Below are 57,671 nucleotides of genomic sequence, written 5' to 3'. Positions count from 1 at the left end.
AGGGGATATGGTACGACATGACCGTTTTGGAGTGGGGGAAGTTGTTTTCCTGGACGGAACGGATCCGCAGAATATAAAAGCAAAAGTACTATTCCAGCATGAGGGTGAGAAAAACCTGATCCTGAAGTTCGCAAAGCTGACGAAAATTTCCTAAGGGAATTTAGAGATAAAAAATAGCCTGTCACATCAAATCTGACAGGCTATTTTTATTTTACACCAGGAATAACGATCAAGCTTTCGTTGCCGGTGCTGTTTACTGCCTGAACGGCAAAGAAGTAATTGTCTTTAGAGGAAGGTAATTTTACAGACATGTCCTTTGTGAAAATTTTCTTTTGCCATACTGGAGAATCTGTTTCACGTATTAAGACATAATATCCGGTTACTTCACCCGATTTAGGCTTCTCCCAGGAAAGAGAAGTATAATTGGTGAGTTCTTTTACTTCCATTTTTACATTTTCAGGTTTTGACGGTGATTTTGCCAGATTGGCTAATACAGAAACGTTTACTCCTACATTCTTTTTGAAATAATCGAAATCAATAAACTCGGGTAAATCTCCATATTGTTTTCCGTTTTCTTTGCGGATATCCTGATGCTGATGGTCGAAGTTTTCATTATACTCAGTAAGCCTTACAGCGGAATAGCCTCTTTCTACAAAGGGAGAGTGATCACCTCCTCTTAGAAATCTGTCATTTCTGTATATAAGTTTCACCTGTAGATTATCTACATAGCGTTCCGCCGTTTCTTTTATATATCTTGCCAATTGTCGGGCATCGCCGTCATTTTCCAAACCAAGGCTTCTGATTTTCTGAGCCTTTTTATCCAGCTCGTATTGCGGTAAGCCCTCAGAAAATACTCTCAACTGGTGTGCATTAATCAGATTGGTTTCGCTGGTCAGGTTATTAGAAATCATATCATTATTCAGAAGTGCTTCGAGCTGCCAGTTTTCATTTTTAGCCTTTTCAGCCATCATTTTAGATCCCAATAAGCCTTGTTCTTCTCCTGAAAAAGCGACAAATACTATAGTTGCGGGGAATTTGGATTTACTCAGAATTCGTGCACTTTCTATTACTGCTGCTGTACCACTGCCATCATCATTGGCCCCCGGAGCATTGTCTTTTGCGTTCATTACATCGCTAACACGTGAATCCAAATGCCCGCTAATCATAAAAATCCGCTTGTCATTGGGATCTGTACCACGCAGAATAGCAACAGGATTTCCTAAATCTGTTGGTTTATCAATCCTTTTGCCGTCTGGTTGTATCATCTGATTTTGTAGAAATACTTCCATTCTGCCATCTGTATTCTTTGCATAATCTTTAAACTTTCTCAGAACCCAGTTTCTGGCAGCACCAATTCCTCTCTTGGGATCTGTTACAGAACTCATGGTATGTCGAGTTCCGAAACCTACCAGCTTATTGATATGAGACTTTAGAGAATCTGTACTTACCTGTGAGACGTAATTGGCAATTTCGGCATCTTTAGAAATAACCTGTTGGGCAGAAAATGCAGCAGGAACAAAAATAATGGAGAGTATTAGTTTTTTCATGATCAGATATTAGCAAATTGGATAGTATCGGGTAGAAGTATAGAATATATACTTCATAAAGAAACTTTACAAAGAAAAATAAATTTTCACATATAAACTATATGTTCTGCTAGGATATAAAGAAAATCATTAAAAGCCTTAAGGATAATAATTTGCATTTTTACTAAAATATAAAGTTAACTATATAGTTGACTTTATATTTTTATTATATTTGTTATAAATAATACAGAGAATGGATTTTATTAAAACATTAGGATATAAGGCATTCGACAGCAGACTTAAGAGAATTAGTGACCGGATGTCGCATGATGTAAGGAAACTATACAAAGAAATTGACATAGATATAGAGCCTAACTGGTATCTTATTTTTATGTTACTACAGAATAAAGGAGAGATCTCAATTGCAGATATTGCAGAATCTTTAGGTTATTCGCATCCGTCAGTAGTTGTTATTGTAAAAAAAATGTCAGAAAAGGATTTTTTGCATATCCAAAAAGATAAGGATGATAAACGGAAACAACTGGTATCCTTATCACCCAAAGCAACTGAAATATTACCCGAATTAGAACTAATCTGGCAAAGCTGCGAAAGTGCGATCTTAAATCTTCTTTCAGATGACTTGGGTATTTTCTCTTATCTGGATGCTGTAGATGCAGAGCTAAAAGCTAATTCCTTTTATAACAGATTTAAACAAGAATATCAAAAATCACTAAACACATGAGAACATTTATTTTTTTAGCCACATTGTTATGTGCTAATATATTGCTGGTTTCTGCCACGCCAACCAAAATCATGATAAGAGCAAAAGCCAGAGATGCAAAATTTATCGGAAGTTCGCTTGGAGGTGCTTACATTATTGTAAGGGATAAGACAAGCCAGAAAATACTTGCCGAAGGAAAGACTACAGGCGGGACGGGAAATACAGATTTAATAATGAAAAATACCAAAGCAAGAGGAGCCTCTATTACCGATGCCCAGACCGCAGGGTTTACAGCAAACATCGATATTAGCGAACCTACTTTTGTAACGGTAGAAGTAATTTCTCCATTTAACAACAAACAGGCTCAGGCAAAGGTAAGCACCGAATTATGGGTAATCCCCGGAAAAGATATTTTAGGCGACGGGATTATATTGGAAATTCCGGGATACATTATCGATATACTAAAGCCCAGAACACATCAGTATATACCGTTGAAAACAATAAAAGATAAACCGTTTCAGTTCCAGGCAAATATTGTAATGATGTGTGGGTGTGTTATTGATAAAGGTGGCGTTTGGGACTCTGAAGAGATTGAAGTAAAAGGCATCTTAAAAAAAGACGGGAAATATGTAAAGGATATCAAAATGTCATGGATATCAACAAACCTTTTCGAAGGAGAAGATATGATTAACTCTCCCGGAAATTATGAACTAACGTTGTACGCTTACCATGAAAAGACCGGGAATACCGGAGTAGATAAGGTGAATTATGTGGTTTATGAGTAAATATTTTTATACAAGGGCTTAAAGACAAAACTTTGAGCCCTTATCTTATTAGTTATATTAATCAGTTTTTAGGACAACGATACCATGTTGAGGTATTTTGAAAGTTTGCTGTTCACCATATTTTCCCAGATTTTTGTGAAGCCACAAATCTCTGATTTTCGTATTCTGATTTAATCCCAGTTTGGAAGCGCTTAAAGTGTAACTAATTTCCTGGTTGCCACGATTCATAATCGCTATGGCTTTTTGGCCTTTAGTCAACATCTTTTGCCAAACTTCTATATTTCCATCAGTGATAATATTTTTGGCCTGTTTGAAAGCTGTGTCCTGGTTCAGTGCAATAATTTCTTTATTGGTAAGAATTTCGATAGTAGCTTTGGACATCGACCGAAGATCGTTGCCTGCGAGCAATGGCGAATTTAATAAAGCCCACATGGAAAAATGTGTTTTGTCTTCATCATAACTCATTCCTCGTCCTACCTGAAGCATATCCATATCATTATAATGTCCTGCAGAAGCATAAGGATAAAGATTTTTATTAAGATCTATAATATGCAGAATGGAGGAAAACTTTGCACTAATATCTCCTGAAACTCTCCATGAATCAGCAATTTTAATAGCCCATTCTCCCGGAAACTGCCAACGGCAAACGTTGAAAACAATATCAGGATCGATAGACTTTACTTTATTAATGATCTTGGTGTATTCTTCTTGCTCATTTAGTTTCATTTGTTCGCCACCACACCAATCGACTTTTATAAAATCATATTTCCATTCTTTGAAGAATAAATCAGCATCCTGATTCAAATGACCATATAAACCTACACCAAAACCTTGTTTGTCATTATCCCAAATAGAACCACATGTGTTTTTTCCGGCATCTGAGTAAATTCCGGCCTTTAGTCCTTTACTATGAATATACGCAGCAAGACTCTTCATACCGGACGGGAATTTTTTATTGTCGGTAATAAGGTTCCCTTTTTCATCTCTGCCACCAAAATAACCATCATCTATATTGATGTATCGGTAGCCTGCCGCATATAACCCAGATGAGACCATGGCGTCAGCTTGTTCTTTAATCAATTGTTCATTAATGTTTATGCGGTAATTATTCCAGCTGCTCCATCCCATAACAGGAGGTTTGGCTTTTTGAGAAAAGAGCACAGCACTCGTAAATAATGCCAAAGTGCAGACTGTTTTTCTGATTTGTGTATTCATGTTATTTAGTTTTTAGTAAAAATAGATTTTTTATAAGAAACATTAATGACAGGAGTTAAATAAAAAATCCTTGTCGGATTTTGTACCACGACAAGGATTATAAATATAAAGGTGAATTTCTTACTTCACCAGTTCTTCAAAAAGTTTATCAAAAGTCTTATCCAGATCTTTACTTTTTCCGGGATGTGGGCGCGAGGTCTGAACTACAGCACTTCTTACAGCTGTAAGCCAACGGAAACGTTCCGGGATTTCCAGTAAGGCAATAGGACCTCCATTTTTATCGCCTTTAGCAATATTCTGAAAACTGATCAGATTCTGAGTAATATCTTCATAATCCAGTTTACTGTGCATTAAAGCAAACTTGTCCGGGCAGAGATGAAACTCCACACGAATGTATTTTTCTTTCTTGGAAAACATAACCAGTCCGATGTTGAAAAATTCCTCTCTCTCAACCTTGGGTACTAAGCGTATTACTGCGTATTCGTATATTTTATCCTCTTGCATTTTTAGCTTCGTTTACAAAGATTTCAGAATTTTTTAATCGGGTTTTCAGAAACTGGAAGTAAACTTCTCTTATCTCTTCCGGAGTTTCGTCGGCATCATTCCAGTGTAACCAGTCTTCAGGAATAAGATTTACAATTTCCCTGAAAACATCATCGTTCAGTTTTTCTTTAGCAAACTGATTAGCCTCATCCAGCATAGATGCTTGAGGAAGTAAAACGTGATCTTTTACGTACTTAAATGGTGTTTTGGCTGCAGCATCAAAATTCTGCCAGGAGTGGTGGAAATAAAAAGAAGCACCATTGTCGATTATCCATAGCTCCTTATGCCACATCAATAGATTCGTATTTTTAAATGTACGGTCTATATTAGTGATAAATGCATCCAGCCATACGATTTTAGAAGCCAGAAGCGGATCTATTTTTATAGTAGAATCATAAGCAATAGCACCTGAAAGGAAATGCAGCCCAAGATTGAGGCCTTCACTGGCCTTTAGAAGATCCTGAATTTCTTCGTCACCTTCGCTTCTCCCGAAATCAGCATCCAGATTTACAAATACAAGTTCCGGAATTTTTAATCCCAGTGCCTCTGTTATTTTTCCACCCAGTAATTCAGAAATCAGCATCTTTACTCCATGGCCAGCACCACGGAATTTCAGTACATATTTAAAATCATCATCGGCTTCTGCCAGTGCAGGAAGAGAGCCGCCTTCCCGTAACGGCAGAATATAGCGCATTACAGTAACAGTCCTTATGTCTAACATGATACAAAAATAGTTCTTTTTGGCTTACAGTTGCCAGATTAGAGTCTTGAGTAATGAGCAATAAGCAATGAATCATGTGACAGATTATAAAAAATATTGCTATATCAATTGCTTCATACTCAGAAAACAGGATCCAATGTATCATAGCAAACTAATAACTCTTAACCGAAGACTAGTAACTATTTCTTATCTTTGTTTTATGGATGCAACACAAGACAAAAGGCTCTTTCTTATCGATGCCTACGCAATGATTTTCCGTGGATATTATGCTTTAATCAGAAGTCCGAGATTAACAAGCAAGGGGATGAACACCTCTGCAATCTTTGGATTTACTAATTCATTAATAGAGCTTATAAAAAGAGAAAAGCCAACACATCTTGCTGTTGTATTTGATGTGGGAGGTAAAACCCTGCGTCATGATGACTTTGAAGAATACAAAGCCAATCGTTCCGAAACACCGGAGGCTATTAAAATAGCAGTTCCGTACATCCATCAGATTCTGGAAGCGATGCATATTCCTATTCTCGGGGTAGAAGGTTATGAGGCCGACGATGTTATAGGTACCCTTTCTTATAAGGCCGAGAGTGAAGGCTATAATGTATACATGGTAACACCAGATAAGGATTTTGCCCAGCTGGTTACAGACCGTGTGAAAATATACAAACCCGGAATGAAAGGTGGAGATATCGAAATTCTGGGCGTAGAAGAAGTAAAAGCAAAGTACGATATTCAGGATCCTAAGCAGGTAATTGACTTCCTGGCAATGATGGGGGATAGTGTAGATAATATCCCGGGACTGGAAGGTGTTGGTGAAAAAACAGCTAAAAAGTTCCTTCAGGATTATGGTAGCATAGAAAATCTTTTGGCAAATACAGCTGATTTGAAAGGAAAGCTGAAAGAAAAAGTAGAAGCAAGTGCGGAAAGAGGTATACTCTCCAAAAAATTGGCGACTATTATGATCGATGCTCCAATAGATTTCCATCAGGAGCAATACGACCTGGAAGCACCTGATTTTGAAAAAGTAAAAGAAATATTCGAGGAACTGGAATTCCGTAGATTATACGAAAATATGTACCGTGCTTTTGCTCCGAAAGGAGAACCGGTACAGGCAACAGCTGAAGATACCGTGAAGAAAGTTTCACCACAGGCAGAGCAGCTTAATTTATTCTCAAGTTTTGACGAGCTGGATGCAGCAACCACTTCTAAAAAAGATATTAAAACCAACGACCATTTATATCAGTATGTAGATTCGCCAAAAGCGCTTTCGGTATTGGTGAGAAATCTTTTGGAAAAACCTGCATTAGCCTTCGATACAGAAACTACTTCCTTGAATGAGTTGGAAGTGCAGCTAATTGGCGTTTCTTTCTCTTATAAAAAAGGCTTGGCTTATTATATTCCGATGCCGGAAGATAAGCAGGAAGCGCAAGTTCTTTTGGATATTATGCGTCCGGTTTTCGAGAAAGAAGACCAGATAAAGATAGCGCATAATCTGAAGTTTGACTATAAAGTACTTCACCAACAAGGTGTTGAGGTAAAGGGGAAACTTTTCGATACAATGATAGCTCATTACCTGCTAAGTCCGGACGGACGTCATGGTATGGACTATCTGTCTGAAATGTATCTGGATTATATACCTGTTTCTATTGAAACTCTAATCGGAAAAAAAGGCAAAAAACAAGGCACATTAAGAGATGTGAGCGTAGCTGAGCAAACAGCTTATGCTGCAGAAGATGCTGATGTTACTTTCCAGTTATATGAGTTGTTTGCCCCGCAGTTGAAATCCGAAAATCTGGAAAAACTTTTTACTGATGTAGAAATGCCATTGGTAAATGTTTTAGCACGTATGGAGCTTGCTGGAGTTTCGTTGGATAAAGACTGGCTGGCGCAGGAAAGCATAGATTTGGAAAGCGACCTTAAGAAATTGGAACAGGAAATATTTGAACTTTCCGGTGAGGAGTTTAATATGAACTCTCCACGTCAGTTAGGGGACATTTTGTTTGAAAAAATGCAGCTTGATCCAAAGGCTAAGAAAACCAAAACCGGACAATATGCAACTTCTGAAGATATCCTTCAAAAGCTAGCTTCTAAGCACGAAATCATTAAACATATATTAGAATACCGTCAGTTGCAAAAGCTGAAATCTACCTATGTAGATGCTTTACCTACGCAGATTGATGCCTTTGACAACAGAGTACATACCAATTTCTCACAGACTACTGCTGCTACCGGACGTTTAGCAAGTGTTAATCCAAACTTACAGAATATTCCGATCCGTACACTTCGTGGCCAGCAAATTCGTGGCGCTTTCGTTGCCGGAGAAGGGAAAAAGCTGATCTCTGCCGATTATTCTCAGATAGAGTTGAGACTAATAGCTGAGATAAGTGGTGAGAACAATATGTTGGAGGCCTTTAATCAGGGAGCAGATATCCATGCTTCCACGGCAGCTAAACTATTTAAAATCCCAATTGAAGAAGTATCTAAAATACAAAGAAGCCAGGCAAAGACTGTAAACTTCGGAATTATATATGGTCAGGGAGCTTTTGCTTTGGCAGAGCAAACCGGACTCTCCCGTTCAGAAGCAAAAGCGATGATTGATGCTTATTATGAGACTTATCCGAGACTTCGTGAGTATATGGACGAGCAGGTGAAAAAAGCACGTGATTTAGGTTATGTAGAAACTATTTTAGGCAGAAAACGTCACCTTACCGATATCAATTCCAATAATTTTGTTGTACGTGGACATGCAGAGCGTAATGCTGTAAATGCACCGATACAGGGAAGTGCAGCTGATATTATAAAACTGGCAATGATCAGAATCGATCAACAGTTGGACGAAAAGAAAATGAATACCAAAATGCTGCTTCAGGTACATGATGAATTGGTGTTTGAATCTCCGATAAATGAGATTGAAAAGGCATCAAAGCTTATTAAAACCGAAATGGAAAGTGCATATTCTACAAAGGTGCCGTTGGTGGTAGAAGTAGGAGTGGGAGATAACTGGCTGGAAGCACACTAAGAGATTGGTTAATTTTGAAATTAGTTGTTTGTGCGTTTTTTAATAGTTATCCCGACACATAATGAAGAAGAGAACATTTTACGGTGCTTGGATTCACTTCGAAGGCAATCTTTTCAGGATTTCTCGTGCATTGTTGTTAATGATGGTTCTACAGATAATACCAGAGTTCTTGTTGAAGATTTCGTAGAGAATATAAAGCTTAGCGGAGTAGAAGATTCTACATTTACGCTTCGTAATCTGCCCAAGTCTGAGCATCAGCCAGGAGCGAAAGTTGTAAGAACCTTTAATAAAGGCCTGGAAGGTATCTCTCTGGACAATTATGACATTGTTTGCAAGTTCGATGCTGATATTATATTTCCGGACAATTATCTTGAGCATGTACAACAAGCATTTCAAGAAAATGCACAATATGGATTAGTGGGAGGACTATTGTATATTGAGCGGGATGGAGAATGGGTATATGAAGGGAACTCTAATAAAAACCATGTAAGAGGTCCAATGAAGGCTTATAGAAAAGAATGTTTTCTTGAAACCGGAGGATTAAGAGAAACTTTGGGCTGGGATAATATTGATTCTGTTTTATTAGAAAGTCTAGGTTGGAAAGAAGTGGTTTTACCAGAATTGCATGTGAAATTACTCAAAATAAAAGGAAAAGATTATTCTGTAAAGCAATCCGATTATTATGGCAGATACTTCTATTTTTTAGGATTGAAAAGAGTATTGGCCTACATTGCAGCTTCTAAGGAAGCCATGAAAAATAAATCAGTTTCATTTTTTTTCCAAATTATCAAGTCTTATGAAGATTGTCGATATAAAAAATATGAATTAAAGATCTCCAAAGCTGAGCAAGAAATAATTAATGCTCAGCGTTGGAAAGCTTTTAAGAAAAAATGGTTTAAGATATAATGTGCTTAATTTGTTGCGGTTAGCTCTATAATGCTGCTTTTCAGACTGCCATTCAAGAACCAAGGAAGTCCAATTTTCATTAAATAATCTCCTGAGAAAGATTTTCCGTTTTGTGGAAGTTGTGGCTTGCTTTCATTTTCAAGATTTAGTTCTTTTAATACATAATTTTTATTAGGATCAAGACCCTGGAATTGTATTGGAGCAAAATAATCACCTAATTGAGTATGCAGGTTGTATGTATAGAGCACTGCTTTATTTTTGGTTTTATCCGTGAGCATCCACGCTGCATAATGATTGTTATAAGGAGCTATTAATCGGTACATCTCACCGGTATTAATTATATCCTGTATACTTTTATAATTTTTCAGAGCATTCTGAGACAGTTTTAATTCCTCTGCTTTCATTTCTTCAATACGTATATCAAATCCCAATTTGCCACTCATAGCAACATCCAGTTTGAATTTTAAAGGCTGCTTTCCCCAACTTGTTACATGGGCGCACTGTATTCCCATTGGAAAGAAATAAGAATACCCATACTGAATAAAGATTCGTTGTAAAGGATCTGTATTATCACTTGGCCAGAATTCATTCGTATACTTTAATCCACCATATTCTGCACGGCCACCGCCACCACTACACCACATTAGTTCTGTATCCGGGTATTTCTGACGGATGCGTTCCAAAACTTTATAAAGTCCTAAGGTATAATCTATATACAGGTTATTTTGTTTATCCTTCAGATAATCTGAAAATGCGTTGGTCATATAGCGGTTACAATCCCATTTGATGTAAGCAATATCAGGATTCTCCTGGAGAATATTGTCTACTACTTTAAAGACATGTTCCTGTACCTTAGGATTGGATAAATCCAGTACTAGTTGTGTCCTTCTTAGATTTTCGTCTCTGTTTGGAAGTTTCAGAATCCAGTCGGGATGTTTTTCATAGAGTTCGCTTTTGGGATTTACCATTTCCGGTTCTACCCATATCCCAAATTTCACATTGTGCTTTTTAGCCTCTTTCACAAGGAATGGAAGGCCATTAGGGAGCTTTTTTTTATTTAATTCCCAATCGCCAAGTCCTGCATCATCATTGTTTCTCGGGTATTTATTTCCAAACCAGCCATCATCCAGAAGAAATACATCTACTCCTAGATTTTGCGCATCTCCCAGAAGGCTGGTTAGCTTTTGTTCGTCGAATTTAAAATAAGTAGCTTCCCAGTTGTTTAATAAGGTCGATTTATTCTCTTTACCTTTATAAATTCCGTAATTGGTTGCCCATTGGTGAAGGTTTCTAGAAGCCTGCCCTTTTCCGGAATAGGAATAAGTATAGATAAAAGATGGTGTTGTAAAGGTGGTATTTGGTATCAGAGTATAATCAGAAGCATAATTATTAATGCCGGGTAGAACCTGCAGCAGATTGCCAAAATCTTCGCTATACTTAATGTTTTCAAAGCCTAGGCTGAAATTACCACTCCAGGCAAGAGTCCCAGCCAGTACTTTTCCGTTCTCTTCACCAGCTGGCTGGTCTACAGAAAGCATAAAAGAAGGTAAATCGAAATTGGTTGCCCGTGTTCCCAGCTTAGATTCTATATGATGAATTCCTTCAGGTAAAAGATTCTCTTCCATGCGCATTTCATTGGCCCAGTCACCAAAGAAATGTGTCAGGTAATAGTTTTTTGAAGAGAGTTGAAGAAAAGCTGACGTAAAATGCTTTAGTGTAATGGCCTTTTTCTCCTGATGTTTAATTTCTGTCCATTGTTCAATAACATTTTCATTTTTATAAGCTTTAAAATATAGTGTAACATAAAACGGATACTGAGGATCTTTAAGCTGAATTTGTGTCGTCTGAATATTGCCTTCGGTTTTGGTATTGTGATTAATGTACTGAAGTTCCAGCGACGGATTATTATCTGAATGAACAATACCAAGCGAAGGTTCACGAACCGGCCCTGAACCTTGAGTAATAATAGCTGGTAGATCGTTTGTTTTTTTTAGAGTGTAATCGGAAGTATTGGCTAGTGCCTGACCGAAATAAAGCTGCGTAAGTTGCTTTTTTGCATTTGTTGTATAGACTAATGCTGTATTCTGTGTAGAGATTACTATCGTGGGTGTTTTGTCCTGAGCCTGCAGCCATCCGAAACAGAGGAACATGCAGCTAATAATGAATGAACAGAGTGTTCTCATGTGATTTTATATTTATGAAGTCTATGGTTATTTCGAATAAAGATAAATAAAAATATATCTACAGGCGTTTAGATTTTAAAAAATAGATAAGTATATCTCAGGAAATGATAAATATCCTGAAAAAAATAATGCTATTAAATAAAGCAATTTCTTAATTTTGTCTATTAAACTAATACTATTGAAGAACATTGCCTATATTGAACTGGATACCCACGCAGAACTTGCCATTAATTTTATAGAGCTTACAAGAGATTCCCAATATTTACATGTAGAATATTTCTTTTCCCGAAAAATACTGGACAGGATAAATGAGAAAGGAAGCCATGTGATCCATGCAGAAGCAGCAACACTCTTGAAAGAATTAGACGGACGGAAATTTGATGCAGTAATTATAGGAACAGCACATCGCTATTTCAATGTTTTTGAAGAGGTCGCAAGAAATTATCCAACTTTCATTATAGCGCACAATCTCAATTTTATTAAAGCTCCCAAATCCGATATTTTCAGAAGTATATTCAAACAGGACCGTTCGTTCAGAATAAAATTATGGCTGAAAGAAGGTTTGATGAAAAAGGACAAACTTTACAGCGAAGCGAAATCGTTATTTATTCTGGATGAAAATATTGACGAGTTACAATACCCGTATGAATTAAGATGGTTGCCGCTGTTGTATACAAAAGATGTAGGTCAAAAAGTGCTTTCTAACAGGGTTGTTATCCCTGGAAATGTAGACCAGCGAAGACGTAATTACAAAAGAATTTTTAATAAAATAAAATACTTCCGCGAAAACTATACGTTTAGTTTTTTAGGAAAGGCAGAAGGAAGAGAGCTGGATAAACTTAACAAAATATCGCAGAACCTGCCGGATCATGTTAATATTGAATATTACGATTCCAGAGTTTCTAATGAAGAGTTTGAACAGAAGATGCAGGCTGCAGAAGTATTGTGGTGTCCAATACAAAAAGAAACCAAATTCTTTGGTATTCCGGAAATCTATGGAAAGACAAAGATGTCCGGCAATATAGGTGATGCAATTAAGTATGCAAAACCTGCCATTTTCCCGAAAAGCTATTCTGCCAGCTATTCCTTTATTTTTAAAGAAAAAAGAGATATCGAGAGACAAATCTCCGAAATTAAGAACAAACACTACGACTTCGATAGTTTTGAAATAAATCTTGTCCGCAGGAAGCTGGAATATTTGCTGAGCAATCTTTGATTTTTTCCAAAACTTTTATCAAGAATTTGAAAATAAAAACGAATTCTGCTATATTTGTTAAATATTTCTTAAAATGAGTTTGTACAGCCGACTAGCAGAAAATTTGATGTATCTCTCGCCTTCGTATTACAAACAAAGGTTTTTTAAGAAACTGAATAATATCAGTCTCCAGAATGTTCTGGAAAGAGGCGTAGAGCCGGAGCTGATATGGATAAAAGAATTTCTTCCGAAAGATGCCGTTTTCTTTGATGTAGGAGCCAATGTAGGTACTTATATTTATACTCTGGAAGGACATTTGAAACCAGAGAATATTTACGCATTCGAACCCAATCCTTTACTTTTCAAACGCCTGAAAAGGCTTTTCCCAAAAGTGAATATTTCATCATATGCGCTTTCTAATAAAAATACAAAAGCACAATTCAAGATACCTGTAATAAAAGGGCACAGCAATGCTGCGCGCGGAACATTGCAAACTGAATTGAAAGAGAATGGTGAGGAAAAAACGATTACCACAACGGTAATGGTAAAGAGGTTGGATGACTGGGCTGAGAAAAATGTAATTGATCGTATAGATTTTATAAAAATAGACGTTGAAGGAAACGAAACCTATACTGTTGCCGGAATGATAGACACAATCCTTCGTCTGAAGCCGGTACTAATGATAGAAATCGAACAAAGACATCATAAAAGACCTATTTGGGATTATATCCGTTATTTTGAACGTTACGGATACAATGCCCACTATCTTGATCGTACCGGTTTTGAACTGGTACCCTTAACTGAGAATGTATGTATGCAGCAAAGTGAATATAATGAAAAGGACAAGCAGCGGTATATTAACAATATAATTTTCCTGCCTAAATAATGAGTGTTGTAGCAAGACAGAGTTTTAAGTACTCTATAGTTGGATATTTAGGTTTTCTGTTGGGAACCCTTTCTGCTGTTTTCGTTTTTCCACTTGATATGGATTATTACGGAAAGCTTCGGTATATTTTATCAGCAGCAGAAATAGTACTTCCGTTTATTGTATTTGGTTTATCCTATGCCAATGTAAAATTCTTTTTACATACCAAGAAAGAAGGAAAACAGCAAAACTTGCTTAGTCTGTCTCTTTTGATGGTACTTTTGAATTTTGTATTGTTTACTTTGTTTCTATTTCTGGTCAATATGATAAGACCGGATCTAAAAAACTGGGAACTGTTTGAGAAATTCTGGAGATATAAAGTTATTATTATTCCGATGATTTTGATTCTGGCGGTTAGTCAGATCTATAATAAGTATATATCGAACTATAAAAGAATTGTTGTACCCAATATTTTTGAGAATATTTTTCCTAAGATAGCGAACCTTGGGGCTTTTGTTTTGTTCTTCTTCATGGGGGTACCGGAGAAACCTTCAATGATTTTCTTTTTAAGTATGTTTGTTTTGGCACTTATAGGCTATCATATATACCTGAATAAACTTGAGAAATTCAAACCGGACTTCTCAGTAGATTATATTAAAAAAGATAATTTCTGGAAAGAAGTACTCAACTATGGATTTTACGGATTCCTTGGTAATATTGGAAACTATCTTTCTCTGCGCATTTCCAGTGTTATGATATCCAGTTATATGGACTTTAAAGATAACGGAGTATATGGGATTGTGATTGCTGTTACTTCAGTTCTTACCATTCCTCAGATGGGGCTGTATAATATCTCAGCACCTATGATCAATAAACATTTGGAAAATAATGAAATGGAAGAGCTGAATGTATTCCATCAGAAAACATCCCTGTCTTTATTGTTTTTGGGATTGGTATTATTTTCCTGCGTTTTGGTAGGCTACCCTTATCTTACGCATTTAATTAAAAATGGTTTTGAACTACGCGCTGCAGAGCCTGTTTTGTGGATTACCGGGATAGGATTGATGTTTGATCTTGCAACAGGTTTTAACGGACAGATTATATCCATGTCCAAATACTACCGCTACAATATTGTAGTAACGTTATTTTTGGCGGTAATCAATATAAGTCTTAATTTTTATTTTCTTAAATATACCAATATGGGGCTTTCGGGAGTAGCATTGGCTACAACCATTTCTTTAGCCTTGTATAATGTTGCTAAAATCGTTTTCAATTTCCGGAAGTTCAAAGTACATCCTTTTTCTATAGAAATGTTATATGCTGTGGTGTTGTGCTTCCTGGTTGTTTCCATGGTAATTCTATTGCCTAATACAGGATCTAACCTGCTGAATCTTTTCTATAAACCTGCAGTAGTACTTATATTAATAGCTATTGCCAACCATTACATGAAGATTGTTTCATTGGATAAATATTTAAACCGAGATTTCTTTAAGAGTATTTCAAAATTTTAAGTAAATTGCGTCAAACTAAAAACGATAACGCATGATTCTTAAAAAAACGACAATTATGGCTTTTGCCATAATGGCATTTGGCCTTGGCGCACAGTCACGAAAGGCGCAAATGGGCAAGTTGGTAACTGAAAATTTTAAATTTGCGGACCAACAATTCAAATACCTTATGAAAGGACTTCCCGATGACAAAGTTCCACAAACTTACGATGCTAAAAGTGGTAAAGTGGTGAACTATGAAAGAACTTGGTGGTGTACTGGGTTTTATCCGGGATCTTTGCTTTATGTATACGAGGAGACTAAGGATCCTGTAATGCTGAAGGAAGCGGAAAGAGTTCTGAAAATTATTGAACCCAATCAGACTTTTACAGGAAACCATGATTTAGGCTTTATGATGTATTGTAGCTTTGGCAATGCATACAGAATTACCAAAAATCCCGAATACAAAAAAGTTATCTTTAATTCTGCAGAGGCACTATCTACCCGTTACAGACCTTCTATCCATGCAATCCAGTCCTGGAATAAAAATGCAAGATTCGATTGCCCTGTTATTATTGATAATATGATGAATCTTGAAATGCTGAATTGGGTAAGCCAAAACGGAGGTGATAAAAAATACCAAGAAATAGCGGTTACGCATTCCAATACGACAATGAAAAATCACTATCGCCCGGATTACAGCTCTTATCATGTACTGGATTATGATCTGAATACAGGTGAGGTTATAAAGAAAAAAACATGGCAGGGATATTCTGATGAGTCAGCATGGTCTCGTGGACAATCTTGGGGATTATATGGTTATACGATGATGTATCGCTTTACTAAAGATCCAAAGTATCTGGATTTTGCCAACAAAATTGCCAATTTCATTCTGACAAATCCGAATTTGCCAAAAGATAAAATTCCATATTGGGATTTTAATGCACCGGATATTCCGAATGCACCACGCGATGCTTCTGCGGCAGCGCTTATGGCATCTGCTTTTCTGGAATTGGGACAGTATACAAAAGGAAAAGAACGTAAAAAATATATTGATAATGCCGAGCAGATATTAATTAACCTTTCCAGCCCTGCTTACAGAGCTAAGCTTGGTGAAAACGGAGGTTTCCTGCTTATGCATAGCACTGGAGCATTACCATTAAAATCAGAAATAGATGTTCCTTTGGTATATGCAGATTATTACTTCCTTGAAGCTTTGAAGCGTTATAAAGACTGGTATTTGTAGAACTTTGCAGATTATAAAATGAAATCATTCACATTATTGACAATAGGCTTTGCAGGAGCGCTTACTTTTGCACAGACAAAGCCGTTGCTAAAGTTACAATTAGCCAATGGACTTACGGTTGAAAGAAAGCAACAGTCCGTTGAAGTTTCTGCGGCTACAGTAGCAGGAATAAAGAATAAAACATTTGTTGTTAAAAGCAATCAGACTGAAATTCCATATCAGTGGCTGTCGGACGGGAAACTCTTATTACAGACAGACTTTAGACCTAATGAAAAAAAACAGATAATCTTCACAGAAGGGACTCCGTCTCGGAACGAAGCTAAAGTTTACGGGCGCTTTGTTCCGGAAAGATATGACGATTTTGCATGGGAAAATGATAAAATTGCTTTCCGTATGTATGGTAAGTCTCTGGAGAAAGTCCCTAATCAGAATGCATGGGGGATGGATGCCTGGTCTAAACGCACCAATAGACTAATATTAGACGAATGGTATAAACTAAACAATTATCATAAAGATAATGGTGACGGATTAGATTTTTTCCATGTTGGAAGCTCTCTTGGAGCAGGAGATATATTACCATTTATCGGGGATAAATTTACCTATTTAGGAAATTATCAGAGCTATAAGATAACAGAGAAAGGACCGCTTAGGTTTACTTTTCAGTTAGAGTATCCGGAAGTAAATGTAGATGGATATAAAATTGCAGCAGTAAAAAAAGTAAGCCTTGATGCCGGATCTCAACTCAATAAGGTTGAGGTTACATATACATTTAGTGGACAGTCCACACTTCCTGTGTTTGCAGGTCTTGTACACTGGGATGGCAAAGGTGAAAAGACGGTGGACGATACCAAGCATATTGCCGCTTACTGGCCGGAAGATTCTAAAGATGGTATTGTTGGAACAGCTGTAATCTTCCCGGGTTCTAAAGTAAAGATTCAGAATACCCTGAAACATTTAGGGGAAAAGGCTATACTAAAGAATAATCAGAAGTTCACATTTTACAGTGGCGCTGTATGGAGTAAGGCAGGGCTGATTACCAATAATGAAAGTTGGGTGAAATACTTAGAGCAGTTTGCTAATAAATCTATAAATCCTGTAAAGGTTACCAAAATGTAAAAATCGAAAGGTCAGAAGAATTCTTCTGACCTTTCTTTCACCAAATAAATAAAACATTATATTATAAACTAACTGATTATACAAAAAAGCAGTTTATAGATATAGTATGTTGTTACCAGCCTTTTATAGCTCCGCCTTTAAATGCTTTTTCAGCAGCTTGTTCTACGGCTTTAGACTGATATGCTTTTACAAAGTTTTTTACTTTTTCCGAGTCTTTATTATCCTCTCTTGCAACGATTACGTTCATATAAGCAGATTCCTTATCTTCCTTCAGTAGTCCGTTTTTATCCGGATCCAATCCTGCCTGCGCTGCAAAATTGTTATTTATTACGGCTATTGTAACATCTTTATCATCCAATACTCTTGGAAGTTGTGGTGCTTCTATCTCTACAATTTTTAATTGCTTCGGATTTTCAGTAATATCGGTTACTTTTGGTAATAATCCAACGTTATCCTTCAGTTTTAGCAGTCCGTTTTTTTGTAGTAGTAATAGTGAACGTCCGCCATTAGTTGGATCATTTGGGATAACAACAGTACTACCGTTTTGCAGCTCAGCGATATTTTTTATTTTTTTAGAATATGCTACGATAGGAAATACAAAGGTTTTCCCTACAACAGCCAATTTATAACCTCGTTGTTTAGATTGCTCAGTTAGATATGGAACATGCTGAAACGCATTTGCATCAAGATCACCATTATTTAAGGCTTCGTTCGGAAGTACATATTCTGTGAAAGAAACCAGTTCTACATCCAGATTGTATTTCTCTTTTGCTTCTTTCTTCGCAGCCTCAGCCAGATCTCTTTCCGGACCGGAAGCAATCCCTATCTTAATATAATTAGGATTGTCTTTTTTAGAGCTTGTGCAGGAATATAAAAATAATAAAGCTATAGTAATTAAACTTAGAAGTGTAAATCTTTTCATTCTCTTGATTTTATCTATGATTGAATTTTTTAGAAAGTCTGTCTCCTGTAAACTGGATAACGAATACCAGAGCTATAAGCAATAGCAACACTGTATTCATGATAGTCGCATTATAGCCTATATATCCATACTGATATCCAACTTGTCCCAGTCCTCCGGCACCTACGGCTCCTCCCATTGCAGAATAGCCTACTAATGTGATCAGTGTAATTGTAGCATTGTTAATTAATGAAGGCAATGCCTCTGGAAGTAAAACCTTGCTGATAATTTGCTGCGGACTTGCACCAAGAGCTCTCGCTGTTTCGATAAGTCCATTTGGAACCTCCAGAAGGCTGTTTTCCACCAGTCTTGCAATAAACGGAGCACAACCAATACTTAAAGGAACCAGAGCAGCCCAGATTCCAATAGAAGTCCCCACCAGTACCCTTGTAAAAGGAATCATCCAGACAATAAGTATAATAAAGGGAATAGACCGGAATACATTAACCAAAACAGAGAGAAAACGATTATAAAAACTGTTTTCAAGCAATTGCCCTTTTCGGGTAAGGAATAGTACTATACCTAAAGGTAAGCCTAGCAGAAATCCAAAAAATCCTGAAACTATCGTCATGAAAATGGTTTCCCAAAGCCCTTTTAGGAGTAATGAGAGCGTAATCTGATCAAACATATCCTTTTATGGTGTTTTGAATATTATTCTGATTGAAAAACTGGATAGCTTTTGTATTTTCCTCATTATTGCCCTGAAGGTGTAATAACATTTTTCCGAAATTTGCTTTTCCCATATATTCAACATCAGCAGTGATGAGTTTATACGGAATTTTGTAGTCGCTGTAAACGACTGACAATAATTCTTCGAACGGTATATTACCGTTCAGTTCAATTTCTATTAACGGGAACAATCCCGCTGCAGCTTCTTCCTGTAATCTTTTACTTATTGATTGCGGTATATTCATTGTTTTAACTGTTATAAATTGTTTTATGATAGGGTGTTCTTTATCAGATATTATTTCATCCAGAGTGCCTTTGGTAACTAATTTTCCTTTGTCTATTACGGCAACATGATTGCATATTGATTTTATAACTTCCATTTCATGAGTGATCAGTAAAATAGTAATCCCCAATCGTTTATTAATATCCTGTAGTAGTTGCAGAATAGACTGTGTAGTTGCAGGGTCAAGGGAACTTGTCGCTTCATCACATAACAGTAGGAATGGATCGTTTGCTAGTGCTCTTGCAATGGCCACTCGTTGTTTTTGCCCGCCGGAAAGACTTTTGGGATAATCATTTGCTTTATCCTCCAGTCCCACTATTTTCAGAAGTTCATTTACTTTTCTGTTGATTTCTGTTTTGCTTACATGATCCAGTTCAAGTGGCAATGCAACATTATCAAAAACTGTTCTGGAAGAGAGAAGATTGAAGTGCTGAAAAATCATTCCTATCTTTTTTCTCTGCTCTGCCAGTTGTTTAGAACTTAGCTTTAATAAATTGATTCCGTTTACAATCACCTCTCCTTCATCTGGTTTTTCCAGGAGGTTTATACAACGTATAAGTGTACTTTTTCCTGCTCCCGAAAAGCCTATAATTCCAGTAATATCTCCCTGTTCAACTTCCAGACTTATATTATCAAGGGCTTTAAAATGCTTTTTTTTATGTTGAAATGTTTTAGATATGTTTTTTATTTTGATCACTGATTTTCAGTTTTAATTACTGTTTATTAATAAAAAAATCCGCCGAGCGTATCAGTGGATTTTTGTATATCTGTTTATCTGTTTATTTTGATATCTGTTTAATCACCTGATACAACCGGACATGGCATTGCCATACAAAGACACATTATCATTGTGGACTTATTATTATATCTGATGATAGTTTTGTTCATTTTTATATGCTTTGAATTTGTTGTCACAATTATTTCTGATGCAAATATAAATATTCTTTTTATATATCCTAGTAACTTGATAGAATTTATTATTTTATTTTTTATTCATGTTTCTGAAACGAACAGAACAAAAATATTCAATGACAGGGGAAACAATACTTAGTTGGAGACTTAAATAATTATGAAATGTTCTTTTGTTATACAATAATTGATTAGAATTTGCATTTTTTATATCAAGAGTTAAACTTTGTTAATCTGTGTTGGTTATTTATAAATCTAGGTGTACATTTGCGGCTTTAAAATGAGAAACTTTTTAGTGTTTTTACTGACAGGGCTATTTTTACTCTTTGTAGTGGAGAGTAAGCTTCACGTAAGAACATTTCAAAACTGCAAACTAGCACATTCTCATCACCATTTTCCCAAAAAGGTAAATCACCTGAATCAGACTTACGAAAAATTTTCAATTCAACAGTCTTCTGATGACTCAGGGAATAATAGTCCTTTAGAACTTAGCGAAAATGACTTTCAATTCTCAGTAGACTTCCAGACTGTCATAGTACTGGCTAGTGTATTTAGTTTTGTATGTCTATTAGGGCTACTGCGCTACGAGCGGCGAAATCTCACCGCGTACAACTTTGTTGTAAACTTTTCTACAATTAAAAAATTCATTCTGATTCGTTCTATCAGAATTTAGACATTCTTTTTCCGTTTGCTTTCTGTTTTTATTAAAAGCAGGAAACATTATTGTAATGTGTTTTTGGTAATGAACACTTTATAACATTCGCTATTACCATTTTATTCCCGTTTAAAACATTAACGATTTATAAACTCTGAAAATTATGATGAAAAGAGTTACCTCAGGCATTGCACTAAGCATACTCCTGTTGGCCATTGGCTGTAATAAGAAAAAAGAAGAAAAAGAAGAAACTGTTATTTATCCTGTAACTTCTCCTGTAGTAAAGGATACAGTAATTAACAAAGAATATGTTGCACAGATCCAGTCAGTGAAAAATATTGAAGTCCGGGCTCAGGAAAAAGGATTTCTAGAGAAGATTTATGTAGATGAAGGACAGTATGTGCATGCAGGACAAACTCTGTTCAGAATTATGCCTCAGGTTTATCATGCTGAATTACTAAAAGCAAAAGCAGAAGCTCAGCAGGCAACGATTGAACTGCAGAATGCAAGTACGCTAGCTAATAATAATATCGTTTCCAAAAATGAAAGAGCAATGGCAAAAGCCAAACTGGATGCTGCCAATGCTGAAGTGAAGTTAGCTCAGATTCATTTGTCGTTTACAGATGTTAAAGCATCGTTTTCTGGTATAATAAACAGACTTCCGCTGAAATTAGGAAGCCTTATCAATGAAGGAGATCTTTTAACCTCTTTATCTGATAATACAAGTATTTATACTTACTTCAATGTATCCGAGCCAGAGTACTTGACATACCAGACACACGCAGGTGACAGAGGAAGCCAATTGGTGAATCTGATCATGGCCAATGGTGAAGTTTTTCCTGAGAAAGGCGAAATACAGACTATTGAAGGAGAATTTAATAATGAAACCGGAAATATTGCTTTCCGTGCAAAATTCCTTAATCCAAATAAACTTCTGAGAAATGGGGAAACAGGAAAAGTTCAGATGACAATGCCCGTTCATAATGCTTTGATTATCCCTCAAAAATCTACTTATGAAATTCAGGATCAGAAATATGTTTTTGTGATTGATAAAAATGGTGTAGCCAAGTCAAGAAATATAAAAGTATTATATGAACTCCCTGACCTATATATCATAGGATCCGGAATTTCTGCCGGAGATAAAATCCTGTTAGAAGGTGTCCAGAAAGTAAAAGACGATCAGAAACTGAAAGTGAAATTCCAGGATCCGGTGAAAGTAATTAAATCATTGAAATTAAAAGCAGAGTAGGAGCTCTAAAATGAAGAAGTATGTTTAAGAAATTCATTCGCAGACCCGTTCTGTCTATTGTAATCTCATTGATTATTGTATTTTTAGGGATACTGTCACTTGTGAAACTTCCGGTGACACAGTTCCCTTCTATTTCTCCGCCCAAAGTTAATATTACTGCAGAGTATCCGGGAGCTAATAACGAATTGCTGATTAAATCCGTAGTAATTCCTTTGGAAAGAGGATTAAATGGAGTTCCGGGTATGAAATATATGACCTCAGATGCAGGAAATGACGGGGAAGCTTCCATTCAACTTGTATTTGATCTAGGTACGGATCCCAATGTTGCCGCTGTAAATGTACAGAATCGTGTATCTTCCGTGGTGAACAAACTTCCGCCATTAGTAGTGCGTGAGGGTGTAAAGATTACCCGTGAGGAGCCTAACATGTTGATGTATATTAACCTGTATAGCGATGATCCGAAAGCAGATCAGAAATTCCTTTTCAACTATGCAGATATCAACGTAATGTCTGAATTAAGAAGGATTGGCGGTGTAGGTTTTGCCGATATCTTAGGAACCCGTGAATATGCCATGCGTATCTGGCTTAAACCAGATAGGTTAACGGCTTATAATATATCGGCTGATGAAGTAATGGAATCGTTAAATGAACAGAGCTTAGAAGCATCTCCCGGTAAAACTGGGGAAAGCTCCGGAAAACGCTCTCAGTCATTTGAGTATATATTAAAATATTCGGGTCGTTTTAACAATGAAAAAGATTACGGAAACATTATTCTAAAGGCAAAACCAGATGGAGAATCTGTAAGACTGAAAGATGTGGCTGATATAGAATTCGGAAGTTCCATGTACGATATTTATTCTACACTAAACGGAAAACCATCTGCCGCAATTACTGTAAAGCAATCTTACGGATCCAATGCAAGTGACGTTATTAAGAATGTAAAAGCATTGATGAAAGATCTTGAAAAGAATAACTTCCCAAAAGGAATGCATTATGACATCAGCTATGACGTTTCCAGATTCCTGGATGCTTCTATGGAAAAAGTTATACATACTTTATTCGAAGCATTTATACTGGTTGCAATTGTTGTATTCCTTTTTCTTGGAGATTGGCGTTCAACACTGATTCCGGCACTGGCCGTTCCGGTTTCACTTATCGGAACATTTGCCGTAATGTCGGCCTTTGGTATTACACTGAATATGATTTCTCTTTTTGCCCTTGTAATGGCAATCGGGGTTGTGGTCGATGATGCTATCGTAGTTATAGAAGCCGTACACGCTAAGATGGAAGAAAAGAATCTTTCCCCATTAAAAGCAACTGAAGAAGCAATGCATGAAATAAGCGGGGCTATTATTGCCATTACGCTAGTTATGGCAGCCGTGTTTATTCCGATTGCATTTATGTCCGGACCTGTAGGTGTATTTTACCGTCAGTTCTCTATTACAATGGCTTCTTCTATTATCCTTTCAGGGATTGTAGCTTTAACGCTTACTCCTGCATTATGTGCACTCATCCTGAAAAATAACCACGGAAAAGAAAAAAAGAAAACTCCTGTTACAACCTTCTTGGATAAATTCAACAATATATTTACAAGAGGAGCCGGGAAATATGAAAAGACCCTTAATAAGACGGTTACTAAAAAAATGATTACGCTGCCAATTTTAGTAGCTTTTTGTGCATGTACTTATTTCTTAAGTAACTCACTTCCGTCAGGTTTTATTCCGAGTGAAGACCAGGGGATGATTTATGCTATTATACAAACACCGCCAGGATCTACATTGGAGAGAACAAATCAGGTGGCAAGGGAGCTTCTGAAAGAGTCGGAAGATATTGATGGTGTACAGTCTGTTTCCTCACTTGCCGGCTATGAAATCCTGACAGAAGGAACGGGATCCAATTCAGGAACTTGTCTTATAAACCTGAAAAGTTGGGATGAACGTACAGAATCTGCCGCAGAGATTGTAGAGAAACTGGAAGAAAAAGCTAAAAATATTCCGGGTGCCAATATCGAATTCTTCCAGCCACCTTCGGTACCAGGATATGGTGCTGCCGGAGGTTTTGAACTTCGTTTGCTGGATAAAGCCGGAAGTGGTGACTATCATAAAATGGAGCAGGTAAGTAATGACTTTGTAAAGGAACTGAAAAAGCGTCCGGAACTGGGTTCTGCATTTACATTTTATTCAGCAAGTTTCCCACAGTATATGCTAAGGGTAGATAATGATCTTGCTGAACAAAAAGGAGTGACGATTGAAAAAGCAATGGATAACCTTTCTACCTTAATTGGTTCTAATTACGAAACCAGTTTTATACGTTTCGACAGGCCTTATAAGGTAATTGTTCAGGCAGGGCCTCAATATCGCGCTTTGCCAAGTGATCTGTTGAAGCTATATGTTAAAAATGATAAAGATCAGATGGTTCCTTATTCAGATTTCATGAAACTGGAAAAAGTATACGGATTATCGGAGATCACGAGACATAATATGTACAACTCTGCAGAGGTGAGCGGAACACCGGCACCTGGATACAGTAGCGGACAAGCTATTAAAGCCATACAGGAAGTTGCTGATAAAACATTGCCAAGAGGTTTTGGTATTGACTGGGCAGGTATTTCCAAGGATGAGGTAAGCAGAGGAAATGAAGCTATATTTGTATTTTTGGTATGTCTGGGCTTTGTATATCTGATCCTTTCTGCACAATATGAAAGTTTTATTCTTCCTTTACCGGTTATTCTTTCATTACCTGTAGGTATTTTCGGAGCTTTTCTGTGTCTGAAACTTATGGGACTAGAGAATAATATATATGCGCAGGTAGCCATGGTAATGCTTATCGGTCTTTTAGGAAAGAATGCCGTACTGATTGTAGAATTTGCTGTACAGAAAAGAGCTGAGGAAGGGATTCCTGTGGTACAGGCGGCAATTCAGGGGGCTGCTATTCGTTTCCGTCCGATTCTGATGACTTCATTTGCATTTATTGCCGGATTAATTCCGCTGGTAATAGCAACAGGACCAGGGGCAATAGGAAACCGTACTATTGGTACGGCTGCAGCCGGAGGAATGCTAATCGGAACAATCTTCGGATTGATGATTATTCCTGGCCTGTACTATATTTTCGGTACGATTGCAGATAAATCGAAACTGGCAAAATATGAAGAAGAAAATCCATTAACCGAACAAACAGAACCTTATCAACACGATGGAAAATTTGAAGACTAAAAGTATTATTAGTGCCATTGCTGTATCGCTGGTTTTAGCAAGCTGTAAAGCGCCAATGGTAACAGTAGTAAAAGATGAGGTGAAAAATAACCTGCCTCAGAATTTCAATCAACAAGAAACAGAAGACTCTGGTAACAATAGTGGTACAACTCCATGGAGACAGTTCTTTACTGATCCGAATTTGGTAAGCCTTATTGAAACTGCCTTAAAGAATAACCAGGATTTGTTAATTACACTTCAGCAGATAGAAATTGCTAAAAGCGGTGTATTGGCTAAAAAAGGAATGCTAAATCCGACAGTTTCTGCGGGTGTAAATGCGGGACTGAAAAAAGCAGGACGTTATACAAGTGAAGGCGCAGGTGATGCTACAACAGATATAGAGCCAGGAAGAAAAATGCCGGATCCGCTGGGGAACTTTGCAGGTGGTATTACCGCAAGTTGGGAAGTCGATATCTGGAAAAAACTAAGAACAGAAAAGGAATCTGCAATTGCACATTATCTTTCTACAGTAGAAGGAAAGAACTTTGTTCTTTCCAGTCTTATAGAAGAAGTAGCAGACAGTTATTATGAATTACTGGCGCTGGACAATCAGTTAGATATTACCAGAGAATATATTAAGCTTCAGGAGCGTGCTTTGGAGATTTCAAAAATTCAGAAACAAGCATCCGCAACAACTGAACTTGCTGTAAAAAAGTTTGAAGCTGAGTTAGCAAAATCCAAAGCTTCGGAGTATACGATCCGTCAGAATATAACAGAGAAAGAAAATGAGATAAATGCACTTTTAGGAAGGTATCCGCAAGCTATTGTGAGAACGAAAGAGAGCTTTATGTCAACCATTCCTCAAACTGTATATACCGGAATTCCGTCACAACTACTGGCAAACCGTCCGGATATTAAGCAGGCTGAATTAGAATTAAAAGCTGCAAAGCTAGATGTGCAGGCTGCCAGAAAAGAGTTTTATCCTTCGCTGAATATTTCAGCAGCATTAGGTTTGGAAGCATTTAAGCCTTCTTATTTAGTGAAAATGCCGGAATCTATTGCCTATAATTTGGTAGGAGAACTGGCAGGACCGCTTATCAATAAAAGTGCTATTAAGGCAAACTTCCAGGCAGCAGATGCAAAACAAATTCAGGCATTGTACGAATATGATAAAACTATTCTGAATGCTTATTTGGACGTTGCTAATCTAATGTCTAAGGTTAAGAATATTGATGAGTTTTATAAACTTAAATCTCAGGAAAACCATGCATTAGAAGAAGCTACGGGGATTGCAAATCAGTTATTTAAAAACTCGCGTGCAGATTATCTGGAGGTTTTACTAAATCAGAGAGATGCATTAGATGCCAAGCTGGAACTAATCGATGCAAAGCAACAGCAACTAAGCACAGTTGTAGATATCTACAAAAGCTTAGGCGGAGGTTGGAAGTAAATTAATAGTTATTTATTTGGACAATATAGCCTCCTGAAAACTATGTAATCTATTTTTGATTAGAATAATAAAACCCCGATTAGTATTGGGGTTTTATTATATTTTCAATAAGTTGATTTTATTCAAAAATCCTAGGGTCATCACTAATGAGGCCGTCTATACCCATTTTTTGCATTTCCAGTAATCTATCTTTTGAATTTACAGTCCATGGAATTACTTTCATTCCTAGCGCATGACATTCCTTTACAAGCTCGGGAGTTACAAGACTTTGATCCGGGCTGTAAATAGTAGGAGTAAAGCTTAGAAACTTCATATCTCCTTTTACACCATTCAGGTGGTTGGGATATTGCTTGAACTTTTCTACAGGAATATTCTGAAAGTTAGCCCGCTGCTGAGCAATTTTTTTATCATCTACTTTTTCTACAAGTAGAGCCGTCATTATTTTAGGATATTTTTTATGGATAATTTCTAAAGTTCTGGGATCAAAAGACTGAATGATAACTCTGTTCTGGATGCCTTTTTCCAGAATGATTTTCATCATAAGATCGGTAAATTCTTTTGGCTCGGGATGGAATATATTATCAGAGAACGGACGTGTTTTGGTTTCTATATTATAAAAGGGTAGTGGTCTTTTTAATTCACGGGCGTAGCTTTCACAAGAATCTATTACTGCAGAAAATAAAGGCTTCTGTACTTTCATTTTCTTCTGATCCGGATAGCGTTCAAGTTTTTTCATACCTACATCATAAGTCTGGATCTTTGCATAAGGCATATCATAGATTTTGTAATAAAAACCGGAGTCTCTGGGGATATATTGGCCGTTAGGTTTTGTAACCAGTTCCGGAGAAAGAAAAGAGTCATGAGAAAGGATAACTTTTCTGTCTTTGGTAATCGCTAAATCCATTTCCAACGTTGTTATTCCCATTTTTAGGGCATTTTTCATAGCAGGTATCGTATTTTCAGGATATAGCGATTTTCCGCCTCTGTGAGCCTGTTTATCAAAAGATTGCGCACAATTTAGCTGTGCAGCCATGCAGAGAATTCCTGCAAAAAAGAAGCTTTTCATAAATTAAAATTAAATTTTTCTAAATTATGAAATCACTGATTATTACCTGATTACGGGTGTGTTAAGTTTTCAATATATTTATATGAAATGCTTTTCATGGTAAAAAAGGGAGGAAAAAAAATGAAAAAACGTATCTTTGCGTTTTGAAACTTATGGAAAAAATAAAGGTTCACGACAAAACATTCGTACCCTATCTGAAGGACGAAGAATTACAAGAAATTGTTAAAGATGTAGCTCTTAAAATTTACGAAGATTATAAAGACGAAGTACCAGTCTTTGTTGGAGTACTTAACGGAGTATTCATGTTTTTCTCTGATTTAATGAAACATTATCCGGGAAATTGTGAGATTGCATTTCTTCAGGTAAGCTCTTATGCCGGGACACAGTCTACAGGTATTGTATACAAGAAAATGGATCTGACAAAAGATATTAAAGATCGTCATATTATTCTTGTTGAAGATATCGTAGATACAGGAAATACTATTGAAGCCCTGTTCGAATACTTTAAAAATACACAAAGACCAAAATCTGTAAAGCTGGCAAGCCTTCTTTTAAAGCCAGAAGTTTATACCAAACAATTTAAAATTGATTACATCGGGAAAGAGATTCCAAACAAGTTTGTATTAGGTTACGGACTAGATTACGATGAACTCGGAAGAAACCTGAAGGATCTTTACCATTTGGAGGATGGGAAAATTAATGATAAGTAATAAAGAATCTAAATAAAAAAGTAAAATGATTAATCTTGTATTATTTGGCCCTCCAGGGAGTGGAAAAGGTACACAAGCTCAGAACTTAATAAAAAAATACAACCTGAAACAGGTTTCCACAGGAGATTTATTCCGTTTCAACATGAAAAACGACACGGAGCTTGGAAAGCTGGCAAAGTCATATATTGACAAAGGCGAATTAGTGCCGGATCAGGTAACCATTGATATGCTTATTGACGAGCTAAAGAAGCCTACAGATGCTGCAGGATTTATCTTCGATGGTTTTCCAAGAACTGCTGCACAGACTGAAGCTCTGGAACAAATTGTAGAAGAGGAATTAAATCACCCTATCGATGTTTGTCTTTCTTTAATAGTAGATGATGAGATCCTGGTAGAAAGATTACTAAAGAGAGGTGAAACAAGCGGAAGAACGGATGATAGCAATGAAGATATTATTCGCCACCGTATCAAAGAATATTATACTAAAACTGCGGAAGTTGCAGAATTGTATAAAAAACAAGGTAAATATATCGAGGTAAATGGTGTAGGAGAAATTGAAGAAATTTCGAATAAGCTTTTTGCTGAGGTAGATAAAATAAAATAGCTGTCAGTTGCTGGTTTACGGTTGATTGTATCAACTGTAAGCTATAACTGTAAACCAAGAACTAAGTATATGTCCAATTTTGTAGATTACGTAAAAATTCATTGTCAATCAGGTCACGGAGGCGCAGGTTCGGCCCATCTCCGCAGAGAAAAATATATCCCGAAAGGAGGTCCTGACGGGGGAGACGGAGGACGTGGAGGACACGTAATTATGAAAGGAAATGCCAATGAATGGACATTATTACCCCTTCGTTATACACGACATGTAAAAGCACAGCGTGGTGAAAACGGTGGGAAAAGTCAGCTTACAGGTGCCGATGGAGAAGATATTTATATTGAAGTTCCTATCGGTACAATTGCAAAGAATGAAGAAGGCGAGGTAATGGGCGAAATTCTTGAAGACGGACAGGAAATTGTTCTGATGAAAGGTGGAAAAGGTGGATTAGGAAACGAGCATTTCAAATCTGCAACCAACCAAACACCAAGATATGCACAACCAGGGCTTCCGGGAGAGGAAGGCTTCGTTGTATTCGAACTAAAAGTATTGGCAGACGTAGGATTAGTGGGCTTTCCAAATGCAGGGAAATCTACTCTTTTATCTGCTGTATCTGCAGCAAAACCAAAGATTGCAAACTACGCCTTTACTACATTGACACCCAATTTGGGGATTGTTAATTACCGAAATTATAAATCTTTTGTAATGGCAGATATCCCCGGTATTATCGAGGGAGCTGCAGAAGGAAAAGGTTTAGGACATCGTTTTTTAAGACACATAGAGAGAAACTCTATTCTTTTATTCCTTATCCCTGCTGATTCAGAAGATCATTTTCAGGAATTTAAGATCCTTGAAAATGAATTGAAAGAATACAATCCGGAGCTTTTGGATAAAGATTTCTTAATCTCTATTTCCAAATCAGACTTACTGGATGAAGAATTAAAAACAGAAATTGCAGCCGAATTTCCGGAAAATCGTCAACCATTATTTTTCTCAGGAGTTACCGGAGAAGGATTGATGGAATTGAAGGATGCCATTTGGAAAATGCTGCACGGATAATCGTTGTCTATTTCCGTTTACATTAAAGATTTAAAATTATATATTTGACTTTCGACGATTTAAAATTAATAGAACCTATTTCCAAAGCATTGCAGGAAGAAGGTTACAAGACTCCGACCTCTATTCAGGAGCAGGCAATACCGAAAATTCTTGCCGGGAAAGATCTATTAGGATGTGCACAAACAGGTACCGGAAAAACGGCCGCTTTTGCTATTCCTATCTTACAGCTTCTTACAGAAAGAAGCGAAAATAAACACCGTAAAGGTGTTATAAAAGCATTGATATTAACGCCTACAAGAGAGCTGGCAATACAAATAGAAGAAAACTTCGAAGCTTACGGAAGACATTTACCCTTGAAAACAATGGTGATCTTTGGTGGAGTAAAACAAGGTGCTCAGGAAGAAAAGCTAAAAAGAGGAGTAGATATACTTGTAGCAACTCCGGGACGTTTGTTAGACTTTATAAGTCAGGGAATTATTACGCTGAAGAATCTGGATATTTTTGTTCTGGATGAAGCGGACAGAATGCTCGATATGGGTTTTGTTCACGATGTAAAACGTATCTTAAAGCATCTGCCGGAGAAAAGACAAAATCTTTTCCTTTCTGCAACAATGCCCAAAGAAATACAAAAACTAGCTTCCGAAATACTGGTAAATCCTGTAAAAGTAGAAGTAGCACCTGTTTCTTCTACAGCAGATACTATTGATCAATCTGTTTTCTTCGTAGATAAAGACGATAAGATTAATCTTCTTATTCATCTTCTACAGGATCAAAGTTTATCCCCTGTTATTGTTTTCTCCCGTACAAAGCATGGAGCTGATAAAATTGCGAAGAAACTTAGTCAGTCTAAAATTTCTGCTGAAGCCATCCATGGCAACAAATCTCAGAATGCAAGACAAAATGCACTGAATAACTTCAAGAGTGGAAAAACCAGAATTCTGGTAGCTACTGATATTGCAGCAAGAGGAATTGATATTGATAACCTGAAATATGTTGTAAACTTCGAACTGTCGGATGTAGCGGAAACTTATGTTCACCGTATCGGAAGAACAGGTAGAGCAGGAGCTTCAGGGACTTCATTCTCATTTGTTGACGGTTTAGATTTAGTGAATCTGAGAAATACAGAAAAGCTAATCGGAAAGAAAATTTTTGTAAACAAAGAGCATCCTTTCCATACCGATAATCTGGTAGAACAGAAAAGAGATTCCAATAACAAACCAGTTTCTTCCGGAGCAAGACCTTCAAATGCTGGACATAATAATAACAGCAATAAAAGAAATGTAAAGTCTTCTAAGAAACCTTTCTTTAGAGGGAAAAAGAAATAGTTTTTTTAAATAGAATAATGGCAGCTCTGTAATTTACAGAGCTGCTTTATTTATAATAGCCTCTAAAATATTATTTAGTATCTATTAATTTCTTTAATTCTTCTTCAGAAGATAAGCCGGTTGAAGATACTAGTATTTTTAGATTATTATCTACTAATACTGTATACGGAATAGCATTGTTTAGTTTTAAAAGTATCTGAAAAGATTCGTAAGATGGAGAACTACTATTTACAATCAGCTGTTTCCATTCCATTTTTTCATCTTTTAATGCTTTTTTCCATGCATTCTTATTGTTGTCTATTGAGATCGATACAAATTCGGTAGAAGCATCAACTCTACTATGTACTTTTTTTAATAAAGGAATTTCTGTTCTGCATGGGCCGCACCAGCTTGCCCAGAATATAATAAGATGCTTTTTATACTTAGTATCTATAACTTTTAATTGATTACCATTCTCATCCTCTAATAGTGGTAATATAACATCCTTTTTATTAAAACGTTTCTGATTGTAATCTTCAAGCTTTTTATAAGTACCACTTTTGGTAATATCACCTTTGAAAGATTCCATAAAACTTTTAACCTCATCAGGATTATAATTATTTTTATACTGGATCAGTTTGTATAGAAGATGATAAGAATATGGATATTGTTTTATCTTTTCTTTAATAACATTAGTTTTGTTAGATTTTACATTGTCAAAGAAATCACCATCTGTATTATAGTATGCTTCAGTTTGCCTGCCTGTGATAATTGGGGGACCTTCAACTAATTTGACCTTCTCAGGAAATATAGGCTCTTTTGGTGTAAAATCTTTGATATTTCCTTTTATTGATATAGCAGGATCGGAAAGAAAGGTTGATGTACTCCAGCCAGAACCTCTGTATTTTGCATGTGTAGGGAAGCTGAAAAGCCTGGAAATACCTTTGTCATCTTTATGATCTATACCTAAATAGACTGGTTCACCGGACTTACCCCATTTATATGTAAAGCTAAATACCCCATTTTTTGACCTTGTACTATCAATTTTATTACCTGCCCAGTCTTTATATAGATATATAGTGCCGTCGGGTAGATTCGGAATATTACCTTCAATCACAGTTTGTCTGTCTCGAGAGCAGGATACAATACACAATAGAAAGAGAATAAAGTAGATGATATTTAATTTCATGTTTTGTAATTTGTTTAACAACGAGATTTTCCTCCGTTTGAAGTTACGCGTAATGGACCACTGCCAACACCAATGTCACAATATGCATATTCACTGCCTGGCCATGATCTGCATTCGCCTGAAAAAGTTGTCCAATTTCCATTCCTGTCTTGTATACTATAGGTACAGGCCAATCCTTTACCAGAGACCTTTTTCAAATCTGCTCTTGAAAGTTTTTTAAAATTTTTCATCTTGTGTTTTTTTAATTAGTAATTATATTTTTATGTTAAAATTGTATGATGTGTATTATTGATTTTATTTATTATTGTAGCTTCAAATTAGTTAAATGATTTAAATTTATAATCATTTTTAATTTTTAAAATTATATTTTACTTATATTTAGAATTATTTTGTGGTCTTTATGGTTTATTATTAAAATTTTCTTGTGTTATTTTAAATAAAAAACGCCACATATTATTATATGCGACGTTTATGTTTTATAAAATTTGTCTAATCTATTTCATCCCGAAAATATTCAGTGCATTCTGATTGGTTATAGTCTCAATCTCTTTATAGTCCTTCTTATAAAGATCTACAAGTTTTCCAAGAACCAAGGCTGTATATGCACTTTCGTTTCTCTTACCGCGATGGGGAACAGGTGCCAGATATGGAGAGTCGGTTTCCAGGACAATTTTGTCCAGTGGAATTTCATTTAAGAACTGATCTATTTTTCCGTTTTTAAAAGTGACAACACCGCCTATTCCTAATACAAATCCTAAGTCTATAGCATGCTGTGCCTGATCCAGGTTTCCGGAAAAACAATGGAATATACCTCTTAATTTTGGATGCTTCTTTCTTTCTAAAACTTCAAAAGTTTCGTTGAAGCTTTCTCTTGTATGGATTACGATTGGTAAATCCATTTCAATTGCCCAATCAATTTGCTGCTCAAATGCTTTTACCTGAATATCCAATGTAGATTTGTCCCAGTAAAGATCTATTCCAATTTCTCCTATAGCGCAGAATGGTCTTTTATCCAGATATTTTTTTACCAAAGCAAGCTCTTTTTCCCAGGTTTCAGGCTGTACACTGCAAGGATGCAGGCCCATCATCGCAAAAATTTCATTTGGATATTGGGCTTCCAGTTCCAGCATTTTTTCATGAGTTTCTGAATCTACGGCAGGAAGATAAAACTTTTCAACACCAGCTTCTTTAGCCCGTTTAATAGCTTCATCTCTATCTTCATCAAATTGTTCGGAATATAGGTGGGTGTGAGTATCAATCATTTTATTGTTAAAAATTGTTTGTTGTAAAAAGGTTGTTTGTGTCTGAATATGCAGTGTAGAATTTTAAATTCTTACATCACGGAAAATATTGTGATGTACTTTCTGCTGTTGCTGGGCAATCCGTTCCTTCAGTTTTTCCTTAAAAATAATATATTCTTCAGAATTATGCTGAATAGGACGGTGCTGAAGCGCCTGGTTTATTTTCAGATTCTCTCTCATAAAGTCAAGAGTTTCTGGTGTAATATAAGCTTTCGAAAACTTTTCCCAGATGTATTGTATAGCCTGATTGTTTGGGTGTATCAAGTCTTCTTTATAAAACCTGTAATCTCTGAGGTCATCCATCAAAATTTCATAAATTGGCAAATATTCACAATAGTCTGATACTTCTACCAATTCATGAACTGCATTAATCAGTAAAGATTTACTTCGCTGATTTTCTATAATACCATCTTTAACATGCCTTACAGGGCTAATGGTAAATAGTACCTGTAATTTTTCAGAGGAAATGTCCTTTAGCATGTTAATCGTTTCCGAAATAGCATCAGTAATTTCCAAGTGGGACAAAAGTCTTTTTGTAAAATGTTTCTGAGGTATTTTATGGCAATTGGCCACAATTCTGTTTTGTTCTGTAAATTCATATACCCAGGATGTTCCATAGGTAATAATAATCCATTTGGCTTCTCTTAAGAACTCGACAGCTTCATTTAATGATTGGTTAATTCTGTCAAGACTTTTATGAAGATACTGATCATCAAAACTCGTATGATGATCCAGGCTGATGTATTTTCCCTGATGGTAGATGAAATCCTCTTCAGTATATTCTCGCCCTTCATAAATCCTTTTTAGAGCATTATTTACTGCTACAGGATGGAATATTGTCCCGAAAGGATTATTGATGGTTTGTAACTGTCCGGAAGCAAAAATGGAAGCCATTTCTGTAGCGAAACAACTTCCAATGCTGAAAATACGATCTTCAGCCTGAATTTTCTGCTTGCTTTCGGCAAGTTGTATTTCAGTTCTGAAAAGCATTTGTATTATGAATCTCTTTTTAACAGATAGTTTGCAAGTTCTATGAATGGTTGCTTCTTATCGTTTGGAAGATTAATTTTATTTAAATAATGCTGACCTTTTTCGTTATGCCTTTGGATTAGACGCTGTACTTTTTCGTCAACTTTAGTTCTGCGGAATATTTTTTCTACACCGTAAACCTTGTCAATATTATCAGTTTTCTTAGAATACCAGAAGTTTAGTTCTCTGCGTTCTTCCTCGTTAGCAAATTTCAGAGCAATAAGGTACAGTATAGTTTTTTTGTTTTCGAAAATATCTCCGGCATGTTTTTTACCAAACTGCTCCTGCTTTCCGAATACATCCAAATAATCATCCATAATCTGGAATGCAATACCAATATGTAATCCGAAATTGTAAAGGTATTCAGCTTGTTCATCGCTCGCTCCACCAATAAGAGCTCCGATCTTCAGAGATGCAGCACTCAGTACCCCTGTTTTATTGGTGATCATTAGCATATAGTCACGATAGGTAACATTCGGCATATTCTCGAAGTTAATGTCTAACTGCTGACCTTCGCATAGTACAGCTCCGGTTTCAGAGAATATCTTCACACATTTTTTGAATAACTCCGGCTCCAGATCTTCGAAGAACTGATAAGCTTTAATCATTAATGCATCACCTGAAAGAATTCCGGTATTAATACCATGCAATGTATGGATTGTAGGTTTATTACGACGTAGCGGAGCTTCGTCCATAATATCATCATGAATTAGCGTGAAATTATGGAAGAATTCAATTGCTAGTGCCGGCTTTATTGCAGTCTCCATATCACCGCCGAAAAGATCACATGCCATCATTACCATCATCGGGCGCAATCTCTTCCCCCCGTGTGAGATAATGTAGTTAATAGGATCGTATAGCTCAGACGGCTTCTGCGTAAATTTGTATTTCTCTATTCCCTCGGAAACAAGGTCCTGATATTGATCAAAAAACTTCATACTACAAAAATAATATTTTTACTTTCATTTCAGACTTTTTATAGACATAAAAAAACTACCCGGAAAGGGTAGTTTTATTTCTTTATTGTTTTGCTCTAGAATAATATTACAATAAGATACGCAAGAGCTGCTACAATAGCACTGATTGGAATCGTAAGTATCCATGCCCAAAGCAGGCTTACTGTAATTCCCCAGCGTACTGCGGAAACACGCTTTGTAAGTCCTACACCAATGATAGAACCAGTGATCGTGTGTGTTGTAGAAACCGGAATAGCTAAATATTCAGTAATGAATAATGTTAGTGCTCCTGCAGTTTCAGCACTTACACCTTCTAGTGGAGTTACTTTTGTAATTTTGGTTCCCATGGTCTTAATAATCTTCCAACCGCCACTCATTGTTCCCAATGCAATAGCAAGGAAAGACACTAATGGTACCCAAAGGTAATGCTGTGCAAAATAGTTGAATCTATCAGCTGAAGGCATTGCAGCATATCCGTCCTGTAAAATGTTTACATGGTAAAAGATTACTGCGGCTCCGATAATACCCATTACTTTTTGAGCATCATTCAAACCATGCGTCAAACTAAACAGAGCCGAAGAAGCTAACTGTAATTTCTTAAACGCCTGATCCGCCTTATGAGGATTACTTCTTTTATAAAGATGTACAATAATCAATGTAATAATAATTGAAATAACCATCCCGATAAAAGGTGCCAGGAAAATAAATAAGAAGATAGGGATTACTACGTTGAATTTAACAACCCCCTGAGTTGTCAATTGCTTGAATGCTAAAGAGAACGTATCAAAAAAGCCAAGCCCAGGTTGTGCTGCAGCGATCTGATTATAATCTGTAACAAAAGCGTGCATAAGAGCAGCGCCCAAGAAACCTCCGATAAGAGTATGTGATGAAGAGGAAGGAATTCCAAACCACCATGTAAGCAGGTTCCATGCTATAGCAGCAATAAGTCCCGAGAAAATTACTTCGAGAGTAATGAAATTTTCGTTAACCGTTTTAGCAATGGTATTTCCGATTTTAAATTCCCCTATTACATAAGCTGCAAGGAAGAAAGCGGCGAAATTCCATAATGCTGCCCACAGTACAGCCTGAAATGGCGTCAATACTTTTGTGGATACAATTGTGGCAATAGAATTGGCTGCATCATGGAAACCATTGATATAATCAAAGATTAGTGCTAAAGCAATAATAACTATTAGTAAAATAGGAAAATCCATTCTGTGTGTTATATATTAGTTTAGGCGTATTTAATCATGATGTTTTCAATAGTGTTGGCTACATCTTCAGCCTTATCTGTAACGATTTCAAGATAGTTTAATACAGATGAAACTTTAATAACGTTTATAGCGTCATTCGTTTCAAACAATTCTACCATTGAGTTGGATAATAAATCATCCGCAATATTTTCAATAGAGTTTACTTTAATACAAGCTTCTTTTACCTGCTCCATGTTTTTGAAACCTTTCAGGTTCTTCATAGCATTCTGGATCTCGATACAAGCTTTATGAATTAATAAAGAGAAATCCGTGTATGATTTTTGTTGTGGAGATTTGTATAGGTAAATATACTTTGCAGAAGCATAAATGTAATCGGCAATATCATCAAGACCTGTAGCCAACTCATGGATATCTTCACGGTCAAAAGGTGTGATGAAGTTTTTTCCTAGTTCCACAAAAATCTCGTGAGTAAGATCATCATTTTTGTGTTCGTAGTCGCTCATTTTTTTAAGCATTGAATCATCGTTCAGATCAAAATCCTTTAAACCGTTGTTAAACTCATTTGACATCTCGACAAGATTGTCTGTTACTTTCTCAAAAAGGACAAAGAAAATCTTATCCTTTGGTTGAAATGCGTGGAAAATATTACCAATTCCCATTATGATATAATCTTTAAAAGTTTGTGCAAATATCGGGAAAACGAATTTGTGTTTTCAGGGGTAAATATTAATTTTTGTTAACATAAAAAACACTGCCGTTTGGCAGTGTTTTAAATATTTAGAATAAAGCAAGTTAGATTAGTTAGCAACCTCCAAACGCATCTCTCTGCCTTTGAATTTTTTGTTGTTAATGTTACCCATTACTTCATTTTTGAAGCTTTTTTCTACTTCGAAGAAAGTGAATTTCTCTAAGATTTCAATATCTCCGATATCAGCTTTTTTACCTGATTTTTTAGTAGACTGGTTGATGATATCCAGTACGTCTACTTTTTTCAGTTCATCTCTCTTTCCTAGGTTAAAGAAGAAACGTACCATGTTTTCGCTTTTCTTTCTCGATTTACGATCTCCACGGTCTCTACTGTTTCTGTCTCCTCTATCCCTGTCTCTGTCACGGCTACGTTCACGTCTGCTTCCTCTCTCGGAATCATCTCTACCGTTAAACTTCTGCTCGGCAATATCATTACGGTTTTCGTAGTATAATGCCATGTCACGAAGTTGGAACTGTAATAGCTGACCAACAAGTTCTTCTTTAGTGAAGTTAGAAAGATCTGGAATTAAAGAAGCATCAAATTCAAAATAATTTTCGTGTTCAGAAAATAGTTTTTCAAAAACACCTTCTACCTGAGCTTTGATAATTTCTTGTCCTGTAGGAATGATTTTCTCAGTAATTTCAATTTTACTTTGGCTCTTAATCTGTTTCAGCTTGCGGCTTTCTTCAGGTTTGATTAAAGCAATGGAAATACCATCTTTTCCAGCTCTACCAGTTCTACCACTTCTGTGTACGAATACTTCAGGATCGTCCGGTAAAGAGAAATGGATAACGTGAGTTAAAGAATCTACATCTAGTCCTCTTGCAGCAACGTCAGTAGCAACCAGGATGTCGATATTCTTTAAACGGAACTTCTTCATTACAGTATCACGCTGTGCCTGAGAAAGATCTCCGTGAAGTGCATCTGCTGCATAACCATTTTGCATTAGGAAATCAGCAACTTCCTGAGTTTCCATACGGGTACGGCAGAAGATAATAGAATATTGGTTCGGGTTATTGTCAATAAGCCTTTTCAAAGCTTCTTTTTTCTGACGATATCCTACTACATAATATTCGTGCTTAATGTTCTTCTTAACCTCGTTAATAGAACCTACAGAAATTCTGTGCGGTTTAGTCAAATAATTCTTAGAAATACGTTCTACTTCCTTGCTCATTGTAGCTGAGAAAAGGAAAGTCTGCTTGGTTTCCGGAGTTTCGCTGATGATTGTTTCCAAATCATCTTTGAAGCCCATTGAAAGCATTTCATCTGCTTCGTCTAATACCAACCAGTGAATATTGGAAAAATCCAAAGATTTACGATTGATCAAATCGATAACACGTCCCGGTGTACCAACAATAATTTGTGGCTTCTCACGAAGAGATCTGATTTGGTCATTAATGCTGCTACCACCATATACGGCAACAGTCTTAATGTTAGGAAGGTATTTAGAGTAGTTTTTTATGTCTTTTGTAATCTGAAGACATAATTCGCGCGTTGGACACAATACCAAAAATTGGATTTTGCGGCTTGTGTCATCTACCATATCCAAAATTGGAAGGGAAAAAGCTGCAGTTTTTCCGGTACCCGTCTGCGCCAGAGCGATAAGGTCTCTGATGTCCGATGATATAAAGGGTATTGTTTGTTTCTGGATTTCAGTAGGGCTCTCGTAGCCTAGTTCACCAATAGCCTTCAGAATTTCAGGACTTAAATTGGTTTCAGTAAATAAATTCATTAATTTCTTAAATATTTTGCAAAGATACGATTTTTAACTTAAACATTTTTTTATAAATTACAAAAGCACATCATTTAACTAAGATGTGCTGAGTGAATTACCTTATTTTTAAGATTATTTTTTAAGGAGTTTATTGATGGTTGTTTGTATTTCCGGATCGTCCGGAGTGATAGCATAATATTTAGCAATTTTAGTTTTCTGATCGATAACCAGATAGCGCGGAATCCAGTTAAGATCAATATAATTATTAAAATTGTTTTTCCATCCTTCAGAAAACCAATAGTTTTCTTTTCCTTTCATGTTGAATTTTTCAAGGCTTTTGTCAAATCCTTCTCTGTTGCGATCCAATGAAAAGAACACAAAATGAACCTCAGGATTATTTTTTTCCAGTTCCTCTGCCTTTGGCAATGCCAGAATACAATCTCTGCACCATCCAGCCCAAAGATCGAGTACAATAACTTTTCCTTTATGTTTACTAAACACATCTTTAATAGACATGACGTCTCCGTTTTCAGCAGTGATTTTTTGTGCCAATGCTTCTTTTGTAAATAAGGTCTTTAATACTTTAGGGGTTTGCTGAGCGAAGGTTAAACCGGATAAAATTATTCCAAAAAATAGAATGGCTCTTTTCATGTCTCTTTAAATTGTTATAACAAAGCTATATAAAATATAGGAATTACAGAACAACTATTTTTATTCTATAATAAGGTTATGTTTTTTAGAGAATCTGATATTTAATTACTTCCAATAGCTTTTCCTTCGGGGTTTGTAAAGATTTCTTCTTAAAAATCTGATTTTAATTTGTCTTAAAAATGAATTAGAGCTAACTTTGCATGAATCTAAATTTATAGTAAAATATGTCAACTTACGTTGTAGTAGGCCTTCAGTATGGAGATGAAGGTAAAGGTAAAATTACGGATGTTCTTTCCGCTAAATCAGATTACGTAGTACGTTTTCAAGGTGGAGATAATGCAGGACATACTGTATATGTAGGAGATAACAAATTTGTCCTGCAACTTTTACCATCAGGTGTTTTACAATGCCGTGGAAAATGTTTCCTTGCTAATGGGGTAGTAGTAAATCCTAAATCTTTCCTGAAAGAAATTCAACAGATTGAAGATAAAGGAATGAAAACAGATCATGTGTTTATTAGCCGCAGAGCGCATGTGATTATGCCTTATCATATTCTCTTGGATACTTATAGAGAAGAAGAGCAGGGAGGTACACAGATCGGAACAACCAAAAAAGGTATCGGTCCATGTTACGAAGACAAAATTTCCAGAGTAGGTATCCGTATGGTAGACTTACTAAATCCTGAAATACTAAGAGAAAAGATTGAAAAAAATCTAAAGCTTAAAAATGCTTTGTTTTCCAAATATTTCGATAAGCCGGAAATGGACGTTGAAGAGATTTACAATGAATTTTTAGCATTAGGAGAAAAACTAAAAGATAGAATTGTAGATACTGAGCTTGAAATAAACGAAGCGATTAAAGAAGGTAAAAATATCCTTTTCGAAGGAGCTCAGGCTTTAATGCTTGATATCGACTTCGGAACTTATCCATACGTTACATCATCTTCTCCTTCTACAGGTGGGGTTTGTACAGGTGCTGGTGTTCCGCCAACATCTCTTCAGAACCTTATTGGTGTAGCAAAGGCTTACTGTACAAGAGTAGGAAACGGGCCTTTCCCTACAGAGCTAGATAATGAGTTGGGAGAAAATATACGTAAGATTGGAGGTGAATTTGGTGCTGTAACCGGAAGACCAAGAAGAACAGGTTGGTTAGACCTTGTTTCTTTAAAGCATGCTTGTATGATTAACGGTATCAACAACCTTGTAATTACTAAATTAGACGTAATGACAGGTCTTGGTAAATTGAAGATCGCTACACACTATAAAACTGAAGATGGTAAAATCATTGATTACTTCACTTCTTCTACAACCAAGTTATATAACTATGAGCCTATCTATGAAGAATTAGAAGGTTGGGATGAAGATATTACTACGGTAAGAAGCTATGATGAGCTTCCTGCAGCAGCTAAGAAGTATATTGAGTTTATTGAAAAATACTTAGGTATTAATGTATACTTAGTTTCTGTAGGACCAGAACGTTCTCAGAATATTATCAGAAAAGAGCTTTTCTAAGAAAAAAGAAATAGCAGAATAATATAAAAGTTCCGGAAATATTTTCCGGAACTTTTTTTGTTGAAAAATAATATGTGTAAGTGTTTGGAAGGTTAATATTATTCTAAATCCATGACTGATGAATATGTGTTTTGAGAAAAAAGTTATTATTTGATAAATACTTGTTAGATTTTAACAATTTTTTGGAATAAATTTTGATTTGAATGATGTATATGTGTTAATTTTTTTATTTAATCATCAAAACCACAAATCTATGAAGCCATTCCAACATCTGAACCATGAGTTCGCTTTGAATGAAATTGTTTTTGAAAACAGAAACAAATCTTACGGTGCCTATGACCTGAGAAATCGGGCCGGGCAGTATATGAACAAAGCCCTTTTTTCAGGGATTCTTTTCTTTGGTGTAATTACCGGAGGATCTATTCTTTATATGAATTTGAATAATAAAAATGTTATTACAGATATTGGGAAACCTGTTTTCATGAATCCTGTTAATGTAGATATAGATCCTGTAAAACCAAAAGATCCGGAACCAGTTCAGCCGCAACCACAGAAAGTAGTGAAAACAGTTGATAATCAACTACCGGAACCGGTGAATAATCCACCAATTGAGAAGATTACAACGAAAGTACCAATAGATGCTGTTCCTGGAACACATGATATAGATGGATCTGTTGTAACTAATCCAAATATTCCGGTTCCAACAATTAAAACTCCAGGAGATGGAGTTATACCTGCTCCACCACAACCAAAGGTTCCAACAAATGAGATCATTAAAGATGTAGATGTTGAGGCTGCTTTTATTGGAGGATTGGATTCTTTCCGTAATAAGATTAAAGAAAACTTCGACGGAACAGTGATGGAAGGAACGGAAGGAGTTATTAAAACGATGGTAACCTTTATTGTAGAAAGAGATGGTACAATTACCAATATAAAGGCAGATGGTCCTAACAAAGATTTTAATGATGAGGCTATCCGTACGATAAAATCAGTAAAAGGCAAATGGAATCCTGCTAAATTAGAAGGTCAGAATGTAAGATCTTATTTCAGAATTCCGGTGTCTATGAAATTTGAATAAATTTTACCAGATAAAATTGCTATAATTATCCACAAAGAGTTTTTTTTGTGGATAATTTTTTTAAGGTGTAAAGCCTTGTTTAACAAATATTTAACAAGATCACGTCTTTTGTGATAGGCGTTAGCATTAAAAAAATTGTATTTTTGAATCTTAAATCTTGAAAATGGGTAAAATAATAGGAGTGGCAAACCAAAAAGGAGGCGTAGGAAAGACAACTACATCTGTTAATTTAGCTTCTGCATTGGGTGTTTTAGAGAAAAAAGTTTTACTAATAGATGCTGATCCACAGGCTAATGCAACTTCGGGTTTAGGAGTTGAAGAAGTATATAATTCTACATATAATGTTTTAGAAAATAGCAAGAATGTACGCGAATGTATACAGAGAACCACTTCTCCTAATCTGGATATTATGCCGTCGCATATTGATTTAGTTGCGGCTGAAATAGAGTTGGTAGATAAAGAAAGACGTGAGTACATGCTGAAAGAAGCATTGAAGGAAATTAAAAATGATTATGACTACATTATTATCGACTGTGCTCCAAGTCTTGGACTTATTACAATCAACGCATTAACTGCTGCGGATTCAGTAATTATTCCTATCCAGTGCGAATATTTTGCTTTGGAAGGTTTAGGTAAATTACTTAATACCATTAAAAATGTTCAGAGAATCCACAATCCGGATCTGGATATCGAAGGTTTATTGCTTACAATGTATGATAGCCGTTTAAGATTATCTAATCAGGTTGTTGAAGAAGTTAATTCCCATTTCCCGGACATGGTATTCAGTAGTATTATCAACCGGAATGTAAGATTGAGTGAAGCGCCAAGTTTCGGTGAGTCTATTATTATGTACGATGCCGAAAGTAAAGGAGCTATACAATATATACAGCTTGCAGAAGAAGTTTTGTTGAAGAACGAGTCAAAAACCAAAAAGAAGAAAGAAACCATTGAAAGATAAGAAAAGAGCCATGGGGCGTGGTTTAGGTGCTATTCTTAGCGCTGAAACCAAAGGCACAGTAAACTCAGCAACGGATGCCGGAGCGGAGCAGTTAGTGGGCAATATAGTAGAGGTGTCTATCGATGATATATATCCCAATTCTAGTCAGCCACGTACTTATTTTGATGAAAAGGCACTTAATGACCTTGCTCAGTCTATTCTGGCTTTAGGTATAATTCAGCCAGTAACGTTACGTAAGGACGGAGATAAATTTGAAATTATCTCTGGGGAGCGTCGTTTCCGTGCCAGTAAGATTGCCGGCCTGAAAACAATTCCGGCCTATATAAGATTGGTAAACGATCAGGAGCTTTTAGAAATGGCTCTTGTAGAGAATATACAACGTGAGGATTTAGATGCCATCGAGATAGCACTTACCTACCAAAGATTAATTGATGAAATAGGCCTTACTCAGGAAAATCTTAGTTCCCGTGTCGGAAAAGAGAGAAGTACCATTACCAACTCATTACGTTTACTAAAGCTTAGTCCTGAAATTCAGGGAGCAATAAGAAGTAATGAGATCTCAGCAGGTCATGGCCGTGCCTTGCTAAGTCTTCAGGACGAAGCACAGCAGGAAGTGCTTTATCAGAAAATTGTTAAAGAAAACCTGAATGTTCGCCAGGCAGAAGAGCTTGTTAACAAATTAAAGAACAGTAAACAAAAAACTGTTAAAGCTATAAAAGAATTACCGAACCATTTGAAGAAAGCACAGAAAAGTATTTCCGATGCTTTGGATTTGAATGTGGAGATTAAATCTGTTGGAAAAGGTAAAAAAGGTAAAATTATTTTAGATTTTGCTTCAGAAGAAGATCTGGAGAGAATCTTGAAGCTTATAGGGGAATGAGGCTTTCGTTCCATAAATGCAAGCCACTAAAAGTGGTTAATGAAAAATAGACGAATGAAAAAATTAATTGTTTTTTTTAGTACGCTTATCGTTGTATTTTGTTTTTCTCAGGAGAAAGTCAGTGATACAATAAAAAGCCCTTCGGTTACAGATACGCTTAGTGCTAAGAAAACACCTGATGATGTTATGAAAGACATCAATATGGTAAATGCAGCTCCCAAAAAAATAATTGAAATAAGCCCGACAAAAGCAGGACTATATGCTGCAATATTACCAGGATTGGGGCAGGCTTATAATAAAAAATACTGGAAGATTCCTATTGTTTTAGGAGCTATTGGTACCGGAGTAGGAATTGCAATGTGGAATGATAAGCAGTACAGACGCTATCGGGAAGCTTTTATTGCAGAACTGAATGGCCAAAAGCACGAATTTACGGGAATTGCAGGGGTGACTAAAGATGTGCTAGGGCGTACACAGGATAGGGCCAAGAGGCAGAGAGATTACGCAATTGCTATCACGGCCGGAGTTTATCTGCTAAGTATTATAGATGCCGTGGTAGATGCCCATTTAGCACCAATTAAGAATGACCCTGATCTGGCATTTGCACCAGTGGTTATTATGGATCCTACAGGTTTTGAACCTTCTAAGCCTGGTATAGGAATACGATACAGATTTTAAAATATTCGAATAAACTATAATGAAACCTTACAGGTGATTTTATCTTAGGATAATTGCCCGTAAGGTTTCATCAGATCAATAAAAAAATAAAAGTTATCTAATGAAAATAGCATTAGTAGGTTACGGTAAAATGGGTAAAATTATCGATGAAATTGCCCAAAAAAGAGGCCATGAAGTCGTAGCCAGATTAAAGGAAACACCAACAGCTGATAATCTGAATAATCCGGATGTTGTTATTGAATTTTCTAATCCGGAAGCAGCTTTTGAAAATATAAAAAACTGTTTGGCGCTTGGAATTCCTGTAATATGCGGAACAACAGGCTGGCTTGAAAAAAAGCCTGAAATTGAAAAATTAGCAGTTGAAAAGAATACCGCGTTTTTATACGGATCTAACTTTAGCTTAGGAGTAAACTTATTTTTTGCACTTAATGAAAGGCTGGCAAAAATGATGAGTCCTTTTCCTGAATACGATGTTCAGTTGGAAGAGATCCACCATATTCATAAATTAGATGCTCCAAGTGGTACGGCGATTACACTGGCAGAAGGAGTAATTGGAAATTCAGGTTTTGAATCCTGGAAACTAGAAGAAACGAAAGGCAAAGAATTAGGTATATTTGCTATTCGTGAAAATGAAGTTCCGGGTACACATAGTGTATATTACCGTTCGGAAGTGGATGAGATTGAGATTAAGCATACAGCTTTCAACAGAAATGGCTTTGCTTTGGGTGCAGTAGTTGCTTCGGAATGGATCAAGGATAAAAAAGGTGTTTTCACCATGAATGACGTGTTGGGTTTGTAACATTTACCCTGAAATTATAACTAATCATTTGAACAAATAAAGATTAATCAAATCAGAAACTGATGAATTACGTTCTTACATATTGCTTTTATGTATTAATCCTGAGTGTATTAATGGGGATTTCTACATGGAAGCTGTTTAAAAAAATGGGATATAATCCTGTTTTTGCATTTATACCTTTTTACAACTATTCAATAGTACTGAAGGAAACCGAGCATCCTAAATGGTGGGCAATATTATCATATTTACCAATTGTAGGCCCTATTATGATGTCCGTTTTTCATTTATTTTTAATGAAAAAGTTTGGTAAGGTTTCTTTTGTACAAAGAGTTCTTACTGTTGTACTGCCTTTTATCTATATGGCAGTAGTTAACTATTCAAAAGATACAGAAATCTATAAAGAATTTTTACTACAGGGAGAAGAGGAAGCAAAGAAGAAAGATGGCTTCTGGGGATCTGTTGTGTATGCTGTTGTTTTTGCAACCGTTATTCACACATTTATCACCCAACCATTTGGTGTACCTACGGGCTCTATGGAAAGGACAATTCTGGTTGGAGACTTCCTGTTTGTAAATAAACTGAACTATGGTTACCGTTTTCCGATGAGACCTGTCGCAATTCCTTTCTTACAAGGGACTATAGGTGGAAGTGCTAACCCTAAAAAAGCAACAAAATCTTATGTAGATGGTGTAAAGCTTCCTTATTTCAGACTTCCGGGTTGGGAAAAGGTAGAAAGAAATGATATTGTGGTATTCAACTATCCTGGAGACTCTGCACACGTTGCAATAGACCGTAAAGATCCTTATGTAAAAAGGGTAGTAGGTGTTCCGGGAGATGTTATTGAAATGAGAAACGGAAGGTTATTTGTAAATAATCAGCCTGAAAAAATATTGGGTGATGCAGAAGTACAACATTCTTACTTAGTATATACTTCTTCTGCATTGGATGTAAACCGTCTTTGGAAAGTATATGGCTATTTACCTTTACAGGAAGGAGAAATGCCAACAGGAGGATATGTTTATCAGTTCCAGGGATTAACAGATAAAACTGCTGCTGAAATAAAGAGCCTTCCGGAAGTAACTAAGATGGAAGAAGTCATCAATCCGAAAGGAGAAGCTGCAATTAGCTATTACAATCAGCAAACCAAAGCTAAAATCGATACAGCTCAGTCTATATTCCCTATTAATAAACCATGGAATGCAGATCAGTATGGTCCGCTTAAAATTCCTAAAAAGGGTGATGTTGTAGCTGTAAACAAAGATAATTTGCCTGAATACCAATGGATTATTCATAAATACGAAGGGCACAAACTGGAAAATAAAAATGGTAAAATCTTTATCGATGGTAAAGAATCTAGCCAGTATACTATAGAACAGGACTATTACTTTATGATGGGGGACAACAGAGATGCTTCTCTTGATGCCCGTTTCTTTGGATTCGTTCCGGAGCAGTACATTGTAGGTAAGCCTATGTTTACATGGTTAAGCGTACAGGGTGTCTTTGATGAAGGGCCAAAGAAAGTCCGCTGGGATCGTATGTTCAAAGCATCTAATACAGGCGATATGAACAAAACATCTTACTGGTGGATTGCCGTACTTATATTGGTATTGTTCTTTGGATGGGATTATTTTACTAAAATGTTTAAGAAAAAGAAAGAAGATGAATAATGTACTTCTTCCGATATTCTACTTGCCACCAGTACAATGGTTTGCAGAATATCTGGATGAGAATAATGATGTTGTATTTGAAGAGTGGGAAAACTTCCCTAAACAAACCTACAGGAACCGTACAGAAATTTATGGTGCCAATGGTAAGCTTGCGCTGATTATTCCGACCAAGCATACCGGAAGCAGATTGTATAAAGAAACGGAAATTTCTTATGCGGAGGATTGGCAAAAGCTGCACTGGAAGTCAATAAAAACGGCTTATCAGAGTTCTCCTTATTTCGAATTTTACGAGCATCAGCTAGAAGATATTTACTCCGTTAAGACAGAAAGTTTAATGGAATTTAACCTTCGGGCTTTAAATATTATTTTAAAAATACTGAAGACTGAGAAAAACAATGTTTCTACTTCCACGTATGAAAGAGAACCTGAGGCTATTGACTTTAGAGATTCATTTTCAGCAAAGAAGAATACATACCCAGCTTCAAAAGAATATTATCAGGTATTTTCAGATAAGCTAGGCTATATTTCAAATTTGTCAATTGTGGACTTATTGTGCAATCTTGGCCCGGAATCTGCAGCATACCTTAAAAATTTTAAATAAAAAGTTATGAGAAAATTCTTTATAAGTGCTGCTTTCCTGACAGCATTTACTTTTGGTTTTTCACAGGAAACCTCCGATAAGCAAAATAAGGATTTGGAAACCTGGTATCATAAAGATTTTGCTACAACCAAAGTTTACGGAGTTAATACTGAAAAAGCTTATAAGTTCCTAGAATCAAAAGGACTAAAACCACAAACTGTAATTGTTGGTGTTTTGGATAGCGGAGTAGAGGTAGATCATCCGGGACTTATAAAGAATATGTGGGCCAATACCAAAGAAATACCGGGTAACGGAATTGATGATGATGGTAATGGTTATGTAGATGATATCCACGGTTGGAATTTCCAGGGGGGTAAAAATGGTGATGTTGATGTAGATACTCAGGAAGTGACCAGAGTAATCCAGAAATACAAGCCTCTTTTTGAAGGTGCTGATTCAGCCGCAAATAAAGCCAATCAGGCAAAAATGCTTGCGGAGTTTGATCTGTATATGAAGTCGAAAGATATTTATACAGCAAAAAATGGTGAAGCACAGCAATATTATGTGTTTTATACAGAGCTTAAAAACAGAATCCCGGCAATTATAGGATTATTGGGGGGCAAAGCTTTAACACCTGAAAATGTAAAAGCTATTGTGCCTAAAGATGGTCTTGAAGCTAATTATGTAGGTATTCTGGATAATATGACGAAAGATGGTGATCTGGCTGGTAAAAGTGGTAATGATCTTCAGAAAGTTTTTGCAGAACAAATAGATGAAGGAATAAAGCATTATAAAACACAAGCAGCTAAACAGTTTAATCTGGACTATGACCCACGTTCTATTGTAGGAGATAACTACAATGATATTAATGAAACAAAATATGGTAATAACCATTACGAAGGGCCGGATGCAGAGCATGGTACGCATGTTTCAGGAATTATTGCAGGTTTACCAAACGGTAAAGAAGTTCAGTACGGGGTAGCTTCCAGAGTCGCTAAGATTATGACGGTAAGAGCTGTTCCGGATGGTGATGAACGTGATAAAGATGTGGCAAATGCTATCCGCTATGCTGTAGATAATGGTGCAAAAGTACTAAACATGAGTTTTGGAAAGCCTGTTTCTCCAGGCAAAGATAAAGTTTGGGAAGCATTTAAGTATGCACAGGATAAAGGTGTACTTTTAGTAAAAGCAGCTGGTAACGAAGAGGAGGACATTAGTGAACATGTAGCTTTTCCTACCAATTTTAAAGACCCAGCAGATGAAAAACCTTTTGTAAATAATGTAATTGTTGTTGGAGCAAGCACAAACGATAATAATAAACTAAGAGCTTCATTCTCCAACTATAACCAGAAAATGGTAGATATTTTCGCCCCGGGAGAGAAAATATATTCTACAGTACCAGATGGTAAATATAAATACCTTCAGGGTACTTCTATGGCTTCGCCAGTTGTTGCAGGGGCTGCGGCTGTATTGTTAGCTTATATGCCGACACTTACACCTGCCCAAATTATTGAGGCAATTGTAAAAACAGCGAATAAGTCTACAGCAGATGCTGGTATCGAAGGGCGTAAGGTAAATAATACATTCAATTATATGTCCAGATCCGGAGGTGTAATGGATCTTTATAAGGCAGCAGAATATGCTTATAATAACTTTTACAGTTCGGGGAAAAAACTTCCTGTAAAATCCAAAACAAAGGTTAAGAAATAATATCAAAAAAAAACATCTTCAAACGAAGATGTTTTTTTTGATTTCGAAATTTTTGGCACAATTTTTTATTACCTTTATATTAAATAAACAATTTATGAAAAATCTATTACTTACGGGATTGTTTGGCTCTATGGTAGCCGTTTCCTGTTCAACAGCAAATCAGGCACAGAGTGCACGTAATGACAATTATAGTTTAAAAGGTACCTGGCAGATTACTAATGTAGATTATGATAAAAACTATAAGATTAAACCTTTCGATGAGGGAGTTGATATTAATTGTTTCGTTGGCAGCCAATGGAAATTGGTTCCGAACAATAATACAGGATCTTATTCTATTTCGGAAGCAGCTTGTCCAGGTGTAAATACTCAGTTTAAATTTAATGTAACTACTGACAGACAGTTCTCTTTCAAGAAAATTCCAAACGGAACTAAAGCAAAAACTGTAACAGCAGGTTACTTCCTTCAGTTACAAAATCAGTCACCTGATTCATTTGAATTGGTACAAACTGTTGGAGATTCTTCCACACCGGTAAACGTTGTATACCATTTCCAGAAAATTAACTAATCTACTTTAAAATTAAAAAAAAATGAAATATTTAAATAAATCAAGCGTAGCAGCTTTATTCCTGTCAGGAAGTTTATTACTAACTAGCTGTGAAGCTGTACAAAATGCTAACAACACACAGAAAGGTGCAGCTATCGGTACTGCTGGTGGTGCTGTACTAGGGGGTATCTTAGGAAACAACATCGGTCGTGGTGGTAATGGTGCTATCGGTGCCGTATTAGGTGGTATTCTTGGTGGTGTTGCCGGTGGTGTTATCGGTAACAAAATGGATAAGCAGGCTAGAGAAATCAACCAGGCTTTACCAGGTGCTGAAGTAGAAAGAGTAGGAGAAGGTATTAAAGTTATCCTTAACGAAAATACAATTAACTTCAATTTCGACTCTGCAACACTTACGCCGACAGCTAAAGCTAACTTAGATAAGTTAATCCCTGTTTTCAAAAACAACCCGGATACCAATATCAATGTTTACGGACATACAGATGCTAAGGGTACAGATTCTTACAACCTTGGATTATCTGAAAGAAGAGCTAACTCTGTGATCAGCTATTTCGTTGCGAATGGTCTTTCAAGAGATCGTTTTGTAGCAAAAGGTATGGGTAAAGCAGAGCCTATCGCTACTAATGATACTGATGCAGGAAGAGCTCAGAACAGAAGAGTAGAGTTTGCAATTACCGCAAATGATAAAATGATTCAAGACGCTAAACAAGGTAGATAATTAAGTCTTTTTAGCTTCGATATAAAAAAACCACTGCCCAGGCAGTGGTTTTTCTTTATGATTATTATAATTGTTACTTTTGCATCAGTATATTATAAATGAAGAAGTATTTAAAACTTTTACGAGTTGAGCAATGGGTGAAGAATTTATTTGTGTTCTTACCTGTATTTTTTTCCGGAAAAATAATGGATACAGATCTTTTTTCTAAGAGCTGTATCGCCTTTATAGTGTTCTCTCTTACAGCCAGCTGTATCTATATTCTAAATGATTATATGGATATAGAACTGGATAAGCGGCATCCTGAAAAGCGAAACAGACCATTGGCCAGTGGTGCTATAGGAAAGAAGACAGCTATTGGTATATTTGTTTTATTGCTCGTACTAGCGGTAGCTTTTACCTTGTATATGCAAAATCAGGGACTGGAAATACAGGAATTTGCTACAGTCATTATCTCTTACTTTGTTATTAATATTCTCTATACCTTTAAATTAAAGCATGTTGCTATTGTAGATATTTGTATTATTGCTACAGGTTTTGTACTCAGAGTTTTAGCAGGTGGTTATATTACCGGGATTGTGGTTTCCCAGTGGGCAATACTACTTACTTTTATTCTGGCATTAGTATTGGCAATAGGAAAAAGAAGAGGCGAGCTCATCAATGCACAGATTAATGGTAAAACCAGAAAAGCCCTGGATGGTTATAATGTTCAGTTTGCCGATATTGCTTTATCTATTAGTTGTGCATTGGCGATTGTATGTTATCTGATGTTTACACTCTCACCAGAGGTACAGCAGAAATTTCACCCGAGGGTTTTTTATACTGTAATTTTTGTTGTTTTTGCTTTTTTACGCTATTTGCAGCAGACCTTGGTGTATAATAAAACAGAATCACCGACAAAGATTATTTATAAAGATCACTATATACAAGCTACAATGCTGCTATGGCTTATAGCATTTTTATTACAGATATATTTCAAAAAATAAAATACATCATTAAAACACTTTGCAAATGAAAAAATTGTACTGTTTTGATTTTGACGGAACGATAACGACTAAAGACACAATGTTTCTGTTTCTTAGGTTTTATAACCCGGGACGTTATTATTTTCAGTTTATGAGACATGTTCCGTTGTTTCTAATGATGAAGCTGAAACTGGCGAATACAGAGAAGGTGAAAAAAAGCTTTATTACTTCTATATTAAAAGATGAGAAGCAAAAGAAGCTGGAGGAACTGGCTCAGAACTTTTTTAAAGAATACAAAAACAGCATTATGAGAGAAAATGCACTGGATTTCTTTAAAAATATAGATAAGAATGCAACGGCCTATCTGGTAACCGCATCTTTGGATATCTGGGTAAAGCCATTTGCTGAGCATTTTAATTTTGGATATATTTCTACAGAAGCTAAATTTGTAAATGGTAAATTTGCAGGAGATTTTGCAACCAGAAATTGTAATGGGCCCGAAAAGGTCACTCGAATCAAAAGAACGATAGATTTAACAAGGTTCGACAAGACCATAGCCTTCGGAGATACCTCCGGAGATAAGCCAATGCTGGAGTGGGCAGATGAAGGGTATTTCAAATTTTTTCACTAATTTTAATATTTGAATACAAGGCACTCGAAGGGGAATATTAATGTATGTTTTTATGTTTCTCCTTGCAATAGTATAAAATGATAATGTAAAAACATAATAACAACGAGAGATCTAAAATGGATAGAGTTTATCTTGATAATGCAGCGACAACACCCCTTTTGGAAGAGGTAATTGATGCAATGGTAGATGTGATGAAAACCCAGTATGGGAATCCATCTTCCACATATAGTATAGGGCAGGAAGCAAAAGCTATAATTGAGGAGAATAGACGTAAAGTTGCGGCTTACCTTAATGTAACACCTGCTGAGATTATTTTTACTTCCTGTGGTACTGAGTCTAATAATATGATCATAAGATCAAGTGTAGATAACCTGGGAGTACAACGCATTATTACTTCTCCTATGGAGCATAAATGTGTTGCAGAAGCATGCCTTGAAATGAAGAAAATGAGAGGTGTAGAGTTAGTTTATCTTCGCCCAAACAGTAAAGGTGATTTCGATCTTGCAAAGCTTGAAAGCCTTCTTCAGAATTCTGAGAAGAAAACATTGGTATCGCTGATGCATGCTAATAACGAAATCGGAAACTTGTTGGATATAGAGAAAGTTGCTGCACTTTGCAAGCAATATGATGCTTTATACCATTCAGATACGGTACAAACTGTTGCGCATATGCCTTTAGATTTCTCTAAAATTATGGTTGACTTCGCGTCATGCAGTGCTCACAAATTTCATGGTCCAAAAGGAGCCGGATTTGCTTTCGTAAGAAAATCTTCCGGACTTAAAGGGATTATTGTAGGCGGATCTCAGGAAAGAAGCCTTCGTGCCGGTACCGAAAACGTAACAGGTATTGTAGGATTAGGTAAGGCTTTGGATATTGCGGTAGAGCATATGGATGAATATGCTAACCATATGGAGGATATTAAGGCTTATACAATAGAAAAATTAACAGAAAAGATACCAGGAGTATTATTCAACGGACATAGTGCAGAAAGAGGCTCCAGTCTTTACACTTTATTAAGCGTACTTTTACCATTTAAGAACCCGCTTATCGGCTTACAGTTGGATATGAAAGGAATTGCAGTATCTCAGGGGAGTGCATGCAGTTCCGGAGCAGCTAAGCCTTCTATGGTAATGATGTCGATACTTACAGACGAGCAAATGGATAACGGTACTCCGCTTCGTCTTTCCTTTAGTCATATGACTTCAAAATCCGACATAGATGCTTTAGCTAAAGCACTGGAAGAGATTAAGGAAGGGACTATCGAAAAAATGAATGTTTGATATAGACATTCAGGTATAATAAATTGTGTAAATTTGTAGACTTAAATTAAACTGAAATAATAAGAATTATGGCATTAGAAATCACTGATTCAACATTTAGCGAAATTATCAATTCGGATAAACCGGTATTAGTTGACTTTTGGGCAACTTGGTGTGGTCCGTGCAGAATGTTGGGTCCAATTATTGAGGAAATTGCTACCGATTTTGAAGGAAAAGCGGTTGTAGGAAAAGTAGATGTAGACAACAATCAACAAATCTCTATGGAGTTTGGGATTAGAAATATTCCTACAGTTTTAATCTTCAAGAACGGAGAAGTAGTGGACAAATTGGTTGGTGTATCCCCAAAAGAGGTTATTGCGCAGAAGCTTTCTGCTCACTTATAGAAAAAAGTATAACTGATAATGAACGCTTTCCCGACTGGGAGAGCGTTTTTTTTGAAAAATATTTGTTAGTATCGATTATTGTTGTATTTTTGCAACCACAATAATCGAAGAGCATACGTTTTTAAATATTGTCGATTGATCCGGTAGTTCAGCTGGTTAGAATGCCGCCCTGTCACGGCGGAGGTCGCGGGTTCGAGTCCCGTCCGGATCGCAGAGGTTTTATCAATTTCCTTAAAAAATTGATCCGGTAGTTCAGCTGGTTAGAATGCCGCCCTGTCACGGCGGAGGTCGCGGGTTCGAGTCCCGTCCGGATCGCAGAGGTTTTTATCAATTTCCTTAAAAAATTGATCCGGTAGTTCAGCTGGTTAGAATGCCGCCCTGTCACGGCGGAGGTCGCGGGTTCGAGTCCCGTCCGGATCGCAGAGGTTTTTATCAATTTCCTTAAAAAATTGATCCGGTAGTTCAGCTGGTTAGAATGCCGCCCTGTCACGGCGGAGGTCGCGGGTTCGAGTCCCGTCCGGATCGCAAAAGGTTTACAGATATTCTGTAGACCTTTTTTATTTTATACCAGTTTCAAAAGTAGCTAAAAACCACAATCTGAAAGTGATCTATAAAAAGGGAAGTGAAAGCTTACTGAAAGGTAAGAAAAGCCTATTTGCAGACTTGTTCAGAAATTAATTGAACATCCTATGGAATGTTTTTAATGAGTTTATGTTTAAAATTTTTTAAAAACAGCACAAAAATGGATAAGACGTTCAATCTATTTTTTATCTCAAAAAGTTAAAATCAATGCACTGAGAGAAGTGCTTATTTGTATGAGAATTACCTTGAATGGTGATATTTCTGAGCTAAGTAGAAAACAACTATATTCCAATCTTTCAGAATTATAATGTTAGAATGGAGAAGTTGGTAAGGAAATAACAAATTTATGTAGGCTAAGGCTCAATAAGAATATATTACTTCTCAACTTTGCGATTCACTAAAATCACCTCAGTATATCTTATTAGCCAGCTATTTCAGGCTGATATAATCAGATTATAGATATATTTCTTTGGAAAATATCTCACTTTTTCTGTCAGAATGCATGAGCTTTTGTAAAAAAGATTTTATAATATATTGGAATGCGGGAGTAGATGAGCTGTATATAAGTGTTTTTACCTCTAGAGTATGTGATGGGTATCTGTTTTTTTTATGTTTACTTTTTCATTTGTATTACTTTGTGGGAACATAATTTAAGAGAAGCGAAAGTATAGGATTTGGCAAACCTTCTCCGCTTTAATTTTAGAAATTGAAAAAAAATAATTGTGATGTTCAATAAAGAACGCAGTAGTTTAATGGAAAAATTTATAATAAGAAAAGATTTTAGTCTTTACAAAGAACCAAAATATGATCATAAAGCCGAGGCAGGTATTTAAATTTTAAAAAGATGTAATAAATTCTGATCAGAATAGTTGACAGGTACTGGTATATTTATTCGCGTCTATCCATTTTGTAAATAACAAAAGAACTGCTTGCAATTATAGAATTGTACCAAAAAAACAATCATTTATTACTTGTAGAGAGTGGAACCTAGTTTTTTTACTTATTTCCACTCCTTTTTTAAAGTAAATATATATTGTAAATGCAAACAAAGCCAGTTTGTAATTAGAATATCATTAAGAAAATAAAAAACATCACTATCTTTCTTTTATTAAGGTAGTTATATTGGGTAGCAGTGTTTAGAATTATGCTACCCTTTTCTGTAGTATAATTCATACTTAATTTCAATATCAATAAGTTTTTTTGAAATACTTTTTTCTGCTTTATACTAAATAAGTAAAGTTGAAATTCTAATGTACTTAAAATAATACCTGTATCGCTGAGTTTATAATTAATAATCACTTGTTTTGTTAATGTGTTATAAATATGATTTGGGTTATTTTGTTATTAATTATTTATGTATAGGTTTTTATAATTGTTATATTTGAATTAAATTTACTATTATGGTAGTTAAAATATTTTTTATTTTTTTTACGCTTCCATTATATTGTTTCTCTCAATATACGGCCAGTCAAATAGATACTTTGTTACTCAATCCAACCAGATATAATAAAAATATGTCTAAGGATGAGATCATATTATGGAATAAAAGTCTTATTGATAAATCATTAAAACTGGATTATCTTAAAGGTGAAATATTAGGATACAGGAATATAGCAACCGTTTTAGGAGAAAGAGGAAAGTATCAGGACGGCCTAAAATGTTTAAGTATAGCAGAAAAAAAAGCAAAAGAATTAGATGATAACTATATGTATGGACAAGTATATACTGAATATAGTAAGTTATACAATATGATTGGACTTTCCGAATATGCAGTAAAGTATGGTGAACAAGCTATAAATTATGCAACAAAAGCAACCGGTGTATCAGAAAGGGATTATAAATTATTATTATCCCGTATTTATGGGAATAATGCCATTTGTTATGTTAAAAACGATAAGAAAAAAGCCTTACAAAATTTATATAAATCTTACGCATTAAGAAAAGGACTTGAGGCTAATGTGAATCTTGCGACGTACTATAATGAAATTGAATATAATCCGGACTCTGTAAGGGTTTATGTTAATAATTCTATTTCTATACTGAAGACTCCAAAATATGAAAATAATTATTTTGTATGGGGGCATGTCTATTATATTAGGGCAGAATCATTGGCTAAGCAAAAAAAGTATGAGGAAGCAATTGATGACTTTAAAATTGCTTTGGAGTACTCTAAAAAAGAAAAGATGCCTATGAATGAGCTGATGATTTATCAGAAGATGATTTCAATTTATAAAAAGACAGGTGATTCCGACCAGGAGCTT

52 protein-coding genes and 4 tRNA genes (2 of these 56 running past the window's edge) are annotated in these 57,671 nt (G+C 36.0%); 38 read left to right on the top strand and 18 right to left on the bottom strand.

Features of this window, described 5'->3' with window-relative positions; translation table 11 throughout:
- A protein-coding gene (locus C8J95_RS11520) for an ATP-dependent helicase (protein ID WP_107808467.1) crosses the window boundary here: on the top strand, positions 1-154 show its end. Its footprint begins 2,165 nt before the window's first position; the window shows 154 of its 2,319 coding nt (coding positions 2,166-2,319); the start codon falls outside the window, past its left edge; the stop codon is at positions 152-154.
- 52 nt (positions 155-206) lie between these two features.
- On the opposite strand, the gene C8J95_RS11515 is transcribed toward C8J95_RS11520, so the two are convergent.
- A complete protein-coding gene (locus tag C8J95_RS11515; RefSeq protein WP_107808466.1) occupies positions 207-1,547 on the bottom strand; it encodes a M28 family metallopeptidase in 1,341 nt (446 codons plus the stop codon).
- 232 nt (positions 1,548-1,779) lie between these two features.
- Here C8J95_RS11515 and C8J95_RS11510 point away from each other — a divergent pair, with 232 nt between their 5' ends.
- Complete coding sequence (locus tag C8J95_RS11510; RefSeq protein WP_107808465.1) at positions 1,780-2,268, top strand: MarR family winged helix-turn-helix transcriptional regulator; 489 nt, start codon at positions 1,780-1,782, stop codon at positions 2,266-2,268.
- Positions 2,265-3,032, top strand: a complete 768-nt coding sequence (locus tag C8J95_RS11505; RefSeq protein WP_107808464.1) for a hypothetical protein — start codon at positions 2,265-2,267, stop codon at positions 3,030-3,032. Before C8J95_RS11510 ends, C8J95_RS11505 begins: the two co-directional genes overlap by 4 nt.
- A 57-nt stretch (positions 3,033-3,089) precedes the next feature.
- Here C8J95_RS11505 and C8J95_RS11500 read toward each other — a convergent pair whose 3' ends face one another.
- The 3 genes from C8J95_RS11500 to C8J95_RS11490 form a co-directional block, all read right to left on the bottom strand.
- Entirely contained in the window at positions 3,090-4,247 is a 1,158-nt protein-coding gene (locus C8J95_RS11500; protein WP_107808463.1) for a glycoside hydrolase family 27 protein, read from the bottom strand.
- A gap of 120 nt (positions 4,248-4,367) precedes the next feature.
- Positions 4,368-4,751: a DUF3037 domain-containing protein gene (locus C8J95_RS11495; RefSeq protein WP_034869100.1), complete on the bottom strand. Its 384-nt coding sequence runs from the start codon at positions 4,749-4,751 to the stop codon at positions 4,368-4,370.
- Positions 4,738-5,511, bottom strand: a complete 774-nt coding sequence (locus tag C8J95_RS11490) for a HipA family kinase (RefSeq protein WP_107808462.1) — start codon at positions 5,509-5,511, stop codon at positions 4,738-4,740. Before C8J95_RS11490 ends, C8J95_RS11495 begins: the two co-directional genes overlap by 14 nt.
- 199 nt (positions 5,512-5,710) lie before the next feature.
- Here C8J95_RS11490 and polA point away from each other — a divergent pair, with 199 nt between their 5' ends.
- Together polA and C8J95_RS11480 are read left to right on the top strand one after the other, a co-directional pair.
- Positions 5,711-8,527 (top strand): DNA polymerase I, encoded by a 2,817-nt coding sequence (gene polA, locus C8J95_RS11485; RefSeq protein WP_107808461.1) that lies wholly within the window; start codon positions 5,711-5,713, stop codon positions 8,525-8,527.
- 30 nt (positions 8,528-8,557) lie between these two features.
- The gene (locus C8J95_RS11480) at positions 8,558-9,433 is read left to right on the top strand and encodes a glycosyltransferase family A protein (RefSeq protein ID WP_107808460.1); all 876 of its coding nucleotides are present in this window, start codon (positions 8,558-8,560) and stop codon (positions 9,431-9,433) included.
- Positions 9,434-9,438: 5 nt separating this feature from the next.
- On the opposite strand, the gene C8J95_RS11475 is transcribed toward C8J95_RS11480, so the two are convergent.
- Positions 9,439-11,616, bottom strand: a complete 2,178-nt coding sequence (locus tag C8J95_RS11475) for an alpha-galactosidase (protein WP_255412790.1) — start codon at positions 11,614-11,616, stop codon at positions 9,439-9,441.
- Between the two features lie 178 nt (positions 11,617-11,794).
- On the opposite strand from C8J95_RS11475, the gene C8J95_RS11470 reads away from it, so the two are divergent.
- The 5 genes from C8J95_RS11470 to C8J95_RS11450 all read left to right on the top strand — a co-directional run bounded on the left by C8J95_RS11470 (position 11,795) and on the right by C8J95_RS11450 (position 17,525).
- Complete coding sequence (locus tag C8J95_RS11470) at positions 11,795-12,832, top strand: hypothetical protein (protein ID WP_107808458.1); 1,038 nt, start codon at positions 11,795-11,797, stop codon at positions 12,830-12,832.
- Between the two features lie 73 nt (positions 12,833-12,905).
- Complete coding sequence (locus tag C8J95_RS11465) at positions 12,906-13,697, top strand: FkbM family methyltransferase (protein ID WP_185124600.1); 792 nt, start codon at positions 12,906-12,908, stop codon at positions 13,695-13,697.
- On the top strand, positions 13,697-15,187 hold the full coding sequence (locus tag C8J95_RS11460) for a lipopolysaccharide biosynthesis protein (protein WP_107808457.1): 1,491 nt from the start codon (positions 13,697-13,699) through the stop codon (positions 15,185-15,187). Before C8J95_RS11465 ends, C8J95_RS11460 begins: the two co-directional genes overlap by 1 nt.
- 31 nt (positions 15,188-15,218) lie before the next feature.
- Complete coding sequence (locus tag C8J95_RS11455) at positions 15,219-16,409, top strand: glycoside hydrolase family 88 protein (protein WP_107808456.1); 1,191 nt, start codon at positions 15,219-15,221, stop codon at positions 16,407-16,409.
- A gap of 18 nt (positions 16,410-16,427) precedes the next feature.
- Positions 16,428-17,525: a DUF4861 family protein gene (locus C8J95_RS11450; RefSeq protein WP_107808455.1), complete on the top strand. Its 1,098-nt coding sequence runs from the start codon at positions 16,428-16,430 to the stop codon at positions 17,523-17,525.
- 112 nt (positions 17,526-17,637) lie between these two features.
- Here C8J95_RS11450 and metQ read toward each other — a convergent pair whose 3' ends face one another.
- The 3 genes from metQ to C8J95_RS11435 are packed head-to-tail and all read right to left on the bottom strand — an operon-like array spanning position 17,638 to position 20,135.
- Complete coding sequence (metQ, locus tag C8J95_RS11445; RefSeq protein WP_107808454.1) at positions 17,638-18,447, bottom strand: methionine ABC transporter substrate-binding lipoprotein MetQ; 810 nt, start codon at positions 18,445-18,447, stop codon at positions 17,638-17,640.
- Between the two features lie 10 nt (positions 18,448-18,457).
- A complete protein-coding gene (metI, locus tag C8J95_RS11440) occupies positions 18,458-19,114 on the bottom strand; it encodes a methionine ABC transporter permease MetI (RefSeq protein ID WP_059324535.1) in 657 nt (218 codons plus the stop codon).
- Positions 19,107-20,135 carry a methionine ABC transporter ATP-binding protein gene (locus tag C8J95_RS11435; RefSeq protein WP_107808453.1) on the bottom strand — a complete coding sequence of 343 codons (1,029 nt, stop codon included), beginning with the start codon at positions 20,133-20,135 and terminating at the stop codon, positions 19,107-19,109. Before C8J95_RS11435 ends, metI begins: the two co-directional genes overlap by 8 nt.
- Before the next feature lie 492 nt (positions 20,136-20,627).
- On the opposite strand from C8J95_RS11435, the gene C8J95_RS11430 reads away from it, so the two are divergent.
- The 4 genes from C8J95_RS11430 (at position 20,628) to C8J95_RS11415 (ending at position 26,892) form a co-directional block, all read left to right on the top strand.
- A complete protein-coding gene (locus C8J95_RS11430; protein ID WP_107808452.1) occupies positions 20,628-21,020 on the top strand; it encodes a hypothetical protein in 393 nt (130 codons plus the stop codon).
- A 148-nt stretch (positions 21,021-21,168) separates the two neighbouring features.
- Entirely contained in the window at positions 21,169-22,251 is a 1,083-nt protein-coding gene (locus C8J95_RS11425) for an efflux RND transporter periplasmic adaptor subunit (RefSeq protein WP_107808451.1), read from the top strand.
- Between the two features lie 20 nt (positions 22,252-22,271).
- Positions 22,272-25,463 (top strand): efflux RND transporter permease subunit, encoded by a 3,192-nt coding sequence (locus tag C8J95_RS11420; protein WP_107808450.1) that lies wholly within the window; start codon positions 22,272-22,274, stop codon positions 25,461-25,463.
- Complete coding sequence (locus tag C8J95_RS11415; protein ID WP_185124599.1) at positions 25,444-26,892, top strand: TolC family protein; 1,449 nt, start codon at positions 25,444-25,446, stop codon at positions 26,890-26,892. Before C8J95_RS11420 ends, C8J95_RS11415 begins: the two co-directional genes overlap by 20 nt.
- 118 nt (positions 26,893-27,010) lie before the next feature.
- On the opposite strand, the gene C8J95_RS11410 is transcribed toward C8J95_RS11415, so the two are convergent.
- A complete protein-coding gene (locus C8J95_RS11410; RefSeq protein ID WP_107808448.1) occupies positions 27,011-27,958 on the bottom strand; it encodes a glycerophosphodiester phosphodiesterase family protein in 948 nt (315 codons plus the stop codon).
- A 152-nt stretch (positions 27,959-28,110) separates the two neighbouring features.
- Here C8J95_RS11410 and hpt point away from each other — a divergent pair, with 152 nt between their 5' ends.
- The 4 genes from hpt to C8J95_RS11390 all read left to right on the top strand — a co-directional run bounded on the left by hpt (position 28,111) and on the right by C8J95_RS11390 (position 31,650).
- Positions 28,111-28,668 carry a hypoxanthine phosphoribosyltransferase gene (hpt, locus tag C8J95_RS11405; RefSeq protein ID WP_009085071.1) on the top strand — a complete coding sequence of 186 codons (558 nt, stop codon included), beginning with the start codon at positions 28,111-28,113 and terminating at the stop codon, positions 28,666-28,668.
- A 25-nt stretch (positions 28,669-28,693) separates the two neighbouring features.
- Positions 28,694-29,272 (top strand): adenylate kinase, encoded by a 579-nt coding sequence (locus tag C8J95_RS11400; RefSeq protein WP_107808447.1) that lies wholly within the window; start codon positions 28,694-28,696, stop codon positions 29,270-29,272.
- A 69-nt stretch (positions 29,273-29,341) separates the two neighbouring features.
- A complete protein-coding gene (gene obgE, locus C8J95_RS11395) occupies positions 29,342-30,325 on the top strand; it encodes a GTPase ObgE (RefSeq protein ID WP_107808446.1) in 984 nt (327 codons plus the stop codon).
- A 44-nt stretch (positions 30,326-30,369) separates the two neighbouring features.
- Positions 30,370-31,650 carry a DEAD/DEAH box helicase gene (locus C8J95_RS11390; protein WP_107808445.1) on the top strand — a complete coding sequence of 427 codons (1,281 nt, stop codon included), beginning with the start codon at positions 30,370-30,372 and terminating at the stop codon, positions 31,648-31,650.
- A gap of 70 nt (positions 31,651-31,720) precedes the next feature.
- Here C8J95_RS11390 and C8J95_RS11385 read toward each other — a convergent pair whose 3' ends face one another.
- The 9 genes from C8J95_RS11385 to C8J95_RS11350 form a co-directional block, all read right to left on the bottom strand.
- Entirely contained in the window at positions 31,721-32,818 is a 1,098-nt protein-coding gene (locus tag C8J95_RS11385; RefSeq protein ID WP_107808444.1) for a TlpA disulfide reductase family protein, read from the bottom strand.
- Positions 32,819-32,832: 14 nt separating this feature from the next.
- Positions 32,833-33,015, bottom strand: a complete 183-nt coding sequence (locus tag C8J95_RS18605; RefSeq protein ID WP_146165455.1) for a hypothetical protein — start codon at positions 33,013-33,015, stop codon at positions 32,833-32,835.
- A gap of 297 nt (positions 33,016-33,312) precedes the next feature.
- Positions 33,313-34,080, bottom strand: a complete 768-nt coding sequence (locus tag C8J95_RS11380) for a TatD family hydrolase (protein WP_107808443.1) — start codon at positions 34,078-34,080, stop codon at positions 33,313-33,315.
- Between the two features lie 63 nt (positions 34,081-34,143).
- Complete coding sequence (locus tag C8J95_RS11375; RefSeq protein WP_107808442.1) at positions 34,144-35,109, bottom strand: GSCFA domain-containing protein; 966 nt, start codon at positions 35,107-35,109, stop codon at positions 34,144-34,146.
- A 5-nt stretch (positions 35,110-35,114) separates the two neighbouring features.
- Positions 35,115-36,086, bottom strand: a complete 972-nt coding sequence (locus tag C8J95_RS11370; RefSeq protein WP_107808441.1) for a polyprenyl synthetase family protein — start codon at positions 36,084-36,086, stop codon at positions 35,115-35,117.
- A 95-nt stretch (positions 36,087-36,181) separates the two neighbouring features.
- Positions 36,182-37,318 (bottom strand): inorganic phosphate transporter, encoded by a 1,137-nt coding sequence (locus C8J95_RS11365; protein ID WP_107808440.1) that lies wholly within the window; start codon positions 37,316-37,318, stop codon positions 36,182-36,184.
- A 20-nt stretch (positions 37,319-37,338) separates the two neighbouring features.
- Positions 37,339-37,977: a DUF47 domain-containing protein gene (locus C8J95_RS11360; protein ID WP_009085057.1), complete on the bottom strand. Its 639-nt coding sequence runs from the start codon at positions 37,975-37,977 to the stop codon at positions 37,339-37,341.
- A gap of 138 nt (positions 37,978-38,115) precedes the next feature.
- Positions 38,116-39,798 carry a DEAD/DEAH box helicase gene (locus C8J95_RS11355; RefSeq protein WP_059155431.1) on the bottom strand — a complete coding sequence of 561 codons (1,683 nt, stop codon included), beginning with the start codon at positions 39,796-39,798 and terminating at the stop codon, positions 38,116-38,118.
- 114 nt (positions 39,799-39,912) lie between these two features.
- Positions 39,913-40,431 carry a thioredoxin family protein gene (locus C8J95_RS11350; protein ID WP_059155432.1) on the bottom strand — a complete coding sequence of 173 codons (519 nt, stop codon included), beginning with the start codon at positions 40,429-40,431 and terminating at the stop codon, positions 39,913-39,915.
- A gap of 224 nt (positions 40,432-40,655) precedes the next feature.
- Here C8J95_RS11350 and C8J95_RS11345 point away from each other — a divergent pair, with 224 nt between their 5' ends.
- The 20 genes from C8J95_RS11345 to C8J95_RS11250 form a co-directional block, all read left to right on the top strand.
- Complete coding sequence (locus C8J95_RS11345; RefSeq protein WP_107808439.1) at positions 40,656-41,942, top strand: adenylosuccinate synthase; 1,287 nt, start codon at positions 40,656-40,658, stop codon at positions 41,940-41,942.
- Positions 41,943-42,195: 253 nt separating this feature from the next.
- Positions 42,196-43,020 (top strand): energy transducer TonB, encoded by an 825-nt coding sequence (locus C8J95_RS11340; RefSeq protein ID WP_107808438.1) that lies wholly within the window; start codon positions 42,196-42,198, stop codon positions 43,018-43,020.
- Between the two features lie 163 nt (positions 43,021-43,183).
- Positions 43,184-43,978, top strand: a complete 795-nt coding sequence (locus C8J95_RS11335; protein ID WP_009085046.1) for a ParA family protein — start codon at positions 43,184-43,186, stop codon at positions 43,976-43,978.
- A complete protein-coding gene (locus C8J95_RS11330; RefSeq protein WP_107808437.1) occupies positions 43,968-44,858 on the top strand; it encodes a ParB/RepB/Spo0J family partition protein in 891 nt (296 codons plus the stop codon). Before C8J95_RS11335 ends, C8J95_RS11330 begins: the two co-directional genes overlap by 11 nt.
- Before the next feature lie 54 nt (positions 44,859-44,912).
- Entirely contained in the window at positions 44,913-45,536 is a 624-nt protein-coding gene (locus C8J95_RS11325; protein ID WP_059324516.1) for a DUF5683 domain-containing protein, read from the top strand.
- 100 nt (positions 45,537-45,636) lie between these two features.
- Positions 45,637-46,335 carry a 4-hydroxy-tetrahydrodipicolinate reductase gene (dapB, locus tag C8J95_RS11320; protein ID WP_107808436.1) on the top strand — a complete coding sequence of 233 codons (699 nt, stop codon included), beginning with the start codon at positions 45,637-45,639 and terminating at the stop codon, positions 46,333-46,335.
- Positions 46,336-46,397: 62 nt separating this feature from the next.
- Complete coding sequence (gene lepB, locus C8J95_RS11315) at positions 46,398-48,002, top strand: signal peptidase I (RefSeq protein WP_107808435.1); 1,605 nt, start codon at positions 46,398-46,400, stop codon at positions 48,000-48,002.
- Positions 47,995-48,603 carry a WbqC family protein gene (locus tag C8J95_RS11310; protein WP_107808434.1) on the top strand — a complete coding sequence of 203 codons (609 nt, stop codon included), beginning with the start codon at positions 47,995-47,997 and terminating at the stop codon, positions 48,601-48,603. The genes lepB and C8J95_RS11310 overlap by 8 nt, the downstream gene beginning before the upstream one ends.
- Positions 48,604-48,609: 6 nt before the next feature.
- Positions 48,610-50,292: a S8 family serine peptidase gene (locus C8J95_RS11305; RefSeq protein WP_107808433.1), complete on the top strand. Its 1,683-nt coding sequence runs from the start codon at positions 48,610-48,612 to the stop codon at positions 50,290-50,292.
- A 94-nt stretch (positions 50,293-50,386) separates the two neighbouring features.
- Positions 50,387-50,857 (top strand): lipocalin family protein, encoded by a 471-nt coding sequence (locus C8J95_RS11300; protein WP_034869249.1) that lies wholly within the window; start codon positions 50,387-50,389, stop codon positions 50,855-50,857.
- Positions 50,858-50,879: 22 nt separating this feature from the next.
- The gene (locus C8J95_RS11295) at positions 50,880-51,572 is read left to right on the top strand and encodes an OmpA family protein (protein WP_107808432.1); all 693 of its coding nucleotides are present in this window, start codon (positions 50,880-50,882) and stop codon (positions 51,570-51,572) included.
- Positions 51,573-51,670: 98 nt separating this feature from the next.
- Positions 51,671-52,555, top strand: a complete 885-nt coding sequence (locus C8J95_RS11290; RefSeq protein WP_107808431.1) for a decaprenyl-phosphate phosphoribosyltransferase — start codon at positions 51,671-51,673, stop codon at positions 52,553-52,555.
- A gap of 25 nt (positions 52,556-52,580) precedes the next feature.
- Positions 52,581-53,165: an HAD family hydrolase gene (locus tag C8J95_RS11285; protein WP_107808430.1), complete on the top strand. Its 585-nt coding sequence runs from the start codon at positions 52,581-52,583 to the stop codon at positions 53,163-53,165.
- A 116-nt stretch (positions 53,166-53,281) separates the two neighbouring features.
- Positions 53,282-54,445, top strand: a complete 1,164-nt coding sequence (locus tag C8J95_RS11280) for a cysteine desulfurase family protein (RefSeq protein ID WP_107808429.1) — start codon at positions 53,282-53,284, stop codon at positions 54,443-54,445.
- 68 nt (positions 54,446-54,513) lie between these two features.
- Positions 54,514-54,828 carry a thioredoxin gene (gene trxA / locus C8J95_RS11275; protein ID WP_009085023.1) on the top strand — a complete coding sequence of 105 codons (315 nt, stop codon included), beginning with the start codon at positions 54,514-54,516 and terminating at the stop codon, positions 54,826-54,828.
- Positions 54,829-54,965: 137 nt separating this feature from the next.
- A tRNA-Asp gene (locus tag C8J95_RS11270) sits at positions 54,966-55,039 on the top strand.
- Between the two features lie 30 nt (positions 55,040-55,069).
- Positions 55,070-55,143: transfer RNA gene (locus C8J95_RS11265), tRNA-Asp, on the top strand.
- 31 nt (positions 55,144-55,174) lie between these two features.
- Positions 55,175-55,248, top strand: a tRNA-Asp gene (locus C8J95_RS11260).
- Between the two features lie 31 nt (positions 55,249-55,279).
- Positions 55,280-55,353, top strand: a tRNA-Asp gene (locus C8J95_RS11255).
- Positions 55,354-56,924: 1,571 nt separating this feature from the next.
- A protein-coding gene (locus C8J95_RS11250; RefSeq protein WP_158267937.1) for a LuxR C-terminal-related transcriptional regulator crosses the window boundary here: on the top strand, positions 56,925-57,671 show its 5' portion. 567 nt of this gene lie beyond the right edge of the window; only the first 747 of its 1,314 coding nucleotides appear in the window; it begins with the start codon at positions 56,925-56,927; its stop codon lies beyond the right edge, outside the window.

Source organism: Elizabethkingia sp. YR214 (assembly GCF_003058195.1).
In the GTDB taxonomy this organism is placed as follows: Bacteria; Bacteroidota; Bacteroidia; order Flavobacteriales; family Weeksellaceae; genus Elizabethkingia.
Note: the sequence above shows the minus strand (reverse complement) of the source record. Positions and strands in the feature narration are given on the sequence as shown.

Coding starts and splice junctions, on each gene's coding strand:
- C8J95_RS11475 (WP_255412790.1), bottom strand. CDS start 11,616: ATGAGAACACTCTGTTCATTCATTATTAGCTGCATGTTCCTCTGTTTC.
- C8J95_RS11350 (WP_059155432.1), bottom strand. CDS start 40,431: ATGAAAAGAGCCATTCTATTTTTTGGAATAATTTTATCCGGTTTAACC.
- C8J95_RS11280 (WP_107808429.1), top strand. CDS start 53,282: ATGGATAGAGTTTATCTTGATAATGCAGCGACAACACCCCTTTTGGAA.
- C8J95_RS11365 (WP_107808440.1), bottom strand. CDS start 37,318: ATGGATTTTCCTATTTTACTAATAGTTATTATTGCTTTAGCACTAATC.
- C8J95_RS11380 (WP_107808443.1), bottom strand. CDS start 34,080: ATGATTGATACTCACACCCACCTATATTCCGAACAATTTGATGAAGAT.
- C8J95_RS11430 (WP_107808452.1), top strand. CDS start 20,628: ATGAGAAACTTTTTAGTGTTTTTACTGACAGGGCTATTTTTACTCTTT.
- metQ (WP_107808454.1), bottom strand. CDS start 18,447: ATGAAAAGATTTACACTTCTAAGTTTAATTACTATAGCTTTATTATTT.
- C8J95_RS11450 (WP_107808455.1), top strand. CDS start 16,428: ATGAAATCATTCACATTATTGACAATAGGCTTTGCAGGAGCGCTTACT.
- C8J95_RS11295 (WP_107808432.1), top strand. CDS start 50,880: ATGAAATATTTAAATAAATCAAGCGTAGCAGCTTTATTCCTGTCAGGA.
- metI (WP_059324535.1), bottom strand. CDS start 19,114: ATGTTTGATCAGATTACGCTCTCATTACTCCTAAAAGGGCTTTGGGAA.
- C8J95_RS11305 (WP_107808433.1), top strand. CDS start 48,610: ATGAGAAAATTCTTTATAAGTGCTGCTTTCCTGACAGCATTTACTTTT.
- C8J95_RS11375 (WP_107808442.1), bottom strand. CDS start 35,109: ATGCTTTTCAGAACTGAAATACAACTTGCCGAAAGCAAGCAGAAAATT.
- C8J95_RS11500 (WP_107808463.1), bottom strand. CDS start 4,247: ATGAATACACAAATCAGAAAAACAGTCTGCACTTTGGCATTATTTACG.
- C8J95_RS11335 (WP_009085046.1), top strand. CDS start 43,184: ATGGGTAAAATAATAGGAGTGGCAAACCAAAAAGGAGGCGTAGGAAAG.
- C8J95_RS11360 (WP_009085057.1), bottom strand. CDS start 37,977: ATGGGAATTGGTAATATTTTCCACGCATTTCAACCAAAGGATAAGATT.
- C8J95_RS11300 (WP_034869249.1), top strand. CDS start 50,387: ATGAAAAATCTATTACTTACGGGATTGTTTGGCTCTATGGTAGCCGTT.
- hpt (WP_009085071.1), top strand. CDS start 28,111: ATGGAAAAAATAAAGGTTCACGACAAAACATTCGTACCCTATCTGAAG.
- C8J95_RS11425 (WP_107808451.1), top strand. CDS start 21,169: ATGAAAAGAGTTACCTCAGGCATTGCACTAAGCATACTCCTGTTGGCC.
- polA (WP_107808461.1), top strand. CDS start 5,711: ATGGATGCAACACAAGACAAAAGGCTCTTTCTTATCGATGCCTACGCA.
- C8J95_RS11290 (WP_107808431.1), top strand. CDS start 51,671: ATGAAGAAGTATTTAAAACTTTTACGAGTTGAGCAATGGGTGAAGAAT.
- lepB (WP_107808435.1), top strand. CDS start 46,398: ATGAATTACGTTCTTACATATTGCTTTTATGTATTAATCCTGAGTGTA.
- C8J95_RS11340 (WP_107808438.1), top strand. CDS start 42,196: ATGAAGCCATTCCAACATCTGAACCATGAGTTCGCTTTGAATGAAATT.
- trxA (WP_009085023.1), top strand. CDS start 54,514: ATGGCATTAGAAATCACTGATTCAACATTTAGCGAAATTATCAATTCG.
- C8J95_RS11505 (WP_107808464.1), top strand. CDS start 2,265: ATGAGAACATTTATTTTTTTAGCCACATTGTTATGTGCTAATATATTG.
- C8J95_RS11410 (WP_107808448.1), bottom strand. CDS start 27,958: ATGAAAAGCTTCTTTTTTGCAGGAATTCTCTGCATGGCTGCACAGCTA.
- obgE (WP_107808446.1), top strand. CDS start 29,342: ATGTCCAATTTTGTAGATTACGTAAAAATTCATTGTCAATCAGGTCAC.
- C8J95_RS11285 (WP_107808430.1), top strand. CDS start 52,581: ATGAAAAAATTGTACTGTTTTGATTTTGACGGAACGATAACGACTAAA.
- C8J95_RS11465 (WP_185124600.1), top strand. CDS start 12,906: ATGAGTTTGTACAGCCGACTAGCAGAAAATTTGATGTATCTCTCGCCT.
- C8J95_RS11495 (WP_034869100.1), bottom strand. CDS start 4,751: ATGCAAGAGGATAAAATATACGAATACGCAGTAATACGCTTAGTACCC.
- C8J95_RS11510 (WP_107808465.1), top strand. CDS start 1,780: ATGGATTTTATTAAAACATTAGGATATAAGGCATTCGACAGCAGACTT.
- C8J95_RS11370 (WP_107808441.1), bottom strand. CDS start 36,086: ATGAAGTTTTTTGATCAATATCAGGACCTTGTTTCCGAGGGAATAGAG.
- C8J95_RS11455 (WP_107808456.1), top strand. CDS start 15,219: ATGATTCTTAAAAAAACGACAATTATGGCTTTTGCCATAATGGCATTT.
- C8J95_RS11355 (WP_059155431.1), bottom strand. CDS start 39,798: ATGAATTTATTTACTGAAACCAATTTAAGTCCTGAAATTCTGAAGGCT.
- C8J95_RS11310 (WP_107808434.1), top strand. CDS start 47,995: ATGAATAATGTACTTCTTCCGATATTCTACTTGCCACCAGTACAATGG.
- C8J95_RS11420 (WP_107808450.1), top strand. CDS start 22,272: ATGTTTAAGAAATTCATTCGCAGACCCGTTCTGTCTATTGTAATCTCA.
- C8J95_RS11490 (WP_107808462.1), bottom strand. CDS start 5,511: ATGTTAGACATAAGGACTGTTACTGTAATGCGCTATATTCTGCCGTTA.
- C8J95_RS11325 (WP_059324516.1), top strand. CDS start 44,913: ATGAAAAAATTAATTGTTTTTTTTAGTACGCTTATCGTTGTATTTTGT.
- C8J95_RS11400 (WP_107808447.1), top strand. CDS start 28,694: ATGATTAATCTTGTATTATTTGGCCCTCCAGGGAGTGGAAAAGGTACA.
- C8J95_RS11515 (WP_107808466.1), bottom strand. CDS start 1,547: ATGAAAAAACTAATACTCTCCATTATTTTTGTTCCTGCTGCATTTTCT.
- dapB (WP_107808436.1), top strand. CDS start 45,637: ATGAAAATAGCATTAGTAGGTTACGGTAAAATGGGTAAAATTATCGAT.
- C8J95_RS11385 (WP_107808444.1), bottom strand. CDS start 32,818: ATGAAATTAAATATCATCTACTTTATTCTCTTTCTATTGTGTATTGTA.
- C8J95_RS11345 (WP_107808439.1), top strand. CDS start 40,656: ATGTCAACTTACGTTGTAGTAGGCCTTCAGTATGGAGATGAAGGTAAA.
- C8J95_RS11460 (WP_107808457.1), top strand. CDS start 13,697: ATGAGTGTTGTAGCAAGACAGAGTTTTAAGTACTCTATAGTTGGATAT.
- C8J95_RS11415 (WP_185124599.1), top strand. CDS start 25,444: ATGGAAAATTTGAAGACTAAAAGTATTATTAGTGCCATTGCTGTATCG.